The sequence below is a fragment of the Aeromonas sp. S2(2024) genome (genome assembly GCF_041402505.1).
In the GTDB taxonomy this organism is placed as follows: Bacteria; Pseudomonadota; Gammaproteobacteria; order Enterobacterales; family Aeromonadaceae; genus Aeromonas; species Aeromonas media.
The window spans coordinates 57,672-114,539 of sequence record NZ_JBGLRL010000004.1; the positions used below are offsets into that span (position 1 = coordinate 57,672).

Annotated in this window: 51 protein-coding genes, 2 tRNA genes and 1 pseudogene (2 of these 54 running past the window's edge); 24 read left to right on the top strand and 30 right to left on the bottom strand. The window is 61.0% G+C overall.

Annotated features, from left to right (window positions below; translation table 11 throughout):
- Together ACB039_RS05930 and yhbY are read right to left on the bottom strand one after the other, a co-directional pair.
- Nucleotides 1-317, bottom strand: the 5' portion of a protein-coding gene (locus ACB039_RS05930; protein ID WP_226171789.1) for a PilZ domain-containing protein. The gene continues 277 nt to the left of window position 1, outside the view; only the first 317 of its 594 coding nucleotides appear in the window; its start codon is at nt 315-317; its stop codon lies off the left edge, out of view.
- 105 nt (nt 318-422) lie between these two features.
- Nucleotides 423-719 (bottom strand): ribosome assembly RNA-binding protein YhbY, encoded by a 297-nt coding sequence (gene yhbY / locus ACB039_RS05935; RefSeq protein ID WP_005326620.1) that lies wholly within the window; start codon nt 717-719, stop codon nt 423-425.
- A 97-nt stretch (nt 720-816) separates the two neighbouring features.
- Here yhbY and rlmE point away from each other — a divergent pair, with 97 nt between their 5' ends.
- The 16 genes from rlmE to ACB039_RS06015 all read left to right on the top strand — a co-directional run bounded on the left by rlmE (nt 817) and on the right by ACB039_RS06015 (nt 17,642).
- Nucleotides 817-1,446: a 23S rRNA (uridine(2552)-2'-O)-methyltransferase RlmE gene (rlmE, locus tag ACB039_RS05940; RefSeq protein WP_005326622.1), complete on the top strand. Its 630-nt coding sequence runs from the start codon at nt 817-819 to the stop codon at nt 1,444-1,446.
- Nucleotides 1,447-1,491: 45 nt separating this feature from the next.
- Nucleotides 1,492-3,444, top strand: a complete 1,953-nt coding sequence (gene ftsH, locus ACB039_RS05945) for an ATP-dependent zinc metalloprotease FtsH (protein ID WP_041205193.1) — start codon at nt 1,492-1,494, stop codon at nt 3,442-3,444.
- An 84-nt stretch (nt 3,445-3,528) separates the two neighbouring features.
- Nucleotides 3,529-4,374 (top strand): dihydropteroate synthase, encoded by an 846-nt coding sequence (gene folP / locus ACB039_RS05950; RefSeq protein ID WP_042648791.1) that lies wholly within the window; start codon nt 3,529-3,531, stop codon nt 4,372-4,374.
- A gap of 17 nt (nt 4,375-4,391) precedes the next feature.
- Nucleotides 4,392-5,726 (top strand): phosphoglucosamine mutase, encoded by a 1,335-nt coding sequence (glmM, locus tag ACB039_RS05955; RefSeq protein ID WP_042648792.1) that lies wholly within the window; start codon nt 4,392-4,394, stop codon nt 5,724-5,726.
- Nucleotides 5,727-5,857: 131 nt separating this feature from the next.
- Nucleotides 5,858-6,622 (top strand): triose-phosphate isomerase, encoded by a 765-nt coding sequence (gene tpiA / locus ACB039_RS05960; protein WP_371165288.1) that lies wholly within the window; start codon nt 5,858-5,860, stop codon nt 6,620-6,622.
- On the top strand, nt 6,623-6,949 hold the full coding sequence (secG, locus tag ACB039_RS05965; protein ID WP_042648794.1) for a preprotein translocase subunit SecG: 327 nt from the start codon (nt 6,623-6,625) through the stop codon (nt 6,947-6,949). It abuts the gene before it with no gap.
- A gap of 9 nt (nt 6,950-6,958) precedes the next feature.
- Nucleotides 6,959-7,043 (top strand) — tRNA-Leu (locus ACB039_RS05970).
- A gap of 91 nt (nt 7,044-7,134) precedes the next feature.
- Nucleotides 7,135-7,211 (top strand) — tRNA-Met (locus ACB039_RS05975).
- 166 nt (nt 7,212-7,377) lie between these two features.
- Nucleotides 7,378-7,836: a ribosome maturation factor RimP gene (gene rimP, locus ACB039_RS05980; protein ID WP_025326064.1), complete on the top strand. Its 459-nt coding sequence runs from the start codon at nt 7,378-7,380 to the stop codon at nt 7,834-7,836.
- 14 nt (nt 7,837-7,850) lie between these two features.
- Entirely contained in the window at nt 7,851-9,353 is a 1,503-nt protein-coding gene (nusA, locus tag ACB039_RS05985; RefSeq protein WP_042648795.1) for a transcription termination factor NusA, read from the top strand.
- Nucleotides 9,354-9,373: 20 nt separating this feature from the next.
- Complete coding sequence (gene infB / locus ACB039_RS05990) at nt 9,374-12,070, top strand: translation initiation factor IF-2 (protein WP_005326640.1); 2,697 nt, start codon at nt 9,374-9,376, stop codon at nt 12,068-12,070.
- 55 nt (nt 12,071-12,125) lie between these two features.
- Nucleotides 12,126-12,560: a 30S ribosome-binding factor RbfA gene (gene rbfA, locus ACB039_RS05995; protein ID WP_005326642.1), complete on the top strand. Its 435-nt coding sequence runs from the start codon at nt 12,126-12,128 to the stop codon at nt 12,558-12,560.
- 1 nt (nt 12,561) lies between these two features.
- Nucleotides 12,562-13,521 carry a tRNA pseudouridine(55) synthase TruB gene (gene truB / locus ACB039_RS06000; protein ID WP_042648796.1) on the top strand — a complete coding sequence of 320 codons (960 nt, stop codon included), beginning with the start codon at nt 12,562-12,564 and terminating at the stop codon, nt 13,519-13,521.
- Nucleotides 13,522-13,681: 160 nt separating this feature from the next.
- Nucleotides 13,682-13,951, top strand: a complete 270-nt coding sequence (rpsO, locus tag ACB039_RS06005; protein WP_005326646.1) for a 30S ribosomal protein S15 — start codon at nt 13,682-13,684, stop codon at nt 13,949-13,951.
- A 180-nt stretch (nt 13,952-14,131) separates the two neighbouring features.
- Nucleotides 14,132-16,273, top strand: a complete 2,142-nt coding sequence (gene pnp, locus ACB039_RS06010; protein ID WP_338888080.1) for a polyribonucleotide nucleotidyltransferase — start codon at nt 14,132-14,134, stop codon at nt 16,271-16,273.
- Between the two features lie 151 nt (nt 16,274-16,424).
- A complete protein-coding gene (locus tag ACB039_RS06015) occupies nt 16,425-17,642 on the top strand; it encodes an MDR family MFS transporter (RefSeq protein WP_371165289.1) in 1,218 nt (405 codons plus the stop codon).
- A 3-nt stretch (nt 17,643-17,645) separates the two neighbouring features.
- On the opposite strand, the gene ACB039_RS06020 is transcribed toward ACB039_RS06015, so the two are convergent.
- Nucleotides 17,646-17,999 (bottom strand): DsrE/DsrF/TusD sulfur relay family protein, encoded by a 354-nt coding sequence (locus ACB039_RS06020; RefSeq protein ID WP_371165290.1) that lies wholly within the window; start codon nt 17,997-17,999, stop codon nt 17,646-17,648.
- Between the two features lie 159 nt (nt 18,000-18,158).
- On the opposite strand from ACB039_RS06020, the gene ACB039_RS06025 reads away from it, so the two are divergent.
- Nucleotides 18,159-18,551: a DUF1090 domain-containing protein gene (locus ACB039_RS06025; RefSeq protein WP_371165291.1), complete on the top strand. Its 393-nt coding sequence runs from the start codon at nt 18,159-18,161 to the stop codon at nt 18,549-18,551.
- A gap of 197 nt (nt 18,552-18,748) precedes the next feature.
- Here the strand turns inward: ACB039_RS06025 and ACB039_RS06030 are convergent, their stop codons facing one another.
- Nucleotides 18,749-18,997 (bottom strand): YfhL family 4Fe-4S dicluster ferredoxin, encoded by a 249-nt coding sequence (locus tag ACB039_RS06030; protein ID WP_371165292.1) that lies wholly within the window; start codon nt 18,995-18,997, stop codon nt 18,749-18,751.
- A 1-nt stretch (nt 18,998) separates the two neighbouring features.
- A complete protein-coding gene (gene yegQ, locus ACB039_RS06035) occupies nt 18,999-20,360 on the bottom strand; it encodes a tRNA 5-hydroxyuridine modification protein YegQ (protein WP_371165293.1) in 1,362 nt (453 codons plus the stop codon).
- A 455-nt stretch (nt 20,361-20,815) separates the two neighbouring features.
- On the opposite strand from yegQ, the gene ACB039_RS06040 reads away from it, so the two are divergent.
- Entirely contained in the window at nt 20,816-21,742 is a 927-nt protein-coding gene (locus ACB039_RS06040) for a L,D-transpeptidase family protein (protein WP_005326662.1), read from the top strand.
- A gap of 66 nt (nt 21,743-21,808) precedes the next feature.
- Here ACB039_RS06040 and ACB039_RS06045 read toward each other — a convergent pair whose 3' ends face one another.
- The 5 genes and pseudogenes from ACB039_RS06045 to fldB form a co-directional block, all read right to left on the bottom strand.
- A complete protein-coding gene (locus tag ACB039_RS06045) occupies nt 21,809-22,204 on the bottom strand; it encodes a VOC family protein (RefSeq protein ID WP_162519240.1) in 396 nt (131 codons plus the stop codon).
- Between the two features lie 131 nt (nt 22,205-22,335).
- Complete coding sequence (locus ACB039_RS06050) at nt 22,336-23,676, bottom strand: TldD/PmbA family protein (protein WP_371165294.1); 1,341 nt, start codon at nt 23,674-23,676, stop codon at nt 22,336-22,338.
- A complete protein-coding gene (locus tag ACB039_RS06055; RefSeq protein ID WP_371165295.1) occupies nt 23,676-25,076 on the bottom strand; it encodes a TldD/PmbA family protein in 1,401 nt (466 codons plus the stop codon). Before ACB039_RS06055 ends, ACB039_RS06050 begins: the two co-directional genes overlap by 1 nt.
- Before the next feature lie 306 nt (nt 25,077-25,382).
- A pseudogene (locus tag ACB039_RS06060) lies at nt 25,383-25,484 on the bottom strand (flavodoxin FldB); the annotation flags it as partial.
- A 63-nt stretch (nt 25,485-25,547) separates the two neighbouring features.
- A complete protein-coding gene (gene fldB / locus ACB039_RS06065) occupies nt 25,548-26,066 on the bottom strand; it encodes a flavodoxin FldB (RefSeq protein ID WP_371165296.1) in 519 nt (172 codons plus the stop codon).
- A 196-nt stretch (nt 26,067-26,262) separates the two neighbouring features.
- Between fldB and xerD the strand changes: the two genes are divergently transcribed.
- Nucleotides 26,263-27,174: a site-specific tyrosine recombinase XerD gene (gene xerD, locus ACB039_RS06070; protein WP_005326672.1), complete on the top strand. Its 912-nt coding sequence runs from the start codon at nt 26,263-26,265 to the stop codon at nt 27,172-27,174.
- Nucleotides 27,175-27,289: 115 nt separating this feature from the next.
- Here xerD and ACB039_RS06075 read toward each other — a convergent pair whose 3' ends face one another.
- The 3 genes from ACB039_RS06075 to ACB039_RS06085 form a co-directional block, all read right to left on the bottom strand.
- Nucleotides 27,290-29,641 carry a hypothetical protein gene (locus ACB039_RS06075; protein ID WP_371165297.1) on the bottom strand — a complete coding sequence of 784 codons (2,352 nt, stop codon included), beginning with the start codon at nt 29,639-29,641 and terminating at the stop codon, nt 27,290-27,292.
- Nucleotides 29,642-30,395: 754 nt separating this feature from the next.
- Nucleotides 30,396-30,803 (bottom strand): large-conductance mechanosensitive channel protein MscL, encoded by a 408-nt coding sequence (gene mscL / locus ACB039_RS06080; protein WP_005329794.1) that lies wholly within the window; start codon nt 30,801-30,803, stop codon nt 30,396-30,398.
- A gap of 343 nt (nt 30,804-31,146) precedes the next feature.
- Nucleotides 31,147-32,841: a hypothetical protein gene (locus ACB039_RS06085; RefSeq protein WP_371165298.1), complete on the bottom strand. Its 1,695-nt coding sequence runs from the start codon at nt 32,839-32,841 to the stop codon at nt 31,147-31,149.
- Nucleotides 32,842-33,283: 442 nt separating this feature from the next.
- Here ACB039_RS06085 and ACB039_RS06090 point away from each other — a divergent pair, with 442 nt between their 5' ends.
- The 4 genes from ACB039_RS06090 to nqrE all read left to right on the top strand — a co-directional run bounded on the left by ACB039_RS06090 (nt 33,284) and on the right by nqrE (nt 37,942).
- Nucleotides 33,284-34,633, top strand: a complete 1,350-nt coding sequence (locus ACB039_RS06090) for a sigma-54 dependent transcriptional regulator (protein WP_081805640.1) — start codon at nt 33,284-33,286, stop codon at nt 34,631-34,633.
- A gap of 101 nt (nt 34,634-34,734) precedes the next feature.
- The gene (recJ, locus tag ACB039_RS06095; RefSeq protein ID WP_371165299.1) at nt 34,735-36,465 is read left to right on the top strand and encodes a single-stranded-DNA-specific exonuclease RecJ; all 1,731 of its coding nucleotides are present in this window, start codon (nt 34,735-34,737) and stop codon (nt 36,463-36,465) included.
- 273 nt (nt 36,466-36,738) lie between these two features.
- Entirely contained in the window at nt 36,739-37,170 is a 432-nt protein-coding gene (locus ACB039_RS06100; protein ID WP_371165300.1) for a hypothetical protein, read from the top strand.
- A gap of 172 nt (nt 37,171-37,342) precedes the next feature.
- The gene (nqrE, locus tag ACB039_RS06105; RefSeq protein ID WP_371165301.1) at nt 37,343-37,942 is read left to right on the top strand and encodes an NADH:ubiquinone reductase (Na(+)-transporting) subunit E; all 600 of its coding nucleotides are present in this window, start codon (nt 37,343-37,345) and stop codon (nt 37,940-37,942) included.
- A 48-nt stretch (nt 37,943-37,990) separates the two neighbouring features.
- On the opposite strand, the gene ACB039_RS06110 is transcribed toward nqrE, so the two are convergent.
- From ACB039_RS06110 to leuS, 15 genes are all read right to left on the bottom strand, one after another.
- Nucleotides 37,991-38,497 (bottom strand): GNAT family N-acetyltransferase, encoded by a 507-nt coding sequence (locus ACB039_RS06110; protein WP_371165302.1) that lies wholly within the window; start codon nt 38,495-38,497, stop codon nt 37,991-37,993.
- 164 nt (nt 38,498-38,661) lie between these two features.
- On the bottom strand, nt 38,662-39,627 hold the full coding sequence (gene lipA, locus ACB039_RS06115) for a lipoyl synthase (protein WP_371165303.1): 966 nt from the start codon (nt 39,625-39,627) through the stop codon (nt 38,662-38,664).
- Between the two features lie 85 nt (nt 39,628-39,712).
- Nucleotides 39,713-40,390 carry a lipoyl(octanoyl) transferase LipB gene (gene lipB / locus ACB039_RS06120; RefSeq protein WP_043129089.1) on the bottom strand — a complete coding sequence of 226 codons (678 nt, stop codon included), beginning with the start codon at nt 40,388-40,390 and terminating at the stop codon, nt 39,713-39,715.
- An 82-nt stretch (nt 40,391-40,472) separates the two neighbouring features.
- Nucleotides 40,473-40,736, bottom strand: a complete 264-nt coding sequence (ybeD, locus tag ACB039_RS06125; protein WP_005329804.1) for a DUF493 family protein YbeD — start codon at nt 40,734-40,736, stop codon at nt 40,473-40,475.
- 288 nt (nt 40,737-41,024) lie between these two features.
- Entirely contained in the window at nt 41,025-42,254 is a 1,230-nt protein-coding gene (locus ACB039_RS06130; RefSeq protein WP_042649625.1) for a D-alanyl-D-alanine carboxypeptidase family protein, read from the bottom strand.
- Nucleotides 42,255-42,446: 192 nt separating this feature from the next.
- Nucleotides 42,447-43,385, bottom strand: coding sequence for a septal ring lytic transglycosylase RlpA family protein (locus ACB039_RS06135; protein WP_041205228.1), 939 nt, complete (start codon nt 43,383-43,385; stop codon nt 42,447-42,449).
- A complete protein-coding gene (gene mltB / locus ACB039_RS06140; RefSeq protein WP_005329810.1) occupies nt 43,321-44,340 on the bottom strand; it encodes a lytic murein transglycosylase B in 1,020 nt (339 codons plus the stop codon). Before mltB ends, ACB039_RS06135 begins: the two co-directional genes overlap by 65 nt.
- Nucleotides 44,340-45,443, bottom strand: coding sequence for a rod shape-determining protein RodA (rodA, locus tag ACB039_RS06145; protein WP_005329812.1), 1,104 nt, complete (start codon nt 45,441-45,443; stop codon nt 44,340-44,342). The genes mltB and rodA overlap by 1 nt, the downstream gene beginning before the upstream one ends.
- A gap of 66 nt (nt 45,444-45,509) precedes the next feature.
- A complete protein-coding gene (gene mrdA, locus ACB039_RS06150; protein WP_005329814.1) occupies nt 45,510-47,438 on the bottom strand; it encodes a penicillin-binding protein 2 in 1,929 nt (642 codons plus the stop codon).
- A 101-nt stretch (nt 47,439-47,539) separates the two neighbouring features.
- Nucleotides 47,540-48,007 (bottom strand): 23S rRNA (pseudouridine(1915)-N(3))-methyltransferase RlmH, encoded by a 468-nt coding sequence (gene rlmH / locus ACB039_RS06155; protein ID WP_005329815.1) that lies wholly within the window; start codon nt 48,005-48,007, stop codon nt 47,540-47,542.
- Nucleotides 48,008-48,027: 20 nt separating this feature from the next.
- Nucleotides 48,028-48,366, bottom strand: a complete 339-nt coding sequence (gene rsfS, locus ACB039_RS06160; protein ID WP_005329818.1) for a ribosome silencing factor — start codon at nt 48,364-48,366, stop codon at nt 48,028-48,030.
- Between the two features lie 211 nt (nt 48,367-48,577).
- On the bottom strand, nt 48,578-49,231 hold the full coding sequence (gene nadD, locus ACB039_RS06165) for a nicotinate-nucleotide adenylyltransferase (RefSeq protein ID WP_005329819.1): 654 nt from the start codon (nt 49,229-49,231) through the stop codon (nt 48,578-48,580).
- A gap of 64 nt (nt 49,232-49,295) precedes the next feature.
- On the bottom strand, nt 49,296-50,330 hold the full coding sequence (holA, locus tag ACB039_RS06170; protein ID WP_041205226.1) for a DNA polymerase III subunit delta: 1,035 nt from the start codon (nt 50,328-50,330) through the stop codon (nt 49,296-49,298).
- Nucleotides 50,331-50,357: 27 nt separating this feature from the next.
- Entirely contained in the window at nt 50,358-50,840 is a 483-nt protein-coding gene (gene lptE, locus ACB039_RS06175) for an LPS assembly lipoprotein LptE (RefSeq protein ID WP_041205225.1), read from the bottom strand.
- A gap of 109 nt (nt 50,841-50,949) precedes the next feature.
- Nucleotides 50,950-53,526 (bottom strand): leucine--tRNA ligase, encoded by a 2,577-nt coding sequence (gene leuS, locus ACB039_RS06180; protein ID WP_371165304.1) that lies wholly within the window; start codon nt 53,524-53,526, stop codon nt 50,950-50,952.
- A gap of 235 nt (nt 53,527-53,761) precedes the next feature.
- Here leuS and ACB039_RS06185 point away from each other — a divergent pair, with 235 nt between their 5' ends.
- Nucleotides 53,762-54,244: a hypothetical protein gene (locus ACB039_RS06185; protein ID WP_042649638.1), complete on the top strand. Its 483-nt coding sequence runs from the start codon at nt 53,762-53,764 to the stop codon at nt 54,242-54,244.
- Between the two features lie 228 nt (nt 54,245-54,472).
- Here ACB039_RS06185 and lnt read toward each other — a convergent pair whose 3' ends face one another.
- Together lnt and corC are read right to left on the bottom strand one after the other, a co-directional pair.
- A complete protein-coding gene (gene lnt, locus ACB039_RS06190; RefSeq protein WP_371165305.1) occupies nt 54,473-56,002 on the bottom strand; it encodes an apolipoprotein N-acyltransferase in 1,530 nt (509 codons plus the stop codon).
- A gap of 198 nt (nt 56,003-56,200) precedes the next feature.
- A protein-coding gene (gene corC / locus ACB039_RS06195) for a CNNM family magnesium/cobalt transport protein CorC (RefSeq protein WP_005329827.1) crosses the window boundary here: on the bottom strand, nt 56,201-56,868 show its 3' portion. The gene runs 214 nt beyond the window's last position; the window shows 668 of its 882 coding nt (coding positions 215-882); its start codon lies off the right edge, out of view; it ends in the stop codon at nt 56,201-56,203.

Genomic DNA, 56,868 nt, shown 5'->3' on the forward strand with positions numbered 1-56,868 from the left:
GCATCGCTGGTGTGCAGGACGGCTTTCTCATCGAGTCGCCAGGCGCGCAGGTGAGGGGAGCCCAGCTCCGTGATGGTAGGGGCGGCGATGCGCAGCTCGGTGTGGCCTTCCGCCGCCAGGGTACAATGCAGCGGAAAACGCAGTTGATGGCCGGCGATGCGGGCCTCGATCGTCAGGGGGCTTGCCCGTTGCAACAGGCTCTGTAGGGGAAGGCTCAGGTTGCCTCGCAGGAACTGGCCGGCGGCCATGTCCTCGGCGTCTCCCAAGTCCTGCAGCATGGCCAGCTCCTCGTCGGTGAGAATCTGATGCTTGTCCATAGTGGATGTCCGCAAGTATTCATCGCAGGTTAAGGGCCTGACGACTATTTTGGCAAGCGACTTGGGAAGAAGAGAAATGAAGGAAAGAGCGAACGCTCTTTCCTGTTACTTGCGGGGCAACTGGATCTTGGGTTCTGTGGCCTGACGATAGATGGTCAGTACATGGCCCATGCTCTGTACCTTGATGGCGCCGGTTTCACGAACGATGGCATCCATTACCAGCTGTTTCATCTCACGATCTTCAGACGACACCTTAACCTTGATCAGCTCGTGGTGGTTCAGCGCCAGATCGATCTCGGCCAGCACCCCTTCGGTCAGGCCGTGTTGTCCCAGCAGGACGACCGGCTTCAGGCTGTGAGCGAGGCCCTTGAGGTATTGTTTCTGTTTATTGTTGAGAATCATGGCAATTTCTTCATAAGTCAGGGTTGAAAGGGGCGTATTCTACCCCCACTTAGCCCTTAATACTAATAACCCTTGTGGTTTTTTAAAGTCGACAATCATGACCCAGAAAAAACATTCCCCCAGTTCAACCCGCTGGTTAAAAGAACATTTTGACGATCATTACGTCAAAAAAGCCCAGAAGTTGGGACTGCGTTCCCGCGCCGTGTTCAAGATCGACGAGATCCAGGGCAAGGACAAACTGCTCAAGCCGGGCATGACGGTGGTGGATCTGGGAGCCGCCCCTGGTGGCTGGTCCCAGTTCGCTATCGATCAGGTGGGTGACAAGGGACGGGTGATTGCTTGCGATATTCTGCCGATGGATTCCATTGCCGGTGTCGATTTCCTGCAAGGGGACTTTCGGGAGGAAACTGTTCTTGCCGCCTTGTTGGCCCGGGTTGGCCCGGACAAGGTTGATGTGGTCATGTCTGACATGGCGCCCAACATGAGCGGGACCCAGCAGGTGGATCAGGCTCGCTCCATGTATCTGATCGAGCTGGCGCTGGACATGTGCAATCAGGTCCTACGCAGTAATGGCAGTTTCGTGGTCAAGGTATTTCAGGGGGAGGGCTTCGACGCCTATCTTAATGAAATTCGTAGACTTTTCTCTGTCGTCAAGATTCGTAAACCAGACTCCTCCCGTGCCCGTTCACGAGAAGTCTACATTGTGGCTACCGGTTTTAAACTGTAGTACCCTAACCCTCATCGTTAACTGTCAGTCTGCGAGGTCATTGATTTGAGTGACATGGCGAAAAACCTAATCCTGTGGCTGGTCATCGCCGTCGTGCTGATGTCGGTGTTCAATAGCTTCAGCCCCAGCGATACCACCAGTCGCCAGCTGGACTATTCCAGCTTCGTGAAAGAAGTGACCCAAGAGCAGATCCGTGAAGTGCGGATGGATGGCAAGGTCATTAATGGCGTCAAGCGCACCGGTGAACGTTTCACCACCATCATCCCTGCGCCGGATCCCCAACTGCTTAATGACATGCTCAACCATAACGTGAAGGTGATGGGTGAGAAGCCGGAAGAGCCGTCTCTGATCACGTCCATCTTCATCTCCTGGTTCCCGATGCTGTTGCTGATCGGTGTCTGGGTCTTCTTCATGCGTCAGATGCAGGGCGGCGGTGGCAAGGGTGCCATGTCGTTCGGCAAGAGCAAGGCTCGCCTGATGAGTGAAGATCAGATCAAGACCACCTTCGTCGACGTGGCGGGTTGTGACGAGGCGAAGGAAGAGGTCAAAGAGCTGGTCGACTATCTGCGCGATCCGACCAAGTTCCAGAAACTGGGCGGCAAGATCCCGACCGGCGTGCTGCTGGTAGGCCCGCCCGGTACCGGTAAGACCCTGCTGGCCAAGGCCATCGCGGGTGAGGCCAAGGTGCCCTTCTTCACCATTTCCGGTTCCGATTTCGTCGAGATGTTCGTGGGTGTCGGTGCCTCCCGGGTGCGCGACATGTTCGAGCAGGCCAAGAAGTCCTCCCCCTGCATCATCTTCATCGATGAAATCGATGCGGTCGGTCGCCAGCGTGGCGCCGGTCTGGGTGGTGGCCACGATGAGCGTGAGCAGACCCTGAACCAGATGCTGGTCGAGATGGATGGTTTCGAAGGCAATGAAGGCGTCATCGTCATCGCCGCGACCAACCGTCCAGACGTGCTGGATCCCGCTCTGCTGCGCCCGGGTCGTTTCGACCGTCAGGTCGTGGTCGGCCTGCCGGATGTCCGCGGCCGTGAGCAGATCCTGAAGGTGCACATGCGCAAGGTGCCGTTGGCGGATGACGTCAATCCGGCGCTGATTGCCCGCGGTACACCCGGCTTCTCTGGTGCCGATCTCGCGAACCTGGTCAACGAGGCTGCCCTGTTCTCCGCCCGTGAGAGCCGCCGCGTGGTCTCCATGCTGGAATTCGAGAAGGCCAAGGACAAGATCATGATGGGGGCGGAACGCCGCTCCATGGTGATGAAAGAGTCCGAGAAGGAGATGACGGCTTATCATGAAGCCGGTCACGCCATCATTGGTCGTGTCGTGCCGGATCATGATCCCGTCTACAAGGTCTCCATTATCCCGCGCGGTCGTGCGCTGGGTGTGACCATGTATCTGCCGGAGCAGGATCGCTGGAGCCACTCCAAGCAGCATCTGGAGTCGATGATCTCCAGCCTGTACGGCGGTCGTCTGGCGGAAGAGCTGATCTACGGTACCGAGAAGGTATCGACCGGTGCCTCCAATGACATCGAGCGTGCTACCGACATCGCGCGCAAGATGGTCACTCAGTGGGGGATGTCCGAGCGCCTCGGCCCCATGCTCTATGCAGAAGAAGATGGTGAAGTGTTCCTCGGTCGCAGCATGGCCAAGGCCAAGCACATGTCCGACGACACCGCGCGTGTCATCGATGCCGAGGTCAAGCAGGTCATCGATCGCAACTATGCTCGTGCCAAGCAGATCCTGCAGGACAACATGGATGTACTGCACACCATGAAGGATGCCTTGATGAAGTACGAGACCATAGATGCCAAGCAGATCGACGATCTGATGGCCCGTCGTGAGGTTCGTGCTCCCAGCAACTGGCATGATGAGCACGGTGATACCCCGCAAGGTGGCGCCAGTGTGAGCCGCGAGCCCGAGGTCAAGGCGCCGTCCGATGACAGCAGTGCACCGCTGAATGACATCGACAAGGCGAACGATGTCCCGGCCAAATAAGCTTTCATGATCCAAACCCCGGGCTTGCCCGGGGTTTTTCTTTATGCGGATACCCAGATTTTCTTGTAACAGGTAGATGTAAAGATGCAACTAATCAGCAAGGGGCGCAGCCTCTCCCTGGAGCGTCCCCACGTCATGGGGATCCTCAACGTGACTCCGGACTCCTTCTCCGATGGCGGCCGCTTCAAACCACTTGAACTGGCGCTGGCCCATGCTCGTCAGATGGTGGAGGAGGGAGCCACCCTCATCGACATCGGTGGCGAGTCGACCCGCCCGGGCGCCCCCGACGTGAGCGAGCAGGAGGAGCTGGACAGGGTTATCCCTGTGGTCGAGCGGATGGTGCAGGAACTCGATGTGATGATCTCCCTCGATACCTCCAAGGCTGCCGTGATGAGGGCGGGCTGCTCGGCAGGCGCTCACCTCATCAATGACGTGCGGTCCCTGCTCGAGCCCGGTGCCCTGGCTGCAGCGGCAGGGGCTGACGTGCCCGTGTGTCTGATGCACATGCAAGGCCAGCCGAGAACCATGCAGGCCGAGCCTCATTACGACGACTTGCTGGGGGAAGTGAGGGCCTTCTTCGACGAACGGATAGTCGCTTGCCTGGATGCAGGGATCCCGCGTCGGCACCTGCTGCTGGATCCGGGTTATGGTTTTGGCAAGACGGTGGCACACAACTATCAGTTGCTGGCCGAACAGCAGAAGTTGTTGGATTACGGTCTGCCGCTCTTGGTGGGGATGTCGCGAAAGTCTATGATAGGCAATCTGCTTGGCCGCCCCGTTGATGAGCGGCTGGCCGGCAGCCTGGCCTGCGCTCTGATCGGGTTGCAACATGGCGCCAGGATCATCCGGGTGCACGACGTGCGAGCCACCATGGATGCGCTGCGCGTTGGCTGGATGGTAATGACGGGACAAGATTTCATATCCAAATAAAAAAACGAGAACAGACAATGACCAGAAAGTATTTTGGCACCGATGGTGTCCGCGGCAAGGTTGGCGAATTTCCGATCACCCCGGATTTCGTGATGAAGCTGGGTTGGGCCGCCGGCAAGGTGCTCTCCAAGAAGGGCACCAAGAAGGTGCTGATCGGCAAAGATACTCGCATCTCTGGCTATATGCTTGAATCCGCCCTAGAAGCGGGCCTCTCCGCAGCGGGCCTCAAGGCCATACTGATGGGTCCCATGCCGACGCCGGCGGTGGCCTACCTGACTCGCACCTTCCGTGCCGAGGCTGGCATCGTCATCAGCGCCTCCCACAACCCTTATTACGACAACGGCATCAAGTTCTTCTCCGCCGATGGCACCAAGCTGCCCGATGAAGTGGAGCTGGCCATCGAGGCCGAGCTGGATAACGAGCTCAAGTGCGTGGAGTCCGCCGAACTTGGCAAAGCGCAGCGTATCGACGATGCCGCCGGCCGTTACATCGAGTTCTGCAAGAGCACCTTCCCCACCCATCTGAGCCTGGAAGGAGTGAAGATGGTGGTGGATTGCGGCCATGGTGCCACCTATCACATCGCCCCTTCCGTGTTCCGCGAGCTGGGCGCCGAGGTGATTGCCATCGGTTGCAGCCCGGATGGCCTCAACATCAACGATGGGGTGGGCTCCACCGCACCGGAGGCGCTGGCCGCTAAGGTGCTGGAGTGCAAGGCCGATCTCGGTGTTGCCTTCGACGGTGACGGCGATCGCCTGGTGATGGTAGACAGCACCGGCTACATCATCGACGGTGACGAGATCCTCTACATCATCGCCCGCGATGCCCTGCGCAACGGCCGCCTCAAGGGCGGTGTGGTAGGTACCCTAATGGCCAACATGGGCCTGGAGCTGGCGTTGCAGACGCTCGGTATTCCGTTTGCCCGTGCCAAGGTGGGTGACCGCTACGTGCTCGAGATGATGAACGAGAAGGGCTGGCGCATCGGTGGCGAGAACTCCGGTCACATCATCTGCCTGGATCAGACCACCACAGGGGATGGCATAGTCGCCGCCCTGCAGGTGCTGACGGCGGTGTGCTCTGCGGAGATGCCGCTGGCCAAGCTGCGCTCCGGCATGAGCAAGTTCCCCCAGGTTCTGGTGAACGTGCGTTTTGCCGAGGGCAAGGATCCGCTGGCGGCCGAAGCCGTGCAGCAGGAAGTGGCCAAGGTGGAACAGGAACTGGGCGGCCGTGGCCGTGTCCTGCTGCGCAAATCCGGCACCGAGCCCTTGATCCGGGTCATGGTGGAAGGGGAGCATGAGCAACAGGTGCGTGACATGGCACAACGCATCGCCCAACAGGTCGAATCGGCGTTTTAATGAGCAGCTATGGCGATTTTTTAATCGCCCTGGTTGTATCTTGTTCAAACGATTCGAAAATTTGAAAATAGCACTTGTCAGCTGATCATCCTCTGGATATTATCAGCCCCGCTTTCGCAAGGGAGTTGCCGATGGGACATCGCAAGCCGTTTGTAGCCGCCAACTGGAAGTTACACGGTAGTAAGTCGCAGTTAGAGCAGTTTACGAGTCAATGCCTGAAGGGTGTTGGTGATGATGTAGATGTTGTTCTCTGTCCTTCCCATGTGCATCTCGACTTTACCGCACGACTGCTCGATGAGCAGAAGGTGATAAGGTTGGGGGCTCAGAATGTGAGTCAGCACAGACAGGGCGCTTATACGGGTGAAGTCTCGTGTGAGATGCTGGTCGAGGCAGGGTGCCGATACGTACTGGTCGGTCACTCCGAGCGCAGGCGTATCTTTGGTGAGACCAGCTTTATCGTCGCAGAGAAGTTTGCGGCAGTCAGAGCGGCAGGTTTGATTCCCATCCTTTGTCTGGGGGAGTCAGGTGCGGCGAGGCAGGCGAGAAGAACCTTTGAGGTGATCGCCGAAGAGCTGGACATCGTCATAGAGAAAAATGGCGCGATGGCTTTCGATAATGCTATCATCGCCTACGAGCCGATTTGGGCTGTAGGTACAGGTAAATGCGCCACACCCGAGCAGGCACAAGAGGTTCATTCCTTTATACGTGGTCGCTTGGCGGAGGATACTCCGGTAATAGGTGAGAAAGTAAGAATCATCTATGGTGGGAGCGTAACGCCGACCAACGCGAGAGATTTGTTTGCCCAGCCCGACATTGATGGCGGACTGATAGGTGGAGCAAGCCTCGACAGCGATGCGTTTTTAGGAATTGTTGAAGCGGCAAAGGGTGCAAGTTAAATGTACGAGATTCTTTTAGTCGTTTATCTGCTGGTGTCACTGGCTCTGATCGGTCTGGTGATGATTCAGCAAGGTAAAGGGGCTGATATGGGCGCCTCCTTCGGCGCAGGGGCATCGAATACCGTATTCGGCTCCGGTGGTTCAGGCAGTTTCCTGACCCGCACAACTGCAATTTTGGCCACTCTGTTCTTCTTGATCAGCCTGGTGCTCGGCTCCATGTCAAGCAACAAGGTAAAACAGGGTAGCGAATGGGAAAATCTGCAACAGACTCAGCAAGTTGAGCAGACCAAAGCGCCAGTGAAGAAAGACGCTGACGTTCCCGAGTAAAGAGTTTTTGCCGTGGTGGTGGAATTGGTAGACACGCTATCTTGAGGGGGTAGTGCTCTAGGGTGTGCGGGTTCGAGTCCCGCCCACGGCACCAATTAAGCAGTGAACCCGGGTAACTGGGTAGTTATAGCCAGTCAGTCTTGTGTGATGAGAATGAAGTGGCTATAATCTCGCACGATTTCGGACGCGGGGTGGAGCAGCATGGTAGCTCGTCGGGCTCATAACCCGAAGGTCGTCGGTTCAAATCCGGCCCCCGCAACCAAATTTCACGCATTTCCTACGCTCAGGAAGGCGGTCGCTGCGAGGCGACAATCAGGGTAAAGCGCCAAGCCCCGATTTGACATCGGGGCTTTTTGTTATGTGCGATTTACTCTGAATCGATCTCTATCTGGGCTATATGCCCTTTTTTTGTTTTTCGGAGGGTGACTTTGGCTACGTTGGAACAACGTTTGACCGATCTGCTCGAGGCTCCGGTCGTTGCCTTGGGTTTTGAACTTTGGGGTGTCGAGTTTATCCGTGCGGGTAAGCACTCGACCTTGCGCGTCTTCATCGACTCAGAGCAAGGCGTGACGGTGGAAGACTGTGCCGAGGTGAGCCGCCAGGTTGGCGCCATCATGGACGTTGAAGATCCCATCACCGAGGAGTATTACCTCGAGGTTTCCTCCCCGGGCCTGGATCGTCCGCTGTTCAAGGTTGCCCAGTTCGAAAAATACGTTGGCCAAGAGGCGGCGGTTTCGCTTCGGATGGCAACAAACAACCGCCGCAAGTTCAAAGGCGTAATCAAAGCTGTGCAGGGGGACATGATCACCCTGACAGTAGATGGTAAGGACGAGGTGTTGGCTTTCACCAATATCCAAAAAGCGAACATAGTGCCGAACTTTGGTTAACGAGGCTATCGGATATGAATAAAGAGATTTTGCTGGTCGTTGACGCTGTGTCCAACGAGAAGGCTGTCCCCCGCGAGAAGATTTTCCAGGCTCTGGAGACTGCGCTGGCGACTGCGACCAAGAAAAAATACGAAGGCGAGATTGAAGTTCGGGTCGAGATCGATCGCAAGACCGGTGACTACGACACCTATCGCCGTTGGGTCGTGGTGGCCGATCAGGCTTCCATGGAGAACCCGTATGGGGAAATCACTCTCGAAGCCGCTCAGATCGAGCAGCCGGATATCCAGATCGGCGACTATGTTGAAGACCAGATTGACTCTGTCACCTTCGACCGCATCACCACTCAGACCGCCAAGCAGGTTATCGTGCAGAAAGTGCGCGAGGCCGAGCGTTCCCAAGTCGTTGACCAGTTCAAGGACAAGGAAGGCACCATCATCAGCGGCGTGGTCAAGAAGAGCAACCGCGACAACGTCATCCTGGATCTGGGCAGCAATGCCGAGGCCGTGATCTTCCGTGACGACATGCTGCCCCGTGAGACCTTCCGTCCCGGTGACCGCATCCGTGGCCTGCTCTATGCAGTCCGCCCGGAAGCCCGTGGTTCCCAGCTGTTCGTCAGCCGCTCCAGCCCAGACTTCCTGAAAGAGCTGTTCCGCATCGAAGTGCCGGAAATCGGCGAAGAGATGATCGAAATCATGGGCGCTGCCCGTGATCCGGGTTCCCGCGCCAAGATTGCGGTCAAGACCAACGATCGTCGTATCGACCCGATCGGTGCCTGTATCGGCATGCGCGGTGCTCGCGTTCAGGCGGTATCCGCCGAGCTGAGCGGTGAGCGTGCCGACATCGTGCTGTACGATGACAACCCGGCCCAATACGTGATCAATGCCATGGCGCCTGCCGATGTGGCCTCCATCATCGTTGATGAAGACAACCACACCATGGACATCGCCGTGGAAGCTGCCAACCTGGCCCAGGCCATTGGTCGCAACGGTCAGAACGTGCGTCTGGCCTCCCAGCTGACCGGTTGGGAGCTGAACGTCATGACCGTCGAGGACATGCGTGCCAAGCACCAGGCCGAGAACGATCGCATCCTGACTCTGTTCACCACAGCGCTGGACATCGACGACGATTTCGCCGGTCTGCTGATGGAAGAAGGTTTCTCCACCCTGGAAGAGATCGCCTTCGTACCCGTCAATGAGCTGCTGGCCATCGACGGTCTGGACGAAGACATGGTGGAAGAGCTGCGCAAGCGTGCCAAGGATGTTCTGACCACCAAGGCCCTGGCCAAAGAAGAATCCTTCGACGGCGTAGAGCCTTCCGAAGAACTGCTCAATCTCAACGGCCTTGGCCGTGACATGGCGTATGCCCTGGCCGCTCGCGGCGTCGGCACCCTGGAAGATTTGGCAGAGCAAGGTATCGACGACCTTGCCGACATTGAAGAGCTGACCGCTGAGAAAGCCGGTGAGCTGATTATGGCTGCTCGCAATATCTGTTGGTTCGGAGAAGAGCAGTCTGAATAAGATCAAACGGAGGAAAATGAATGGCAGAAGTATCAGTCAAACAACTTGCCACTGACATCGACACGCCGGTTGATCGTCTTCTCCAGCAGTTTGTCGATGCCGGTATCAGCAAGAGCAAGGCCGACGACCTCGTCAGCGAGTCTGAGAAACAGACTCTGCTGGCTCACTTGAAAAAACAGCATGGAGGTGACGAGATCACCGCACCAGCCCGCATGACATTGCAGCGCAAGACCAAGAGCACCATCAGTGTTCAAGGAACTGGCGGCAAGAACAAGGAAGTGCAGGTTGAAGTGCGCAAGACTCGCACCTATGTAAAACGCTCGGCGCTGGAAGATGAACAGCGTCAGGCGGAAGCCGAGGAAAAAGCGCGTTTGGAAGCAGAAGAAAAAGCTCGTCACGAGGCCGAGAACAAGGCTCGTCTCGATGCTGAAGAGAAGGCTCGCCGTGAGGCTGAGCAGGCTCGTCGTGAAGCTGAGGAAAAGGCGCGGATCGAGGCACAATCAAAGGCTCGACAGGCTCCACAGCCCGCCAAAGTAGCCGCTAGCACAGCTCAGCAAGAGGCAGAAAAGATGGCCAAGCGCGAAGCAGAAGAACTGAAGCGCCAACAGGAACAAACCGCTTTGCAAAAAGCAGAAGAACTCGCCGCCAAGAAAGCCGAAGAGGCTCGTCTGATGGCGGAACAGAACGGCCCTCGCTGGGCTGAAGAAGAAGCTGCTCGCGCCAAAGAGAGCAGTGATTACCATCTGACCACCAACAAGCATGCGCAAGCCGCAGAAGACGAGTTGGACCGGAAGGAAGAGACCAGTCGTCGCACTGCGGCTGCTGCGGTCAAGGCCCCGAAAAAGGCTACTCGCCGCGAAGACGACCGTGACTCCCGCAACCCCCGTGCTCGCAAAGGCAAGCGCGGCAAGGTCGCCATGCCCAACGCCATGAAGCACGGCTTCAACAAGCCGGCTGCCGTGGTGAACCGCGATGTCGTCATCGGCGAGACCATCACTGTGGCCGAGCTGGCCAACAAGATGGCCGTCAAGGGTGTCGAAGTCATCAAGGCGATGATGAAGATGGGCGCCATGGCCACCATCAACCAGGTGATCGATCAGGAGACCGCTCAGCTGGTCGCCGAGGAGATGGGTCACAAGGTATTGCTGCGTCGTGAGAACGAACTGGAAGAGGCGGTACTGTCCGATCGTGACGAGACCTCCGAAGCCAAGCCGCGCGCACCTGTCGTGACCATCATGGGTCACGTCGACCACGGCAAGACCTCGCTGCTTGACTACATCCGCAAGGCCAAGGTTGCCGCTGGCGAAGCCGGTGGCATCACTCAGCACATCGGTGCTTACCACGTCGAAACCGACAGTGGCATGATCACCTTCTTGGATACTCCGGGTCACGCTGCGTTTACCTCCATGCGTGCTCGTGGTGCCAAGTCGACCGATATCGTGGTACTGGTCGTCGCTGCCGATGACGGCGTCATGCCGCAAACCATCGAAGCCATCCAGCACGCCAAGGCGGCAGAAGTGCCCATCGTGGTTGCGGTCAACAAGATCGACAAGCCTGAAGCGGATCCGGATCGCGTCAAGACCGAGCTGGCCCGTTACAACGTCATGTCCGAAGACTGGGGTGGTGACAGCCAGTTCGTGCATGTCTCCGCCAAATCCGGCGAAGGCATCGACGATCTGCTGGAAGCCATCCTGATCCAGTCCGAAGTGCTGGAACTGAAAGCGGTCGTCGATGGCATGGCCAGCGGCGTCGTGATCGAGTCCTTCCTGGACAAGGGCCGTGGGCCGGTTGCTACCGTACTGGTACAAGAAGGTACTCTGCGCCAGGGCGACATCGTACTGTGTGGTCTGGAATACGGTCGTATTCGTGCCATGCGTGACGAACTGGGTCGCGAGATCAAGGAAGCGGGTCCGTCCCTGCCGGTGGAAATCCTGGGTCTGTCCGGTGTGCCGTCTGCCGGTGACGAAGCCACCGTTGTACGTGACGAGAAGAAAGCCCGTGAAGTGGCACTCTATCGTCAGGGCAAGTTCCGCGACGTCAAGCTGGCTCGCCAGCAGAAGGCCAAGCTGGAAAACATGTTCGCCAACATGACCGAGGGCGAAGTGTCCGAAGTGAACGTGGTGATCAAGGCCGACGTACAGGGTTCCGTGCAAGCTATCTGCGATGCACTGGTGCAGCTCTCTACCGACGAAGTCAAGGTCAAGATCGTGGGTTCCGGGGTCGGTGGCATCACCGAAACCGACGCTACCCTGGCAGCTGCTTCCAGCGCCATCCTGGTGGGCTTCAACGTCCGTGCCGACGCTTCTGCGCGCAAGGTCATCGAATCCGAGAGCCTGGATCTGCGTTACTACTCCGTCATCTATGACCTGATCGACGAAGTGAAGCAGGCCATGAGCGGCAAGCTGGCCCCTGAGTATCGTCAGGAGATCATCGGTCTGGCTGAAGTCCGTAGCGTCTTCAAGTCACCGAAGTTCGGCGCCGTTGCCGGCTGTATGGTCACCGAAGGTGTGGTCAAGCGTTCCAACCGTATTCGCGTTCTGCGTGACAACGTGGTTATCTATGAAGGCGAGCTGGAATCCCTGCGTCGCTTCAAGGATGACGTCAACGAAGTCCGCAACGGTTACGAGTGTGGTATCGCGGTCAAGAACTACAACGACGTGCGTGAAGGCGACCAGATCGAAGTTTACGAGACCATTGAAATTCAGCGGACTCTGTAAGCCGAGCGTTAGAACAAATAGGGGGCTGCGGCCCCCTTTTATCGCAGGATAGAATATGGCCAGAGAATTTAGCCGGACCCGTCGGGTCGGGCAGCAGATCCAGCGTGAAATCGCGCTGATCTTGCAGCGCGAGGTGAAAGACCCGCGCATCGGTATGGTGACCGTCTCCGACGTGGAAGTGTCCAAGGACCTCAACTATGCCAAGATTTACGTCACCTTCTTGCAGCTGGAGAATGACGCCGAGCGCATCGCGGAAGGGCTCAAGGGCCTGACCGAGGCGGCCGGTTACATTCGCAGCCTGCTCGGCAGCGCCATGCGTCTGCGGGTGGTGCCGGAGCTGCGTTTCTACTACGACCAGACCCTGGTCGAGGGGATGCGCCTCTCCAACCTGGTGACCAACACTGTGCGTGAAGACAAGCGTCGCATGACCGAAGCCGGTCGTGAAGAAGACGAAGCCGCACCGGATGATACAACTGAGGATAAAGCCTGAGATGTCTCGAAGACGTCGTTTCAAGGGCCGTGACGTACACGGTATCCTGCTGCTGGACAAGCCGACCGGTCTGACCTCCAACGATGTGTTGCAGAAGGTCAAGCGGATCTACAACGCGGCCAAGGCCGGCCACACCGGCGCCCTGGATCCCTTGGCAACCGGCATGTTGCCGATCTGCCTGGGCGAAGCCACCAAGTTCTCCCAGTATCTGCTGGAGGCGGACAAGCGCTATGAGGTGACCGCCAAGCTGGGCGAGCGCACCAACACCAGCGACTCCGACGGCGAGGTGGTCTCCACCCGTCCGGTGAACGTGGCCGTGGGTACCCTGATCGAGGCGCTGGACCAGTTCCGCGGTCCCATCATGCAGGTGCCGTCCATGTACTCCGCTCTCAAGCACAACGGTCGTCCGCTCTACGAGTACGCCCGTGAAGGCATCGAGATCGAGCGGGAAGCCCGTCCCATCACGGTATTCGAGCTCAAACTGCTGAGTTTTGAAGGTGATGAAGTGCGCCTCGAAGTGCACTGCAGCAAAGGCACCTACATTCGCTCCCTGGTGGACGATCTCGGCGAAGTGCTGGGCTGTGGTGCTCACGTCACCCAGCTGCGTCGTACCCAGGTGGCCAGCTATCCCTACGACAGGATGCTGACCCTGGAGCAGCTCGAATGTATCTTCGAGCAGGCCAAGGCCGAGAGCATTCCGCCGCGGGAGCAGCTGGATCCGCTGCTGCTGCCGATGGATACCGCAGTGGCGTCCCTGCCCGAGGTGAACATGTTGACGGCCGTGGCCGCCTATGTGAACCAGGGCCAGGCCGTGCAGGTGGCGGGTGCGCCGCAAAGCGGCCAGGTACGCATGACGGTGGGCCCTGAGCGCGAGTTCATCGGCGTCGGCGAGATCGACGACGAAGGGCGAGTCGCCCCCAAGCGGCTGGTGCGTTATCACGACGATCGCGACGAGGAGTGATCCTCTGGCGGTCTCGCCCTGGCTCACCGGCCAGGGCGCGTGCAGCTCGTTCCTCTTTGTCGTTGCGAAAAGGGGCGGCTGCGATTATGATACCGCCCTCATTTCACGGCTGAATTAGAGATTGGCTGTGAACCTTTAAACACTCTACTGGAGTAATACCATGTCTCTAAATGCTGAGATCAAAGCTTCCATCGTTGCTGACAACGCTCGTTGCGCCAACGACACCGGTTCCCCCGAAGTGCAGGTTGCCCTGCTGACTGCCCAGATCAACCATCTGCAAGGTCACTTCAAGGAGCACTCCAAGGATCACCACGGTCGTCGCGGTCTGCTGCGCATGGTTTCCCAGCGTCGCAAGCTGCTGGACTACCTGAAGCGTAAAGACGTTCAGCGTTACGCTGCTCTGATCGCCAAGCTGGGTCTGCGTCGTTAATCGACCATCAGATTTCGCGAAAAAGGGGAACCGTGAGGTTCCCCTTTTTTATGGATCATTTTTATCGCGCGGCAAACCGTTGCCTGCCTCACAGAATGCGTGCCACCGCTTACCTTTTGATGCGAATCAAGTATACTTGCACGCGAATTTAAAGCGCCAAATTGTAAAAAGGAAATTCACGTGAATCCTATTGTAAAGTCATTCCAGTACGGTCAACACACCGTCACCCTGGAAACCGGTGTGATGGCCCGTCAAGCCACTGCGGCCGTCATGGTCAGCATGGACGATACCTGCGTATTTGTGACCGTCGTCGGCAAGAAAGAGGCCGATCACGGCCGTGATTTCTTCCCGCTGACCGTCAACTACCAGGAGCGTACCTATGCTGCTGGTCGTATCCCGGGTGGTTTCTTCCGTCGTGAAGGCCGTCCGAGCGAAGGTGAGACCCTCATCTCCCGCCTGATCGACCGTCCTATTCGTCCGCTGTTCCCGGAAGGCTTCCTCAATGAGGTTCAGGTGGTTGCCACCGTCATGTCCGTGAACCCGGCCGTGTCCCCCGACATCGTTGCCATGATCGGTGCCTCTGCTGCCCTGGCCATCTCCGGCATCCCGTTCGGCGGCCCGATTGCTGCTGCCCGCGTGGGTTACATGAACGGTCAGTACGTGCTGAACCCGACCACCACCGAACTGCCCCAGAGCGATCTGGATCTGGTGGTTGCCGGTACTGCCAACGCGGTGCTGATGGTGGAATCCGAAGCGGCCATCCTGTCCGAAGAGGTGATGCTGGGCGCCGTGGTCTATGGCCACGAGCAGATGCAAGTGGTGATCAACGCCATCAACGAATTCGCCGCCGACGTGGGTACCCAGCCGTGGGACTGGACCCCGCCTGCCGTCAATGAAGCGCTGAAAGCCAAGGTTGCCGAGCTGGCCACCGCCGAGCTGGGTGAAGCCTACCGCATCACCGAGAAGGCCGTGCGTTACGCCGCCATCGGCGCCATCAAGGCTCGCGTGGTCGAGCAGGTCATCGCCTCCGGCGTGGAAGAAGATGCCAAGAAGATCGGCGAAGAGTTCCACAGCCTGGAAAGCCGCATCGTCCGTGGCCGTGTGGTCCGTGGCGAGCCGCGCATCGATGGTCGCGATCCGGAAATGATCCGCGCCCTGTCCGTCGGCACCGGCATCCTGCCCCGCGCTCACGGCTCCGCCCTGTTCACCCGTGGTGAGACTCAGGCCATCGTGGTTGCGACCCTGGGTACCGAGCGTGACGCCCAGAACATCGACGAGCTGTCTGGTCACCGTGCCGACCGCTTCATGCTGCACTACAACTTCCCGCCGTACTGCGTCGGCGAGACCGGCATGATGGGCAGCCCCAAGCGTCGTGAGATCGGTCATGGTCGTTTGGCCAAGCGCGGCGTTGCTGCCGTGATGCCGAGCGCCGCCGAGTTCCCGTACGTGGTGCGCGTGGTGTCCGAGATCACCGAATCCAACGGTTCCTCCTCCATGGCCTCCGTCTGTGGTTCCTCCCTGGCGCTGATGGACGCGGGTGTGCCGATCAAGGCCTCCGTTGCCGGTATCGCCATGGGTCTGGTGAAGGAAGAAGAAGGTTTCGTCGTGCTGTCCGACATCCTGGGTGACGAAGATCACCTGGGCGACATGGACTTCAAGGTGGCCGGTACTACCGAAGGTATCACCGCGCTGCAGATGGACATCAAGATCGAAGGCATCACCAAAGAGATCATGGAGATTGCCCTGAAGCAAGCTCGTGGCGCTCGCCTGCACATCCTGAAGGTCATGGACGAAGCCATCCAGGCGCCGCGCGCCGAGATCTCCGATTTCGCACCGCGCATCCACACCATCAAGATCAATCCCGAGAAGATCAAGGACGTGATCGGCAAGGGTGGTTCCGTGATCCGTGCCCTGACCGAAGAGACCGGCACCAACATCGAGCTGGATGATGACGGTACCGTCCGCATCTCCGCCGTTGCCAACGAAGCCGCCATGGAAGCCATCCGTCGCATCGAGGCCATCACCGCCGAGATCGAAGTGAACCGCATCTATGAAGGCAAGGTTGTGCGTCTGGCCGATTTCGGCGCCTTCGTCAATATCCTGCCGGGTAAAGACGGTCTGGTACACATCTCCCAGATCACCGATGCCCGCGTGCAGAACGTGGCCGACTTCCTGAAGATCGGTGACGTTGTGAAGGTGAAGGTACTGGAAGTGGACCGTCAGGGCCGCGTGCGTCTCTCCATCAAGGAAGCGAATGCACCGACCGAAGCCGCCGCCCCGGTTGCCGACGTGGCCGTTGCCGAAGAGCCGGCCGCCGAATAAGGCATCCGCTCTGCGAAAAGCCGACCTCAGGGTCGGCTTTTTTGTGCCTGTCTGTCTGCCTGAGGGGACCAGGGAGAAGAGGCCTTGTTCCTTTTGGCGCCAGTTGCTATAAGGGACGACTCGCCGTCACGTTGTCAAAAGGAAGTGCAGCATGTCATGGGCCTATCTCAGGCAGTTTCCCCCCCTGGTCTGGATCGTGATCCTGGGTACCTTCATGGTGCGCACCACCTTCTTCATGGTCTGGCCCTTTCTCTCCATCCTGCTCTACCGCGACTATGGCCTCTCGGCGACCCTGATCGGCCTCATCCTGGGGGCCACTGCGGCCCTCTCCACCCTGGTCAGCTTCTATGGCGGCTGGCTGTCGGACAAGTGGGGGAGGCGCAACATACTGCTGTTTGGCTGCCTGGTGTCGGCCCTGAGCGTCGCCCTGCTCGGCCTCTCTCATCAGGTGATCTGGCTGGCGATGGGGGTGATCGGCAGCGGGCTCTCCTACGGGCTCATCGACTCACCGGGCAAGGCGCTGATGGCCGATAGCCTGGCCGAGCCCAAAGCCCGCGAGCTGGCGCTGCACCTGCGCTATTTTCTGCTCAACCTGGGGGCGGCCATAGGCCCCCTGCTCGGGGTCAGTTACGGCCTGAGCGCACGGCAGGAGACCTTCCTGCTGCTCAGTGTCAGCTATCTGCTGCTCGGCTTCATCTTCTTCGTCGGCTTTCGGCTGGCCGCCTGTCAGGCAAGCCATGCCGCCGGCCCCGGCATGCGCGCCGTGTTGCGGGTGCTCTGGCAGGACAGGGGCTTCTTGCTGCTGACCCTGGCGAACGTGCTGCTGATGCTGGTCTATGTCCAGTTCGAGTCACCCCTGATCCAGTACCTGACCCGAGCCGGCACCCCTGAGGTGGAGCGGCTCATCGGCTGGCTGGTGAGCACCAATGCGCTGACCATAGTGATACTGCAGTTCCCCTTGTTGCACCTGACTGCCCGCTGGTCCACCAAGCGCCGGCTGCAACTCGGGGTGGCGCTCTTTCTCGGCGCCCAGCTGCTGTTTGCCCTCGGAAACACCGCCATCTGGTGGCACTGGATAGTGGCGGTGATCCTGCTGAGCGTCGGCGAGTGCATCCTGTTCCCCTTGCTCAACGTGCTGATCGATCAGATGGCACCGAGTCATCTGAAGGGGAGCTATTTCGGGGCGGCCTCCATGTCCGGGCTCGGGGTCGCCATCGGCGCCCTGCTGGGGGGCTGGATCCTGGCCAACTGGGGAGGTAGCTGGCTCTATGCCCTGATGGCACTGCTCTGCCTGGTGATCCTGATGCTCTATGGCTTGAGCACCCGGATCCCGCGCCCGGCGCTGGCCCGGGTCAGTGCCGGATCCTGATGATCAGAAGGTCAGCACCTTGTCGGCCGCCAGGGTCCACTGGGCCAGCAGGGGCAGGGTGCCTATCTCTATGCCCTCGATAAGTGGCAGGGAGCTGATGCCCCGTGCGTCGGTGCAGCTCTTGCAAAGCCGGATGACGGTGCCCTGTGCCAGCAGGATCTCCAGCATCTGGCGCAGGTTGTAACCCTCGGCAGGGGATTGGCCCGCCAGGGCGGCGCCGACGGCATCGGACATCAGGAAGAGTTTCAGGTCGATGCCTTCCTGCTCGTTGAGGGCTATCCCCAGACGCAGGGCATTGAACAGGGACTCGCTGCCATAGGGGGCGCCGTTGGCGATGATGAGGATCTGTTGCTTCATGGGACTCTCCGGGTTGAAAGGGGCATTGTAGCGTCGCCAGCTTGGCGGCGGCATGACCCAGTGCAAACTCTGTCGTAGCCCTTTCCCTGTGCCTTGACCTCGGGAGATGAGTCAGGTTTCATAGGCGGCCATCCAGTATGACAGAGCAAAGAGGTCGTTATGTGGAAGATTGCCGGAATAGGATTATTGCTGTTGGCCGGACAGGCTTATGGCAGTGAAAACGTCGGCTGCAAGGCCAGGCATCAGGCAGTGATCGAGCAGCTGAGCTTCGCCCGGGCGCACGATAACGCGCAGCAGGTGGCGGGCCTGGAGCAGGCCTTGCGCAACATCGAGGCCCATTGCACCGATGCCGGGCTCCTCGAGGAGCAGCAAGAGAAGGTCGCCAAGCAGAAGCAAGAGGTGGAGGAGCGCCTGGCGGATCTGCAGAGCGCCCGGGTCTCTGGCAAGCCGGACAAGATCGCCAAGAAGCAGGCCAAGCTGGAGGAGTCCCAGGCCGAGCTGCTGGAGGCCCAGCGCGAGCTTGAGGCGCTGCAAAAACTGGTCAAACCCTGAGGGAAGGGCAGCGCAATAGAAAAAGCCGGGCATGCCCGGCTTTTTCTATTTCTGGATGATGCAGTCCGTAACCCGCAGGTCCGGCATTACTGCCTGTGCATCAGCACAAACTTGTCCATCAGCTGCTCTTCGGTCTCCACCATATGGACAGGATCCCGGAGGATACAGTCAGTGAGTCGAAGACGCTGATGCCGGTTTTATTGCCTGTGCATCAGCACAAACTTGTCCATCAGCTGCTCTTCGGTCTCCACGTGGGCGGGATCCCAGATGATGCAATCGATAGGGCAGACGCTGATGCAGGTGGGCTTCTCATAGTGGCCGACGCACTCGGTGCAGCGATCCGGATCTATCTCGTAGATCTTGTCCCCCAGGCTGATGGCCTGGTTCGGACACTCGGGATCGCACATGTCACAGTTGATGCACTTGTCGGTGATGAGCAGGGACATATCAGGCCGCCGAGTGCGGCTGGCGGGTGTCCTGACGATCGCCCAGATTGCGCAGCAGTATGCCGTAGTTGATGTCGATCTCTTTCGGGACCGGCACATAGACCACGTGACCGTTGCCCGGCGCGGTATCGATGAGCTCGCCCTTGCGGTTCTGCATCTGCTCCAGATTGAAGCTGATGTTGCCCTGCGGCGTCATCAACTCCAGGCTGTTGCCCACCAGGAATTTGTTCTTCACTTCCACTTCCACCATATCGCCCTGGCGACCGGTGATCTCGCCGACGAACTGCTGGGTGTCGGAGACGGAGTAGCCGTAGTCGTAGTTCTGGTACTCGCTGTGGTTGTGACGACGCAGGAAGCCCTCGGTGTAGCCACGGTGAGCCAGGTTCTCGAGGGTGCCCATCAGGGTCGGATCGAACGGGCGACCGGCGACCGCATCGTCGATGGCTTTGCGATAGACCTGGGCGGTGCGGGCGCAGTAGTAGAAGGACTTGGTGCGGCCTTCTATTTTCAGCGAATGCACGCCCATCTTGGTCAGGCGCTCCACGTGCTCGACGGCGCGAAGATCCTTGGAGTTCATGATGTAGGTGCCGTGCTCGTCCTCGAACGCCGTCATGTACTCGCCGGGGCGGTTGGACTCTTCCAGCAGCACCAGGGCATCGCTCGGCTTGCCAAGCCCCAGGGTGTTGTCCGGGCGCACTTTGATGGGCTCCTGACGGTGGACAATCTGGCCCACGTCATCTTCCTTGCCCTCGTGCACCTTGTACTCCCAACGGCAGGAGTTGGTGCAGGTGCCCTGGTTGGGGTCGCGCTTGTTGATGTAACCGGACAGCAGGCAGCGGCCTGAGTAGGCCATGCACAGCGCCCCGTGGACGAAGACTTCCAGCTCCATCTCCGGCACCTGCATGCGGATCTCTTCGATCTCGTCGAGGGACAACTCGCGGGAGAGGATAGCGCGGGTCAGGCCCATCTGATGCCAGAACTTCACCGTGGCCCAGTTGACCGCGTTGGCCTGCACCGAGAGGTGAATGGGCATCTCCGGGAAGGCTTCACGCATCATCATGATGAGACCGGGGTCTGACATGATGAGCGCATCCGGCTTCATGTCCACCACGGGGCGCATGTCGCGGATGAAGGTCTTGAGCTTGGAGTTGTGGGGCTGGATGTTGGCCACCACATAGAACTGCTTGCCCAGCGCGTGGGCCTCGTTGATACCGAGCTGCAGATTCTCGTGATCGAATTCGTTGTTGCGCACCCGCAGGCTGTAACGCGGCTGGCCCGCATAGACGGCGTCGGCGCCATAGGCATAGGCGTAACGCATATTCTTGAGGGTCCCGGCGGGGGAGAGCAATTCTGGTCTGAACATGTTGGACTCTTTCTGTCTGATTGCAAATCAGGACGGCGCCACCTGATGGCGCCGTATAGGGTCATCGGCATGGTGCGACCGTACTCGACGCACGGCCATCCGATGAGGTACACCCAGAGCACGAGATGACTCGATACTCCTGATAAAAGGGGTGCGAGATTGTACTCGTGACGGCGCCATCATGCAATTTGGCGCTAGGGTGGCGGGCCGGATGCATGTTCATTTTGCGCTCAGATTGGCGATGTTAGGCTGACAGGCACCCGATACGGTCGATTGTTGGGGGGAGAATGGATCTTTTCCGCGAAAAAGCCCCCTCTTCAAGTTGAAATTTTGTCCGACTCGGGAAAGAATGCGCGCTCGGTATTGGCCTCGGGCGAGCGCTACTCGTGACAAGGGACAGACCGAGGATGAACCGGCTTCAGGCCAACAGGTACAGGAAACCATACAGGAATTTTATGAATCCCCTTCGCATTGCCGCTTCGGCCCTTTTTTGCACTCTGACCCTGGTCAGCCAGCAGGCCGCCGCCGTTGAATACGCGCTGCCAGCCGCCAACAGCCGTCTGATCGGTGAGAACCAGGAATACGTGGTGCCCGCAGACAACCGTCCGCTGGAGCAGATCGCCGCCGACTTCCAGCTGGGCCTGACCAACATCATGGAAGCGAACCCGGGCGTCGACCCCTATCTGCCGACGCCGGGCAGCAAGCTGACCATTCCGCATCAGCTGATCCTGCCGAATGCACCGCGCGAGGGGATCGTCATCAACGTGGCCGAGATGCGTCTCTACTACTACCCGAAAGGCAAGAACGTGGTGCAGGTGCTGCCCATCGGCATCGGCCAGCTGGGGGTCAACACCCCGGAGAACTGGATCACCAAGGTGGAGCGCAAGCGCGCCAACCCGACCTGGACCCCGACCGAGAACATCCGTCGCCGCTACGCCGCCCAGGGCAAGACACTGCCTGCGGTCTGGCCGGCCGGTCCGGACAACCCCATGGGCCTGCACGCCCTCTATATCGGCAACCTCTATGCCATCCACGGTACCAACGCCACCTTCGGTATAGGTCTGCGGGTGAGCAGCGGTTGCGTGCGTCTGCGCGCCGATGACATCAAGTACCTGTTCGACAACGTGCCGGTCGGTACCCGCGTCCAGTTCGTCAACCAGCCGGTCAAGACCACGGTCGAGCCGGATGGCGGTCGTTACATGGAAGTGCACGAGCCGCTGTCGCGCACCGAGGAGGAGTTCAACTCCACCGCCTCTGTGCCGCTCCCGATGACCCCGGCCACCACCCGCTTCATCGCCCACATGGACAGCGACTCCAACGTGGTCAAGCAGGTGCTGGAACAGCGTACCGGCATGCCGACTCGCCTCAATCCTGAAGCCTGATCGCCTCTGCGAGGTGTCAGGTAACAATAACGGCGACCCCAGGGTCGCCGTTATTGTTTATGCGGCTCAAGGGGCGGGCGGGGCATAGAGGGCCAGCCAGTTGCCTTCGGTATCCTCTATGATGACCCGGGAGCCGTGACCGCTGCCGATGGAATGCAGGGGTTCGAGCACCCGCCCGCCGAGCCGGGGAACCAGCTGCTCAGCCTCCTGCAACCTGTCACCCAGGGAGAGATAGATGAGGGGACCGGCGCCACCGGGCTGGTGGTATTTGTCCATGGGGCCGAGACAGGCGGCCGCGTTGCTGCCATCGTAGCGCAGCATGGCAAAACGCATCTCCTCCTCCTGTATGGGGGTGACCTGCACATCGAGCAGGGCCGAGTAGAAGTCCATGGCGCGATCCAGATCCCGTGTCGGAATGTCGGCCCAGACCAGGGTGTTGTCCATCTTCGTATTCTCCAGCATGTTCCGGCCGATGCGGTCGGTGGCTCTTTGAGGGTAGGAGTGGGCGATGAGGGGCGCCAGAGGTAAAAAAGCGGCGCCTGATGGCGCCGCTTCTGGATGGGGAAGGGAAGTGCTTTTCCCACTTGATACAGTCACTTGCCTGCGATGTTCAGCCCGCCAAAGCGGATCAGCGGCGCGTAGAAGCCCTTGCCATCGTTGTGATGCAGGGTGTCACCGACCGCTTCCAGCTCCCCGAGCAGGTGGTAGAAGTTGCCCGCGACCGTGATGCCGCGCACCGGCTGGACGCGTACACCGTCCCGGCACAGGAATCCTGACGCGCCGAAGGAGAAGTCGCCGCTCACCGCATCGGCACCCGAATGAAGGCCGTCGAGCTTGACCAGCTCCAGATAGTCGCCGCTCTGCACCTCGCCCTCGCTGTGAGGACCTGTGCCAAACACCAGGTGGCGGGCGGTTACATCCAGCGCGCTGCGGGCACTGCGGGCCGCCGAGCCATTGCTCGCCACCCCGAAGTGGCGGGCGGTGGCGCTATTGTGGAGCAGGGTTTTCAGCTCCCCCTCGCCAATCAGCAGCAGATCCGAAGTGGCTGCCCCCTCGCCATCGAACGCCTTGATGTTCATGCCGCCGGGCATATAGGCCCGGCTCTCCAGAGTGAGCCAGCGTGACGCCACGCTTTGCCCCACCTTGCTGCGCCAGGGGTTGATCCCCTGCTGGGCCCACTTGCCCGACAGCGCCCCCTGGAAGCAGCCAAACAGGCTGGCAAAGCAGTTGGTGCTGAAGAGAACGCTGTAGCGACCGCTCGGTACCGCTTCACCGGGCAGCAGGCCATCGGCCACGGCGTAGATCTGCTCGATAAGGGTCTGGCTATCCAGCTCGTCGAAACGGCGGCCATACTGCCCTTGCGAGTGCATCGACTGGCGGCCATCCCGCTCCACCAGCGCCGAGGTATAGCAGCCGACGCTGAATTCACTGTGCTGGCAAAGACTGCCCAGGCTGTTGGCGAGCCAGAGGCGGTTCTCCCCCTCGAAGAAGCTGTTGTAGGGGGCACCGGTCACATCGGGTTGTGCCAGCATGTCTGCCTCGAGGCGCAGGGCCAGGGCTATCTTCTCCTCCACCGCCGTGGTGTCGGGCTGGTGGATCTCGGCGCAGTCGGTGGTGATCCGGCTGCCCGCCACCGAGATGCGCTGATCAGCGTCCACCTTGGCGAAGCGGCTGGCATCGAGCGCATCCTGCAGCATGGCATCCAGCGCCAGCTCATCGAGGGATTCCGAGTAGGCGATGCCGACCCGGCCCTCCTTGATCAGGCGAATACCGAGCTGCTGGCTGCTGGTGACCTTGTATTCACCAAGCTCCCCCTTGTCGGCCTTGAGGGAGAAGGCTTTCTCCTGATTGGCGATGACGTCCGCCTCGGCGCCCAGATCGGCGACCTTGTCCAGCAGGCGGGTGAGCAGGTTGTTCATATCGAGTGTGCTCATCAGGCGTTCCCTCCCACCAGGATATTGTCAACTTTCAAGGCGGGTTGGCCGACAGACGTGGGCACAGAGCCTGAGACGGAGCCGCACATGCCGGCGGCCAGCGCCAGATTGCGCCCCACCATGGAGATCTCCTTGAGCACCTGGGGGCCAGTGCCAATCAGGGTCGCCGATTTGAGGGGCCGAGTTATCTTGCCGTGCTCGATGAGATAGGCCTCCTGCACGTTGAAGTTGAACTCGCCTGTGCCCGGCTGCACCGAGCCGCCTCCCATCTTCTTGGCGTAGATGCCATGCTCGACGGTGGCCAGCATCTCCTCCAGGCTGTGGTTGCCCGGCTCTATGAAGGTGTTGCGCATGCGCGAGGTGGGGGCGAACTTGTAGGACTCGCGCCTTCCCGAGCCGGTGCGGGCATGGCCTGTCTTGATGGCGCCCATTCTGTCCACCAGGAAGCCGGTGAGCACGCCATCCTTGATGAGCTGGGTGTGCTGGGTTGCCATCCCTTCGTCATCGACGTTGATGGAGCCCCAGGCGTTGCTCTGCAAGCCCTCGTCCACGGCGCTGACAGCTGGATTGGCGATGAGCTGGCCCATCTTGTCGTGGAATACCGAGGCCTTCTTGGCTACCGAGGTGGTCTCCAGCAGGTGGCCGCAGGCCTCGTGGAAGATGACGCCGCCAAAGCCGCTCTCCATGATGACCGGCAAGGTGCCACTCGGGCAGGGGGCTGCCCCCAGCTTCACCAGCGCCTGCCGAGTGGCTGTGAGAGCCAACTCCCGCGGATCTATGCGATCAGCATGCTCCCAGCCCATCAGGGCACCGGGGGCCTCGTAGCCCACGCTCTGCTCGCCGCCTTCCACCGCTATGGTCTGGGCCATGATGCGGTTGTAGTGGCGGCGATCTGCCACCTGGAGCCCTTCGCTGTTGAAGATCTCCACCTCCTGCTCCCAGCCCAGCACATTGCCGGAGAACTGGCTCACCTTGCTGCTCTCGGCGCGGGCCACGGCATCCATGGCGTGCAGGTAGGCGATCTTCTGCTCCAGCTGCTTGTCGGCCGAGAGCGGCAGGGCCACCGGATTGCGGTCTGTGATGGGGGTGAAATCGAAGGCGGTGGCGGTGACCATGGGGTCGCGCCTGTCCTTGGCCGCCAAGAGGCTGACAATGCGCAGCAGCTCCTCGCGGCTGGCCAGATTGGTGTAGCCGTAGAGCACCTTGTGGCCGTAGCACAGGCGCACGCCTATGCCGAAATCGAGGCCACCGCTGATGTTCTCTATCTGGCTGGAGAGCAGGCTGAGCTGGCTGCGGCGCTTGCGCTCCACAAACAGTTCGGCGAAGTCGGCACCCAGCGCCAGGGCGTGATCGAGCACGTCGCGGGCGATGGCGGGGGCCAACAGAGAGAATGAGGTCATAGAATATCCTTTTCTGGTCTGTTTCCTGTTTGCTTCCGACACCCGTTCTGATTGTGTTATGGGGTGTCGATTGCATTGTTGCAGACCAGCACAAAAAAGTCGCTATAGCGTCATGCGATGATACCGATTGAGAAAATCGGTGCGATTTATGCGCCCGGCAGCCAGTGTGGCTGGCTGCCGGCAGGGGAAATCAACGCCGTCTGTTGAGCTCCATCAAGGGTCTCTCAACTCACTGTTCGATGGGGGACCTGGTCTGGTCGTTGATGCTGACTGGCGCCGCCAAGCGGGCAACCCCCACCGCCGGGCTCACAACAGCTCGTGGATCTCGCTGAGGATCTGATCGACCCACTGCTCGATGCGGGATTCGGTCTGGTCGTACTGGTTGGCGTCGTCGAGAGCCAGGCCGACGACAAGATGATGGCCATCGTCGTTCCGTATCCAAGAGATCATCGAACATGCAAGCTACCTGGATCAGAGCAGCTCGTTGATCTCGCTGAGGATTTGATCGACCCACTGCTCGATGCGGGATTCGGTCTGATCGTACTGGTTGGCGTCATCGAGGGCCAGACCGACGAAGTGACGGCCATCGTCGATCAGCGCCTTGGAGGCATCGAACTCGTACCCCTCGTTGGGCCAGTAGCCCACCAGCCTGACCCCCTTGGGCACCAGCTGATCGTGCAACAGGCCGAGGGCATCCTGATACCACTCGCCATACCCCAGCTGATCGCCCATGCCGAACAGGGCGATGATGCGCCCTTCCAGAGGCACATCCTTGATGTCCTCCCAGCGGGATTCCCAGTCCTCCTGCAGCTCGCCGAAGTCCCAGGTGGAGATGCCGAGGATCAGGATGTCGTACTCCTGCATGCGGGCCAGGGGCACGTCCTTGATGTTGTGGAGATCAACCAGCTCGGGGCCAATGAGGGCGCGGATCTTCTCGGCGGCCATCTCGGTGTAGCAGGTGGTGGAGCCGTAAAACAAACCTATCTTCATCGCTCTTCTCTTGATCGCAGTAGGCAAGGGGGGTCGGGCAACCATGGGGTCGGACCGCCCGAGTGAGGGCGCCAGTTTAGCAGATTGCCCCTCGCGCTTCACCGCCTGGTACGCCCGGAGGGGAGCGCAAGCCCCTGATGTGCGCGCCGGCCGGGCAGGCTACAATGGGCCACCGTTTACCCAAGACCAAGACCCCATGACCAAGCCTGCCCCTGCCGTGCACAACCATCCCCTGATCGAGCCCTTCCTCGATGCCCTCTGGCTGGAGCGGGGGCTGTCCGACAATACGGTCAGCTCCTATCGCACGGATCTGGAAAAGTTTGCCCTCTGGCTCGATGGGCAGGGCGGCTCCCTGCTGCTGGCGGGAATGGACGACATCCAGCACTATCTCGCCTGGCGGGTGGACAACCAGTTCGCGGCGAGCAGCACGGCCCGCTTTCTGTCGGCTCTGCGCCGCTTCTATCAGTATCTCAATCGGGAAAAATTGCGCAGCGACGACCCGACCGTGCTGCTGGAGGGGCCCAAGCTGCCCAAGAAGCTACCCTCGGATCTCAGCGAGGCCGAGGTGGATGCGTTGCTCACGGCGCCGCTGGTGGACGATCCGCTGGAGCTGCGGGACAAGGCGATGCTCGAGCTGCTCTATGCCACCGGACTGCGGGTCTCCGAACTGGTGGGGCTCACCGCCGAGCATGTCAGCCTGCGCCAGGGGTTGGTGCGGGTGGTGGGCAAGGGCAACAAGGAGCGGCTGGTGCCGATGGGGGAGGAGGCGGTCCACTGGCTGGAGCGCTACTACCGGGAGGCGCGCACCCTGCTGCTGGGGGGCACCAGCTCGGACGTGGTCTTCCCCTCCAAGCAGGCCAGGATGATGACCCGCCAGACCTTCTGGCATCGCATCAAGCTCTATGCCCAGCGGGCGGGGATCAGGGGGGAGCTCTCTCCCCACACCCTGCGCCATGCCTTTGCCACCCATCTGCTCAACCACGGCGCCGATCTGCGGGTGGTGCAGATGCTGCTGGGGCATGCGGATCTCTCCACCACCCAGATCTACACCCACGTGGCCAACGAGCGGCTCAAGGCGTTGCACGGCGAGCACCATCCCCGGGCCTGAGTCCGTGAGGCGGTCTCTTTGACCCAGTATCCCCGCGCCCGGGCAAAGAAAGGGGGCGATGGTTCAACCGTCGCCCCCTGAATAGCCCAGTTTCCTGGCCTGTTTCACAACATCATCATTCCAGCGTTTGGATGGTGACCTCCACTTCTGCCTTGACCTCGTTGAGCTCGTCGTCCTTCAGGGTAACCACCAGAGGCTCAGGGTTGATCGCCTGCAGGTCGATGTTGCCAAGATCGGCGAGGCCGGGTTCGAGCTCCAGCACGAAGGCGCAATCATAGTGGCCGTCTGGCAGTATGGTCCCGCCCGTGGTGCAGAAGGCGAAGGGCCCGAAGCCGCCCTCATGGGTACTCACCCCGGGCTCATCGTAGAGGGTAAAGCTGCCCGGGATTCCGTTCCCATCCGCCACATCGATCCCCTTGAAGGTCAGGGCGGTGACGGTCAGGGTGTCTACTCCGTTGTTGCTGATGCGGACAAAGCCGGCGGCCTTGAGGGCAAAGAGCTTGCTGATGTCAGGTTTCTCATCGGTGAACATCACGGTGGCGTCATCGCTGTCGGTCACGGTCTGATTGTCCTCATCCTTGCCACTGATGGTCGCCGTGTTGGTGTGACTCTCACCAGCATTGCCCTGCAGATCCTTGGAGAGGGTGCAACTGGCCGACTCACCCGGGTTCAGCATGAAGCCGGACAGTGCCACGGCGGGCACGAGCGTGACGCCGTTCTTCTTGCTTACCTGGCACAGGCTGGTCAGATTGCCGAACACGTCATCATCCAGGTCATTGAAGGTGACCTTGTCCACGCCGCCGGCATCGACGGAGAAGGTGAAGGTATAGGCCACCGAGCGTTTCTCGTCGGAGTCACCCGTTTCGAGCACACTGATGGGCACGGCATCCTTTTGCAGCGTGATGGTCGATGCCACGTCATTGATGTTGACGGTGGCGCTGTCATCTCCCGTTGCCTCATCCCCCTCGTTGTCCAGGGCCTTGGCGGTCACCTTGTTGGTGTGTACATCGCCAGCGTTGCCACCGACAAACTCGGTGAAGCTGCATTCGAAAGGTGAGCCCTTGAACAGGGCCACGCCGCTGCCCAGATCGCAGGTGCCCTGCCCGTCCAGATCGCCGAACTTGTCGTCCACCAGGCTGGTCAGGGTGAGCGGGTCGTCGTGATCGCCCGCGGTATTGGTGACCCTGACGGTGTAGGTCACATTGGCCCCCGGCTCCAGCACCTCGTCAACGGAGGGGGTCTTCTCAACCGCGATGGCCGGCGGGAGATTGGTGATCTCGACCATCTTGGCCGCGCTGCAGTTGTTGCCTGCAGACTGGAAGCCGGTCGGGCAGGTGCTGCCGTCGCCGACCGTGCCGCCGTTCTTGTCCTTGAACAGGGCCACTATGTTGTCGACGTACTTCTCGGGACTCTGATCGTTGGGCAGATCGCGATCCTTGATATGCAAGGTGAATTCGCAGCTGTAGGTGGCGCTGGGCAATACCTCCTTCGTTGTCGAGCCTGCAGCGGGTTTCGCACAGGTGCTGCTGAGCAGATAGATGCCGTCCGCCGTTCCGACGCTTTCGGTGGCGCCCCAGAGATCCACGCTCTTGTCGTAGGAGCCATCTCCGCCCACGTCGATCTCATCCTTCAGGCTGGCGATATACAGAGAGGCGGCACTCGAGTTGGTAAAGCTCAGGTTGTAGGTGAACACGCCACCCGGCTCGGGCAGGTTGGTCGGCTCGACCGTCTTGGTGATGGTGGGTGGCTCAGGTCTGATGAACACGTTGATGGCGAAGCTGTCACAGTTGCACTTGGACTTGGTGGCGGGCACGGCGCCGGGAGGCACTGTGCTCTCGCTGCAACTCAGGCTCTTCTGGATGTCCCAGGCCGCGCAATAGGTGAACAGGGCCTTGTTGGGATCCGTGGGGCTGGGCTGACAGAGCATGGTGATGGGCTGGTTGAGGAGCGTGTACTGGTCGGTACCGTTGGCCTTGGTGATGTCGCCGCAAGTATCCAGGAAGTCCGTGGCTTTCAGTTTCGGCTCCAGATTCACATAGGCAACCTGGCCATTCTCCCCGGCGTCGCTCGCCTTGGGCAGTACCAGGCTGCAGTTTCTTGCCCCTCCTTGTACCACCTGCGGGCTCTGGGACGTTCTCGGCAGGTAGAAGGTGGTGTCATAACGCTCGCTGGCGTTGGTCTTGATGGTCACGTCTGCATTGAAGGTGAACACCTGGCCGTTGGTGCACTCCTGGTTCGGATTAACCGGCACTACTTTGGAGACCTCGATGTCCTTGGCCGTGCAGTTGAGGCTGCCGCCCGCGAGTGAGCCACCCTTGGCAATATAGGCGTCTGCCATACAGGCCTCTTGTTGCAGGCCCGGAAAGATGCCGGCCCAGGCCGGGGTGAGGCTGAGCCCCCCCAGCATGACGATCCCGAAAGGGACCGTCAGGGATTTGAGCAGGCGATTGCGCTGACTTGGTTTCATAGCATTTCCCTCTTCCTGTCTTGTGGTTCTTGGTTCCATGTCACTCGGCTGCGACTGCCTGAACCGAGTGATGTCCCAGGCCCGGACGTGACCACGCAGAGGGCCGATCTCCTGCAAACGAGACTGGGGATCGGGCACAGCTCTGTGGGGTGGGCATCGATAGACAGCACCCCTGCAGCAAGGAACGCACCAAATAGATAAGTGTTTGAATAGAAAGAGATTAATGAGTTTTTTCAGCATTGTTTACGAGCGTATGTCCATCAAGTTGTAACGATGACATGGGGTCGTCAGCGGGGGTGAGATGATAGATGTATGATAAATAAAGATTTTTTAATTATTCCCTCTGTTACAGCGATGGAACAGAGGTGTACCGAATGCGGTTCCGTCAGCCGTTGCGATTGCGGGATGTCATGAGGAGCGTGGGCGAGTCGCCAAGGCGGCTCGGGTGACTGCAAGCAGGATGGCGCCCTTTGGACATGGCAGCCGGGAGCCCGAGTGTCGGGTTCCCGGCCTCTGTATCAAGGCTGAGACAACCCCATCCCCTTGACTGCCCTGCATCGGCTCCTGTCGAGGGGGCTGGCGTGTTGCATGTGTGGTGCCGAGGTGGGAGGAGAGCGGTACAAAGTCAGGATGAATGTGGAGGGGAAGCCAGGGGAGTGCTTTCTGGCTAAAAAGCGAGGGAGGCACAGGCCTCCCTCTTGCTACTGGTTTCTTGCTGGCATGCGCGCTGGCGACGTCCAGGGGATCCGTGCGCTTATTTGCCCTGCTGGGACTTGAGCAGGTCGCGGATCTCGGTCAACAGCTCCTGATCCTTGGTGGGGCCGGCCGGGGTGGCGGCCTCTTCCTGCTTCTTCTTGAGGGTGTTGATGGCTTTTAGCCCCATGAAGATGGCGAAGGAGATGATCAGGAAGTCGATGATGGTCTGGATGAACTTGCCGTAGGCGATGACCACGGCCGGGATGTCGCCTTCGGCAGCCTTCAGGGTGACGGCGAGATCGCTGAAATCCACCCCCCCCAGGATCAGGCCGATGGGCGGCATGATGACGTCGCCCACGAAGGAGGAGACTATCTTGCCGAAGGCGGCACCTATGATGATACCGACCGCCATGTCGATGACATTGCCGCGGGCGGCAAAGGCCTTGAACTCTTGAATCAGACTCATTTTTCCCCCTAAAAATGGACGGCGTGAGGTCGGGCCCCACGTCGAATCTGGATAATAAAACATCAGTAAAACAGAGGGATGACCATGATCTATCCCGTCGTCCTGATTAGCTTGCGGGGCTCAAGCCCGATTGGCAACCTGTATGAATGAGAAATTTTTACATTCGGTGTTATTAACTCATCGATAACTAAGCAGCGTAATGCGATCAGAGAGCAGCTGTGCATGCTGTGGATAGATGGTGGGGTTATCCTGGGCTCAGGATGCTTGTGATGCTTGGTCGGCGCCATGAAAAGGGCCATGGTCTGCACCATGGCCCTTGTGGTTTAACCCTGATCAAACCCTGTTACTGCCCTGGAGTGGGGCAATCTGGGCAAGTCGGACAGAGCGGGCAGGTAGCCGTTGCCATGTCTGTCGCGGTGCCAAAGCCCAGGGGCGCAGTCCCTGTGGCCGTGACCGTGTCGCTGAAGGAGATGGAGCCCGGGTTTTCCGACCCTGCACTACTTGGCGTGTAGGAGCCAGAATAGTCCTTGCAGTCCGCCGCGTTAAGCGTGCCGATGTTGTGCACATTGCCGCTGGGGTCGTCGGTGACGGTCACGCCGCTCAGGTTCAGCGGCGGTATGAGGCCCACCCCTGTGGTGTTGCAGACCTGGCCGCTGTAGTCGACCCTGATCACCAGCTGGCTACCCTCATCGATGACCTTGGTGCTACAGGTCTTGGTGACGCTGATCCCGGGTTCTCGTTGGACCGTGGGGCAGGCTGCCGTGGCGGATGCGGTGATCGTCTGCAGCCCGCCATCGCTGGAGGCGGCCTTGACACTGACACCGTTGGTCGGCCCGTTACCGGCGGCGCCAAAGCTGCCGTTGTAATCTTCCATTCCCCCTTTGGGTATGGAATCGAAGCTCGCGACGATGAAGTCATCGCTGGTGTCTGCCGGGGTGCCGTTATCGTCGGTGACGACGACGTCATAGATGGTGCCAAAGCCTCCGTTGGTGACGACGCCCTCGAAGCTGAAGGTGAAGCCGGTCTCGGTCTCGTTGAGGTCACCGCCGGTACAGACCTTGGTGATCTCGACCTTGCACAGTTCGAAGTTGTCCAGCACGAAGTCCTTCAATGCGGCCGTGAAGGAGCTGGAGGAGCGGGTCTCGGCCATGAAGCTGCTGAAGCAGCCGTCACTGCCGCCGACGATCTGGCTAAGGTTGATCCCACCCTCGAAGAAGCTCTCGAAGGGGAAGGTACCCTGAGTACCGCTCTTGGGGGTGTAATCGCTCCACAGGCCGCCGACACCGTTCGCGAGGGTGCTGGCGGGCACGGGGACGTTACCCGTGTTGGTCAGGGCACAGGCGAGGTTGGCACCGCCCTGGCTGGCACAGACGACGTCGTTGGCACCCGAACCTTGCAGCTTGAGTCGCAGATTGGAGGCGGCACATTGTCCCGGCTGCGGGTTGTTGTTGGCCGCCTTGCTGCAGGTCGGATCCCAGGTCACCACGGCCAGGTAGGGAACCGCGTTGTTTGCCTGCGGGAAGTTCATGAGCACCAGGGTATCCCCCGCGGTGTGCTTGCCGCTGAACTTGCCGTTGGGCAGGGCGGTGACCTTCTGTTTGAAGAACCAGAACCCCATGAAGGCGTCGCCTACATTGGAGATCCTGTCGGCGCCGAAGTAGAGCAACAGGTCGTTATTTTCGTTGTATGCGGCGGCATAGGCGTGGGTCAGGTCATCCTTGTCGGGCACCGAACCATCGCTCCAGCTCCATTTATCGATATCCAGTATGTCTTTATCCCCCCCGCCAAAGATGCTCCTTGGGGCGGTGTCCTGGATGATGCCGGTGAACTTGGTGGCCCCTCCGGTGTCGGGTGGGGTATCCCAGTCATCACTCATGACTGCACCTGTGTCGATGTTGTCCTGCGGGTTGGCATCCAGCTCGAACGGTGACTCCGCCGTGGCGGCCAGTACCGGCGCACAGAGCGCCAGCAGCAAGGTCAGGGCCGTGAGACCGTGCTGCCAACAGCGTGGCCAGAGAGGTATTGCTCGGGTATCCATGTTGCATTCCTTCTGCTTGTTGTTGTCCATGTCGTCCGGTTCTACTTGCACAGCCGGAGGCGCTGCATGAATGCAGACTTCGTTCCATATGGATAAAGCATTGAAAATGAATGAAAAAATATTTTTGTCGATGAGATGGGATGACGGCGTTGTTAACCGAAGGAGACAGAGATTGATGAATTATCGGTGTCTGAGCAGGCTTCCCATTGAAGGGGGGCTTTTTGGCACTGTTCCCGAGGCGAAACAAAGGGGGTATACCAGTTGCCTTGCTGGACTGGCAAAGCAACGCCATTATGTTGTTAAGATATTGTTTTAATTTATTTTGTTGTCTTTTTGGGGCCTGTTCGAGTTCGTTTTTATCCTTGTTTCAGAAGTGGCACATGTAGGCCATCTATCCAATACTTTGCACATTGTTTGGCCGCAGAGCTGTGGAGTGTTGTTGATGGAGATTCGTACACTACTGTGTGTCAACACGAGCGAGGTGTGGCGCCCTCCGTCACATGCATCTTCACTGGGGTGGCGTTTTTGTTCGGCCTCATCGCCTCAGGAAGCTTTCAGCTACTACGCACAACAGGCGCCCAGAGTCGGTCTGGTGCTGTTGAGCGAAGATGCCGCCGAGGCGGTGGAGATCCTGTTTCGTCAGACATGCAGCACCATGATCTGGGTCGCCCTCGCTCCCCCTCATCTGCTGGCCCTGCCCAGGGTGCAAGAGCTGCTCCTGAACTACTGTTTCGACTATCACAGCCTGCCGGTAGAGGATGATCGTCTGCTCGCCGTGCTGGGGCATGCGTTTGGCATCGCCTGCTTGAGGAGGGGGGCTCATCGCCCCTGCGATCGTGGCAAGGAGGAGGGGGGAATTATCGGTACCAGCCCCGTCATGCGGCAGATGATGAATCGGGTCGAGCGACTGGCGAAGGCTGATTCGTCGGTGATATTGCAAGGGGAGAGCGGCACGGGCAAAGAGCTGGTTGCCCGGCTGATCCATCGGCACTCCCAGCGGGCGGATGGCCCCTTCGTTGCCGTCAACTGCGGCGCCATTCCACCCACCTTGATCCAGTCAGAACTGTTTGGCCATGAAAAGGGCGCTTTCACCGATGCCTGGCGCCGTCACATTGGCTGTGTGGAGCGGGCCCATCACGGTGTCCTGTTTCTCGATGAGATAGGGGATCTCCCGTTGCCGATGCAGGTCAATCTGCTGAGATTCTTGCAGGAACGCACCATAGTGAGAGTCGGTGGCGTTGAGCCTATCGAGGTGGATATCCGGGTGATAGCCGCGACAAACAGGGTGCTGGATCAGGAGATGGCGCAGGGCAATTTTCGTTCCGATCTCTTCTACCGTCTCTGTGTGCTGGACTTGGCACTGCCTCCCCTGCGTGAACGGGGGGAGGATATCATCTTGCTTGCCCAGTATTTCCTGAACAAGCTGGGTAATACCTTGAATCCCAAGGTGAATGGTTTCACTGCCAGCGCCATGCACCAGATGATGAAGTATCACTGGCCTGGCAATGTGCGGGAGCTCAAGAACCGGTTGGAGCGAGCGCTGGTCCTGTGTGAAGGGTGCCGCATCGATCACCAGGATCTGGGGCTGGCGTTGCCGCTGGTAGAGGGTGCCATTCGACCTCTAAATCTGGTCAGGGCCGAGGCGGAATGCGAGGCCGTGCGCCGGGCTTTGGTGCTCTGTGGCAACAATGTGACCGAGGCCGCCCGGCATCTCGGGATCTCCAGGCTCACCCTCTACCGGGTGCTGGAGCGTTCTGCACCTCCTCCTCCTCCCGAGGCCCTGATTTCCTAGCGTCTCTCCCAAGCTGACCTGCCGCTGTTCTCTGCTCGCCTGAGGCGTGTATCATACCGCCTTGCCATCGGCTCACCGTATTAGAAGACAGGATTGACACCATGCCCCTGCAAATCCGTCGTCGTCCCCGAGTGGATGACGCTCACCTGCCAGATACCCTGCACCCCCTGCTTCGCCAAATCTTCGCCAGCCGTGGGGTGGAGGATCCCGCCCTGCTCGAGCGCAGCGCCAGTCAGCTGCTGCCGCCCCAGCGCCTGTTCGGCATGGAGCAGGCGGTGCCCCTGCTGGCGGATGCCCTGACGGCGCAGCAGCGCATCCTCATCGTCGGCGACTTCGACTGCGACGGCGCCACCAGCTCGGCCCTGTGCGTGTTGGCCCTGCGGGCCATGGGGGGTCATCACATCGATTTTCTGGTGCCCAACCGCTTCGAGTTCGGCTATGGCCTCACCCCGGAGATCGTCGAGTTGGCGGTGGCCCGCGGCGCCGAGTTCCTCATCACGGTGGACAACGGCATCTCCAGCATTGCCGGGGTGGCGGCGGCCAAGGCGGCCGGGATGCGGGTACTGGTTACCGATCACCACTTGCCAGGCCAGGAGCTGCCTGATGCCGATGCGATAGTGAACCCCAACCAGCATGGTTGCGACTTCCCCTCCAAGTCCCTGGCCGGGGTGGGGGTGGCCTTCTATCTGATGGCGGCCCTCAACACTCACCTGCGCCAGAGCGGCTGGTACGAGCGCCAGGGCATTCGCGCCCCCAATGTGGCGGATTATCTGGATCTGGTGGCCCTCGGCACCGTGGCCGACGTGGTGGCGCTGGATGGCAACAACCGCATCCTGGTGCATCAGGGGCTGCAGCGGATCCGGGCCGGTCGCTGCCGTCCCGGCATCCAGGCGCTGGTGGACGTATCGGGCCGCGACGGTCGCCGGCTGTGTGCCGCCGATCTCGGCTTTGCACTGGGGCCGCGCCTCAACGCGGTGGGCCGGCTCGATGACATGTCCCTCGGGGTCGCCTGTCTGCTGAGCGATGATCTCAATCTGGCGCGCCAGCTCGCTTCCGAAATGGACAGCCTCAATCAGGAGCGCAAGGAGATCGAACAGGGGATGCAGCAGGAGGCCCTCGCCACCCTGGAACAGATCCGTTTTCGCGATGGTGAAGTCCCCTCCGGCATCGTGCTGCACAAAGACGAGTGGCATCAGGGGGTAGTGGGGCTGGTGGCCTCCAAGGTGAAGGAGAAGTACTACAGACCCGTGATTGCCTTTGCCGAGAGCAGCGACACCGAGCTCAAGGGCTCGGGTCGCTCCATTCCCGGGGTACACCTGCGCGATGCCCTCGAGTTGCTCGACACCCGCCATCCGGGCCTGATGGGCAAGTTTGGTGGCCACGCCATGGCGGCGGGGTTGACCCTGCCCAAGGCCAATATCGAGGCCTTCGGTCGGGCCTTCGAGACGGTCATCAGCGAGCTGGTGACGCCTGAGCTGCTTACCGGGGTGCTGCTCACCGATGGCGAGCTGCTGCCCGATGAACTGACTCTGGAGTTGGCGGAGCTTATTCGCGCCTCCGGCCCCTGGGGTCAGGCCTTCCCCGAGCCGCTGTTCGACGGCGAGTTTGTGCTGGTGCAGCAGCGGCTGGTGGGGGAGAAACACCTCAAGATGATGCTGACCACTGATTCGGGCCATGCGGTGGATGCCATCGCCTTCGGGGTGGATCTCAAGCGCTGGCCGGACGCCTCGGTGAAGCGGGTGCGGCTGGTCTACCGGCTCGACGTCAACGAGTGGCGCGGCAACCGCAGCGTCCAACTGCTGGTGGAGCATCTGGAAGCCGCTGGTCTCTGAGCCGGCGGCGACTCCGCCCTGTCGATGACAACGGCCACCCTGGGGTGGCCGTTTTTGTTGCAAGAGCGGCTATGCCCTAACTGAATGGGGCTCAGGGGGCGAGGAAGGGAGTCAGTTCCTAGCTGTTTTCATTGAGGTGTAAAATGCTTATTTTGTGGATAAAACAGGTCTATTTGTATTGAATTTAGCTAGCTAACGGATGCCAAAATTCAATAAAAAGAGCAATCGTGATATATTAACCCTCGCCTAGCCCCTGGCTTTTTCAAGGAGTCTGTGCCCTTGCCACCCCCTGGCCGACAATTGCGCTGGCCGATGGCGTTCGCCGTCGCCTGCCTGCTGTGGCTTGCCGCTTCTGTCGCGGCAGGGCTCGGTGCGCCCGTGCTGTCGCCCCAGGGGACATCGACATCCTCGATGCAACTGCACGAGCCCCCTGCGCCGGGGTTGGCCGACAGCGTCAGTCTGCCGCCCGCCACCCAGTGGCGGCTCAGCTTCGAGCAGGGGCGACGGCTGGAAGGGGCCAGGGGCCCGGATCTCTACCAGATGCTGCTGGCCTGGTTCCAGCACGAGATCCTCGGTCTGCTCTGCGGCCTGCTGTTCTTCCTGCCCCTCATCTATCTCAGACAGTGGCCGGGTTGCTTGGGTCATCTGCACCAGCGGCAACTGCTCTGCCATCACCTGCAATTTCGCTTCTGCCACGGCGACTAGTGTCTTTCCCCTCGCCGGGCGCACGCCTTCTCTGTCACTGATCCCTTTTTGTTGATCCACCGATCCCAGTCGTCTGCGATCGCGCCCGTGCTGACTGTCATCCCGTTCCTGCCGCTGGCCCCTGGTCAGAGGCGAACATTCTCTTTGCACAATCAAGTGGTGAGCCGGATTCATGGACTATTACGTCAATTTGTTTATTCAGTCGATCTTTGTGGAAAACCTGGCCCTGGCCTTCTTTCTCGGCATGTGTACCTTCCTCGCGGTGTCGAAGAACATCAACACCGCCTTCGGTCTTGGCATGACGGTGCTGGTGGTCATGGTGATCGCCATTCCCCTCAACAACCTGATCTACCGCCATATCCTGCGCCCTGACAGCACCTTCCTCGGGGAGTTTGACCTGAGCTTTCTCGATTTCATCATCTACATAGGCGTACTGGCGGCCCTGGTGCAGGTGATGGAGATGGTGCTGGACAAGCATTTCCCGGCGCTCCATCAGGCCCTGGGGATCTACCTGCCGCTGCTGACGGTGCACTGCGCCATCTTCGGCGGCGTGATGTTCATGGCCCAGCGGGACTACGACTTCATCGAATCCCTGGTCTATGGGGCGGGGTCGGGGCTCGGCTGGCTGCTGGCCATCGTCGCCATCGCCGGCCTGCGCCAGAAGATGAAATACTCGGATGTGCCGGAGGGGCTGCGCGGCATCGGTATCACCTTTATAGTGGCGGGGCTGATGTCGCTGGGCTTCATGTCGTTTTCCGGGATCTCGCTGTGAGCGCCGGTTCACCATAGCATGAGGAAAGAGGGTTGATGACGAGGGCCATCAACCCAGCGTCTTGGCCATGTTGTAGCCCGTGATGTGAAAACCGATCTCTTCGTAGAGTGCCCTGGCTCTGGGGTTGTCATGGGCGACCCTCAGCTTGATCTGACTGACGCCGAGGCACTTCAACTCGGCCTCCAGCACCGCCATGGCGGCCTTGCCATATCCCAGGCCACGATGGGCCGGGAGTGTGTAGAAGTCATAGATGAAGGTGGTGTGGGCGGCGCTGTCGACACAGTGCCAGAGATAGCCGGCGATGGTTGTCGTCGGTGTGACTGCGCGCCCGACCTTGTCACTCACAGGAGTGATGCAGAGCAGGCTCTGGCCAGGCGTGGCGGCCCCTTGGGGCAGGTGTTGCAGCAAGGAAGCCTCGGCTTGATGGCGGGCATCGGCCAGGGTCAGCCCGTGATTGCTGGCGAGATCTTGGGCGTAGTCGTCGATGAAGTAGTCGCGATAGGCGGGGAAAGCCGCCTCATCCATGGGGATCAGACGAACGATAGGGGTTGGCATCGGAGCCTCGCTCAAGGGAAGGGAGTCGCCACCTTAACCCCGGCGCCGGGAATTAGCCATGGGGTTGGCCGGGCGTGTCGAGTCCGACATGTTCAACAAGAAGAGCGCCCTTGGGCGCTCTTCTTTTAGCAGGAGAGGTTATTTGCCCCCTCTTTCGGGCGAGATCATTTGACCTCTTCACCCTTGGCTTGCAGATCCGCGTGGTAGGAGGAACGCACGAAGGGGCCGCAGGCGGCGTGGCTGAAGCCGAGATCCATGGCGACGTCCTTCAGCTCGTCGAACTCTGCGGGCGGCACGTAGCGCTTCACCGGCAGGTGGTGACGGCTCGGCTGCAGATACTGGCCCAGGGTCAGCATGTTGACGCCGTGCTCACGCAGGTCCTTGAGCACCTGGACTATCTCTTCGTTGGTCTCGCCAAGGCCCATCATGACACCGGACTTGGTCGGCACATGGGGGTGCATCTCCTTGATGCGGCGCAGCAGCTCCAGCGACCACTTGTAGTCGGCACCCGGGCGGGCGACCCGGTACATGCGCGGGGCGGTTTCCAGGTTGTGGTTGAACACGTCCGGCGGGGTCTCGCGGAACACTTCCAGCGCCTGCTCCATCCGGCCGCGGAAGTCCGGGGTCAGGATCTCGATGCGGGTCTGCGGGCTGTGCTCGCGGATCTGCTTGATGCAGTCGGCGAAGTGCTGGGCACCGCCGTCGCGCAGATCGTCGCGGTCTACCGAGGTGATCACCACGTATTTCAGCCCCATCTCCTTGATGGTCAGCGCCAGCTTCTTCGGCTCGTCCGGATCGAGCGCCAGCGGGCGGCCGTGGGCCACGTCGCAGAAGGGGCAGCGACGGGTGCAGATGGCGCCCATGATCATGAAGGTGGCGGTGCCGTGGTTGAAGCACTCCGCCAGGTTGGGGCAGGAGGCCTCCTCACACACCGAGTGCAGCTTGTTCTTGCGCAGGGTGCTCTTGATGTGCTCGATCTTCTGGCTCGACGGCGGCAGCTTGATCCGCATCCAGTCCGGCTTGCGCAGCACTTCCTCGTTGGGATCCGGCATGAATTTCACCGGGATCAGGGCCATCTTGTCGCCATCGCGCAGCTTGACGCCCGGCTCCATACGAACGGGTTTGCTCATGATTCACTCTCGGTGTTTGTTATTGTCTGATTGATAGCCACCAGGGTCCTGTCGGGGCCCTCATGACCACGCAGCATGGGCTTGTTCATGCTGCCTCTTCGGTATTCGTGATGGTCTCATAGCCAATCAGGCTGGCCAGCTCCATCACCAGGATGGATTGTGCCTCTGCCACGCTCTGCGGGCCGCCCAGGGCGCTGGTCTGGGTCATGGCCATGCCCGCATAGCCACACGGATTGATACGCAGGAAGGGGGTCATGTCCATGTTGACGTTCAGCGCCAGCCCGTGGAAGGAGCAGCCCTTGCGGATTCGCAGGCCCAGGGAGGCGAGTTTGGCCTCCATGCCCAGATCGTTCTTCACGTAGACGCCGGGGGCATCGGCCTTGGCATAGGCCTCAATACCGCTCTTCGCCAGGGTATTGATGATGGCGGTTTCCAGGCAGGTCACCAGTTCGCGCACAGAGAGCTTGCTGCGGCGCACGTCCACCAGCACGTAGAGCACCAGCTGGCCGGGACCGTGATAGGTCACCTGGCCGCCGCGATCGCTCTGCACCACCGGAATGTCACCGGGGGCGAGCAGATGCTCGGCCTTGCCGGCCTGGCCCTGGGTGTAGACGGGGTCGTGCTCCACCACCCAGAATTCGTCCGGGGTGTCGCTGGTGCGGTTGTCGGTGAAGGCCTTCATGGCGTCCCACACCGGCTGGTAGGGGCGACGGCCCAACTGTCTGACTAACAGCCGTGGCTGGGCGGGGATCTGTGATGACATCTTTCCTCACTGACGGCGCTTGCGTCGGCAAAACAGAATGGCAAATAATCGCTCGCCCCGATGGCGGGGCGAGAGAGGCGACTCACAGGACGTAGCGAACCAGCTCGATCTTGCCGAGTGCGGTGTACATGGCTTCGATGTGCTCCTTGCTCTGGGCGGTGACCGTCACTCGTACCGAGTGATAGTTGCCCTTGGTGCTGGGCTGAACGGTCGGGCTATAAGTGCCTGGGGCGTGTTGCTGCAACACTTCAACCACTTGATCCGGCAGGGCGGGATCGGCCACGCCAAGCACCTTGAACGGGAACTTGCAGGGGAACTCCAGCAGCTCATCAAACTTGGTATTCATCTCACTCACCTTTAGTGTCGTCATCAAACGACGTCATCTTGCATCTTGTTTGGCCGAGGGGCTCTGGCCGCCAGTCGCGTCAACCATGGGCACGGTTCCACGTTATATGGGCATTGCCCGGCACGGGATCAAGCCCGCCAGGTCGACAAGACGTGGGAATGCTGCTTTTTACCACAAATGGAGCGTCGGCGGAACCTGCAGATTGCAGGGTTATTCACTGCAATTGCACGGTAAAGACAGCAGCGGCGCCTGTTGGCGCCGCTGTTTGGTGATGATAATAGGCCTTGCTTATTTGAACCAGCTGGATACCAGCATCACCAAGTAATCCCACAGACGGCTCATCAGGCCACCTTCCTGCACCTCTTCCAGGGCGACCAGCGGAACCTGCTTGATCTCCTTGTCACCCTGCTTGAGGAACACGGTACCGACACGTTGACCCTTGGCCAGCGGTGCCTTCAGTTCGCTCTCGAGCTGGAAGTCCGCCTTCAGGTTGTTGCCCTGACCACGGGTGACCAGCACGGAGACATCCTGATCGACGCCCAGTTTCACTTCGGACTTGTCGCCCATCCAGATCTTCTGGGTGACCAGCTCGGTACCCGCCTTGTAGGGGGTCAGGCTCTGGAAGAAGCGGAAGCCGTAGGTGAGCAGCTTCTTGCTCTCGGCGGCGCGGGAACCTTCGCTGCTGGCGCCCAGCACCACGGCGATCAGGCGCATGCCCTCGTTGTTGGTGGCGGAGGAGACCAGGTTGTAGCCGACCTGGCTGACGTGGCCGGTCTTGATGCCATCCACTTGCAGGGACTGATCCCACAGCAGGCGGTTGCGGTTGTGCTGGGTGATGCCGTTGAACACGAACGACTTCTGGGAGTAGATCTTGTACTCCTCCGGCAGGTCGCGGATCAGGGCCTGACCCAGACGGGCCATGTCATGGGCAGTACTGTAGTGACCCTCCGCATCCAGACCGTGGGGGTTCATGAAGTGACTGTCGTTCATGCCGAGCTTGGCGGCCCAGGAGTTCATCAGGCTGGCGAAGGAGTCGGTGCTGCCCGCCAGGTGTTCGGCCATGGCGACGCAGGCGTCGTTGCCGGACTGGATGATGATGCCCTTGTTGAGATCATCGACCGAGACCTGCTTGCCCACCTCGATGAACATCTTGGAGGAGTCGGAGTAGTTCTTGGACCAGGCGTTCTGGCTGATGGTCACCATGTCGGTGCGCTTGATGTTCCCCTTCAGCAGCTCCTGGCCGATGATGTAGGAGGTCATCATCTTGGTCAGGCTGGCGGGGGGCAGACGCTCTTCGGCGTTCTGCTCGGCCAGCACCTGACCGGAGTAGTAGTCGATCAGAATATGGGCCTTGGCGGAGATCTCCGGCGCGGCAGGCACCACCATGGGGGCGCTGTTCAGGGTGGGGACCGGCTGGGCAGTCGGCAGAGCCGAATCCGGCGTCGGTACCGGCTGGTTGGCCTGGGCGGTCGCGCTTAGCAGGGAGGCCAGAATAACGGAACGGGCAAATTTGGACATCTTGAAATTCCTGGTGCCTGGATGGGGAGTACCCAAGTTGAAAAAAAGCGGGCTCCACTATACCAGATGTGCCGGTCGGTCATAGTCCGGCGTGCCATCTGGTCTGGTTTTTTATCCATCGATTGTCGACGTCACGCCGGGAAACGACGTGACGCCGAGGGAAAGTGACGGTTCACTCTGTCGACCCTGTCATCAGGGAACGATGAAAGCCTGTTCCAGCCCCCCCTGCCGGATCTGCTCCAGCAGACTGGCCTGTTGATCGGCGGCGACCGGCCCCAGCAAGACCCGGAAAATGGCGTCGTGGGCCACCACCTGGTAGGGCACGCCATAGCGCTGGGTCATCACCTTGCCCATGGCCTCGGCTCTGGGCTGGGAGCCGCTGGCCAGCACCTGGATCATCTTGCCCTGGTCGGTTGCGGCCTTGGGTGTGGAGAGGGTGGTGGTCGCCGTGGTGGCCGCAGCGGGAGCAGCCTTGGCCGGGGCGACTGTGGTCGCAGCTGCTGGCTGGGCTTCACCCAGGAAGGCGGCCTCCTGGGCTACCGGTTGCATGGGCGCCATCGGCGTCATGGGCACCATCTCGACCATCTGATCCGGTTGGTCAGTGATGAGTTCCAGCCGCACCCGGGCCTCGCCGCCATCGACCATCTCCAGCTGTGTGGCTGCAGCCTGGGAGAGATCGATCAGGCGTTCGCTGCCAAAGGGACCGCGATCGTTGACTCGCACTATGGTCTCCAGCCCGTTGTCCAGGTTGGTGACCCGCACATAGCTCGGCAGTGGCAGATTGCGGTGGGCGGCGCTGAACAGGGTGCTGTCCTGCACGTCGCCGTTGGCGGTCTTGTTGCCATCGAGATCCTGAGACAGCCAGCTGGCGGTGCCCTCCTCGCTGTAGTGCTTGATGTCGCGCCACACCTCGAATTTCTGCTTGCCGATCCAGTAGTCACGGTTGCCGCTCTCGCTCAGGGGCTCTGGGCGCGGGATGGCGCCGGTGGCCTGCGGGATCTCGATCACCTGAGGTTTTTCCTGCGGGACGGGTTCGGGCGGCAGCGGCTGTGGCTCCGGCTGGCTGCTACAGGCGGCCAGCAACAAGGTCAGGCTGAGGGTGAGGGGGAGAAGTCTGTGGCTGTAATGCATAAGCGTCCTGGATGGCTTGACTGAGTTGATGCACCGCCATCGCATAGAGGGGGCTGCGGTTATAGCGGGTGATCACATAAAAATTGTGGCGCGCGACCCAGTATTCGGGCCCGTCTGCCTGTTCCAATGCCAGCAGTTTGACCGGCGTGTCCGGTGCCAGCGGGGTGGCGAGCTCGATCCCGGCGGCGGCCAGCTCGGCCCACTGCTGCTTGAGCTCGGGCTCTGGCCTCAGCAGGGTACCCACAGGCGCCAATCCAATCAAGGCGGGCTCCACGACGGATTCCCCCCAGCGCCAGCGGTGCTCGGCGAAGTAGTTGGCCACGCTGCCGATGGCATCTGCCGGGTTGGCAAACAGATCCCGCTTGCCATCCCCGTCAAAATCGACGGCGTAGTGACGGTAACTGGAGGGCATGAACTGCCCCATGCCCATGGCACCGGCATAGGAGCCCTTGAGAGCGGTGAGCGGCCACTTCTCTTCCCGGGCAAGCAGCACCAGCTGGGCGAACTCCTTGGCGAAGAACTCCTCGCGCGCGGGGTAGTGGAACCCCAGGGTGTAGAGGCTGTCGAGCACGGAATGGCGACCCATCTGGCGACCGTAGAAGGTCTCGATGCCGATGATGGCGACGATGAGGGAAGCGGGCACCCGGTAGTGCTGCTCGGCCCTGGTCAGGGTGGCGGCGTGGCGTTGCCAGAAGCCGACCCCGTCCCTGATCCGCTCCGGGGTGACGAATAGCTGCCGGTAGCGATGCCAGGGCTTGGCCTCCCAGGGGCGGGTTATGGTGTCGAGCACCTCCTGGCGCAGTTGGGCCTTTGCGGTGGCTGCCTGCAACTCGGCCAGCGGCACCGAGTGCTGCAGGGCGAGCCGCTCCAGCTGCGGTGGCTCGGGGGCCGCACCGGCCGTCAGTGACACGACCGTCAGCAACCAGCAGGCCAGCCCCCGCCACCCCAGACTCATCAGGCAAGCAGCCTTCTGTGGGTCTGGATGGACATCAGGATGCCGAAGCCCGCCATCAGGGTCACCATTGAGGTGCCGCCATAGCTCACCAGCGGCAGAGGGACCCCCACCACAGGAAGGATGCCGCTCACCATGCCCATGTTGACGAATACATAGACGAAGAAGGTGAGGGTCAGGGCGCCGCCGAGCAGGCGCTCGAAGCTGTTCTGGGCCTGCATGGAGATGAAGAGGCAGCGGCTGATGATGTAGAGGTAGATCACCAGCAGCAGGGCCACGCCCACCAGGCCGAACTCCTCGCTGAACACCGCGAAGATGAAGTCGGTGTGGCGCTCCGGCAAAAATTCCAGCTGGGATTGGGTGCCCTGCAGCCAGCCCTTGCCGAACACGCCGCCTGAGCCGATGGCTATCTTGGACTGGATGATGTGGTAGCCGCGCCCGAGGGGATCTTTCTCCGGGTCCAGCAGCATCAGTACCCGCTGGCGCTGGTAGTCGTGCATCAGGAAGAACCAGAGCACCGGCATAAAGGCGGCGATGAGCAGCACAGCCAGACCAATGAGCCACCAGCTGATCCCCGCCAGGAAGATGACGAAGAAGCCGGAGGCCGCCACCAGGATGGAGGTGCCGAGGTCGGGCTGGGCCGCGATCAGCAGGGTGGGCAGCAGCACCATCACCAGCGCGATCAGCACATGGCTGAACTTGGGGGGCAGGGAGTGCCGGCTGAGCCAGGCGGCCACCATGATGGGCATGGAGAGCTTCATCACCTCGGAGGGTTGGAACTTCATGAAACCGAGGTCCAGCCAGCGTTGTGCCCCCTTGCCGATGTGACCGAACACGTCCACCGCGATGAGCAGCAGCACCACCAGGGTGAACAGGGGCACGGACCAGCGCGCATAGAGGGAGGGGGGCAGCTGGGCCAGGCCGATCATCAGGCCGAAGGCGAGGCCGCCGCGCACCAGTTGGCGCACGATGGAGTCCATATCCTGACCGGAGGCGGAGTAGAGCACCACCATGGAGAGGGTCATCAGCGCCAGCAGGCCGAGCAGTAACGGCAGGTCGATGTGCAGTCGGTACCAGAGGCTCTGTTGGCGGGCGGAGTTACTCATGATGGGAGAAGCCCTCGTGCTGCATGGATGGCCTGGGGAGGCAAGATGCCTTGCAGGCGTGCGGAGTTACTCATTGGGAACGGCCTCGCTCTGATCCGGGCTTTGGGTGGACGGCTTGTCGGGCGCCGGCGGCAGCTGGGGCTCCGGCGGCAGCAGGTAGGCGTCCAGCATGTGGCGGGCGACCGGCGCCCCCATGGCACTGCCGCCACCGGCGTTTTCCAGCACCAGGGCGACCACGGCCTTGGGGGCCTCGAACGGCGCGAAGGCGACGAACAGGGCGTTGTCGCGGTGCTCCACCTTGGTGGTGGCCGCGTTGTAGACCTGGTTCTCTTTCAGGCCCACCACCTGGGCGGTACCGGATTTGCCCGCCGCCTTGTAGGGGGTATTGGCAAAGGCGCGGCGGCCGGTGCCCTCGTGACCGTTGATGACGCGCCACATGCCGTCCTTGGCCACCTGCCAGTAGGTGTCGCTCTTGGCGGCGATGGCCACGTTCGGGTTGATGGGGGCATTGACCACGCCATCCGCCGAGGCAGTGCTCTTGAGCAGGTGTGGCGTCACGTCGTGACCGTTCTGGGTCAGGATGCTGATCGCCTTGGCGAGCTGGATGGGGGTGGAGCTCCAGTAGCCCTGGCCGATACCGATGGAGATGGTGTCCCCCTGATACCAGGGCTGGCGCCAGCGTGCCATCTTCCAGTCGCGGGACGGCATGACCCCCTTGGTCTCTTCATAGAGGTCGACGCCACTGTACTGACCGAAACCGAACTTGGTCATGTAGCTGTGGATCTTGTCGATGCCGACCCGGTAGGCGAGATCGTAGAAGTAGGTGTCCGCCGACACCTCGATGGCGCGATAGACGTCGAGCCAGCCATGACCCCAGCGGCGCCAGTCACGAAACTTCTTGGTGGTGCCCGGGATGGAGAAGCTGGGGCCACCGAAGTAGCGATAGTTGGGGGTGATGGCCCCCTCGTTCAGCCCCATCACCGCCATCATGGGCTTGACGGTGGAGGCGGGGGCGTAGATGCCCTGGGTGGTGCGGTTCACCAGCGGGCGCGCCGGATCATTGAGCAGCGCCGAGTAGTTGGTGTTGGAGATGCCGGTCACGAACAGGTTGGGGTCGTAGCTCGGGCTCGACTCCATGGCCAGGATGGCGCCGGTATTGGGATCCATCATGACGATGGCGCCCCGACGGCCGGCCAGCAGCTCCTGTGCTTTAAGCTGCAGGCGGATGTCGATGTTGAGGTAGATGTCCTTGCCGGGCTCAGGCGGCTGGAACTTGAGGGTGCGCACCACCCGGCCGCGGTTGTTGACCTCGACCTCCTGGTAGCCCGCCACGCCGTGCAGCTGATCCTCGTAGAACTTCTCCACCCCCTGCTTGCCGATGTCCTTGGTGGCGGCATAGTTGGCGAGCTTGTCCTCCTTGTCGAGGCGCTCCACGTCACGGGTGTTGATCTTGGCCACATAGCCCAGCGCATGGGTCAGGGTATCGCCAAACGGGTAGTAGCGCTTGAGATAGGCCTCTATGCTGGCACCCGGGTAGTTGTGCTGGTTGACCGAGAAGAGCGCGACCTGGTACTCGGTCAGCTTCTCGAACAGGGGCACCGGCTTGAAGCGGCGCTGGCGCTTCACCTCGGCCAGGAATCGCTCCTTGGTCCCCTCCGGCAGGGCCAGCAGGGTGATCAGCTCGTCGGCCGTCTTCTCCAGATCCTCGGTCTCTTCCGGCACTATCTCCAGGCTGTAGACGGGGCGGTTCTCCGCCAGCAGCACGCCGTTGGCGTCATAGATGAGGCCCCGTGGCGGTGCCACCGGCACGACCCGGATCCGGTTGTCGTTGGAGCGGGTCTGGTAGGTTTCGTAAGACTCTACCTGCAGGTAGTAGAGATTACCAAGCAGCACCAGCATGAGGACGACCATGCCGATGTAGGCTACCAAGGTGCGCCGGAAGAACAGACGTCCCTCGGCACTGTGATCGCGCATTTCGATGCGATTCTTCAGCATGCCGTTACCTTATGGCTGACGGGGAGCAAGGGCGGGTACCACATGGACTATTCCCTGTGGTACTGGGTGTATGAGGGAGTGATGTGCCAAGGAGTCATGGCTCATTCCCTGTGATACGGATGATTGGTGGTGATGCTCCAGGCGCGATAGAGGCTCTCGGCCACCAGCACCCGCACCAGCGGATGGGGTAGGGTCAGGGGCGACAGGGACCAGCTCTGCTCGGCGGCGGCCTTGCACTCGGGGGAGAGACCTTCCGGCCCGCCTACCAGCAGTGCCACATCCCGACCATCGAGCTTCCAGGCTTCCAGCGACACGGCGAGTTGCTCAGTGGTCCAGGGTTTGCCGGGAATGTCCAGGGTGACGATGCGCGAGCGGCCGGCGGCGGCCAGCATGGCTTCCCCCTCCTTTTGCAGGATGCGGGGAATGTCGGCATTCTTGCCCCGTTTGCCCGCGCCTATCTCGACGAGTTCGAACGGCATGTCTTTCGGGAAACGGCGACGGTACTCTTCGAAGCCATGCTCTACCCAGGCAGGCATCTTGGTGCCCACCGCAATCAACTGGATCTTCATCGTTCGTTACGCTTGCACCCTTATTGCACCTGTACTTGGGCGCCGCCCCAGAGCTTTTCCAGTTGGTAGAAGTCGCGGTACTCATCCTGCATCACATGGACGATGACGGAACCCATGTCCACCAGCACCCACTCACCGGTGAGCTCCCCTTCCACACTCAGCAGGTCGAGCCCGGCATGACGGGCCTCGCTGGCGAGATTGTGGGCGATGGCACTGACGTGGCGATTGGAGTTGCCGGAGCAGACGATCATGGTGTCCGTGATGCTGGATTTGCCGCGTACATCCAGGGTGATGATGTCGCGGCCTTTCATGTCATCGATCTTGTCGACGATAAAGGCGAGCAGTTCTTGGCCTTGCAATGTCTTCTCCTATCTTCCGGCGCCAGAGGGCGGCGGATTATATCATGGTCATTCCCGTTTCCCAGTCTGGCAAAGGGAATGGATCCGGGGCCGCCACTATGGGCAAGGCAGGCCCCTGTTGATCACTATAGTGCGCAACCGGGCGGGACAATAGTCAAGCCTGTACCGGCTGCGCCTCAGGGTGTCGGCTGACAAGCCCGCGTGGCGCCGCTCACCGGCTTGGTGATGGCTGATAGAGCCGGTGCCGCCGGATGTAGTCGGCGACCGGGGCCGGCAGCAGGTACCTGGGGTCCTGCCCCGCCGCCAGCAGAGCCCGCAGCCGGGTGGCCGACAGCTCGATGGGCAGGTTGTCCGCGATCCAGACATGGCCCTGGCGGTGTCGATGCAGATCCTGCACATCCCGGGTCTGGTGGCGGGCCAGCAGGCTGGCCACCTCGCCCGGGTAATCCGGTTGCCAGCCCGGGCGCTTGCTCACCACCAGGTGGGCATGATCGAGCAGCTCCTGCCAGCGATGCCAGCTCGGCAAGCCGAGCAGGGAGTCCATGCCCATCAGGAAACAGACCGGGGTATCCGGCAGCTCCTGCTTGAACTCGATGAGGGTGTCTATGGTCCAGGACGGCTTGTCCCGTTGCAGCTCCCGCTCATCCACCACGAAGCCCGGGTTCTCCGCCGCCGCCAGTGCGACCATGGCGAGCCGCTGCTCGCTGGAGCAGAAGGGGTTGGCGCGATGGGGCGGGATATGATTCGGGAGCAGGCGCACCTCGGCCAGGCCCAGGGCGTCGCGTGCCTCTATGGCGGGCCTCAGATGACCGATGTGGATGGGGTCGAAGGTGCCGCCCAGGATGCCGATGGGGGCCTTCAGCATGAGGCTCTCCCAGTCAGATCATGGAGGGGAGCCAAAGGGCCAGCCTTGCGTTCAACCGGGGCGCTCAGCATGGTTCCACCTCCAGCAGAGGCAGCGGCGCGCCATCGCGAAAACCCAGGGCTATGGTCTGCAACATCAGCCAGGCCTGCTCGGTGTCGAACCGGCGCTGGGCGTCATCGAGCCGGGCCATCAGCTGCCACAGCTGCTGTATCTTGCCAACGGGTAGCCGGGTCAGGGCCTGCTGAATGAGTTGCTGGCGGCTCTGCCAGATGCGCAACCGGCTGAAGTGTTCCACCAGCGGCTGACCGGCGCGGGCGGCCAGGGCCAGCTCGGTGAGCTGCTCCAGCTCCCGGCACAGGGTCCAGGCCAGCATGCCGGGCTCGGTGCCTTCGGCTCGCAGCGCCAGCAGGATACGCTGAGCCCGGTTCACCTTGCCCTCCAGCAGGGTATCGACCAGCTGGAACGGGGTGAAGTGGGCGTGGCGTATGATGGTCTCTTGCAGATAGGCGACGCTGATGGGCTGGGGCGGGCCGAGCAGGGTCAGCTTCTCTATCTCCTGGCTCGCGGCCAGCAGGTTGCCCTCAAAGGCGTGACACATGAAGTTGACTGCATCCGGCAACGCCTTGAGGCCGAAGCGTTGAAATCTCGCGCTCATCCAGCGCGGGAAGAAACGGGGCTCGGGGTGATTGACCGGCACATAGGTACCGCTCTGGCTCAGCTTGTCGAACCAGGCTGCCTTCATCTGGGTCTGGTTGAGACGCCCCCCCGAGAGCACCAGCAGCAGGTCGGGATGAAGCTGCTTGCCGATCTCTGTGATGCGGGCGGCCAGATCCTTGTCGACCTTGGCGGGCAGCTCCAGCTCGATGATCTGGCGGGCCGAGAAGAGACTCATGGCCTGGCAGGCGTCATAGACCTGGTTCCAGTCCAGCCCGGCTTCCACCACGAAGCTGTGGCGTTCATCGAAACCTTGCTTGCGGGCCACCTGACGCACGGCGTCGATGGCCTCGAGCTTGAGCAGCGGCTCGTCACCAAAAACGAGATAGCAGGGCTTGAGCCCTGCCTTGAGATGATCTGCGAACTGCTCGGGATAGACTCTCATCAACACACTCTCATCAAGATACGCGCATCAGAACTTGACCTGGCTCAGCTGGCGGATCACCAGGTTCGCGGCCTGCTCCTGCATCTCCTTGCCAAGCTGCTCCTGCTCGCGGGAGGAGGCCAGCGCCGCATCCGGCTTGTTCAGGAAGCTGCGGTTGAAGGTGATGGGGAAGACCTGGGTCGGCTTGCCCGGCATGGAGACGGTGAACTGGGTGCTGTAACCCAGCAGGTACTCGCGGTCCTGGCCGATGGAGTCAACGGAGGCGACCTGGCTGCTGCTGCGTACCCCGGACAGGGTCAGTACCGGAATGCCCTCCTTGTCTGCCAGGGTCACCCCGGAGGCCTTGAGGCGGGTGGTCACCAGCCGATAAAAGTCGCTCTTGTTGTCACCGACCACCTTCATGGTCATCAGCTCGGGGGGGATGGCGGTTCCCCGCATCTGAAAACCGCAGGCCTGCAGCAGCAGGCCCGTCAGCATGATGGCAATCCAGCGAGTGAGGGACATGCCCATGTGAATTCCTCTTTGCATCAAGTGAAGAACGGCGGGCGCTTGCCCGCCGTCATACGTCCGTTCAGACCCCCCGCTCCTTCCCATGGGGAGGGAACGGGGGCGGTCATCCTCAGTTTGCGACTATGTTGAGCAGCTTGCCCGGTACATAGACGACCTTGCGCACTGTCAGGCCTTCGGTGAACTTCTGCACCGAGGCATCGGCCATGGCCAGCTTCTCGACGTCGGCCTGGCTTATCTCGGCCGGGACGGTCAGCTTGCCGCGCATCTTGCCGTTGATCTGCACCACCACCAGCTTCTCGGTCTCGACCATGGCGGCTTCATCGGCCACCGGCCAGCCGGTCACGTCTATGTCCCCTTCCTTGCCCAGCATCTTCCACAGCTCGAAACCGATGTGCGGGGTGATGGGGTAGAGCATGACGACGACGGCTTCCAGCGCTTCCTGCATCAGGGCGCGGTCCTGCTCGTCAGAGCCCAGCTTGGCCAGGTTGTTCATCAGCTCCATGATGGCGGCGATGGCGGTGTTGAAGGTCTGACGGCGACCCACGTCATCGCTCACCTTGGCGATGGTTTTGTGCAGTTCACGGCGTACCGCTTTCTGCTCGTTGGTGAGGGCAGCCAGATCCAGCGCGGCAACGGCGCCGCCGGAGACATGCTCGAAGGTGGTGCGCCACAGGCGACGCAGGAAGCGCTGGGCGCCCTCTACGCCGGAGTCGGACCACTCCAGGGTCATGTCGGCCGGGGAGGCGAACATCATGAACAGGCGGACGGTATCGGCGCCGTAACGCTCTACCATCAGCTGCGGATCGATGCCGTTGTTCTTGGACTTGGACATCTTGGTCATGCCGGAGTGGATCACCTCGCGGCCCTCAAGATCGACGGCCTTGGTGATGCGGCCCTTGTCGTCGCGCTCTACCTTGACCTCGGTCGGGCTGACCCAGACGTTGCCGCCTTTCTCGTCCTTGTAGTAGAAGGCGTCTGCCAGCACCATGCCCTGGCAGAGCAGGCGCTTGAACGGCTCGTCGCTGTTGACCAGGCCAGCGTCACGCAGCAGCTTGTGGAAGAAGCGGGCGTAGAGCAGGTGCATACAGGCGTGCTCGATACCGCCGATGTACTGATCCACCGGCAGCCAGTGGTTGGCAGCAGCCGGGTCCAGCATGCCCTTGTCGTAGTCCGGGGAGCAGTAGCGGGCGTAGTACCAGGATGACTCCATAAAGGTGTCGAAGGTATCGGTCTCGCGGAACGCTTCCTGACCGTTGTAGGTGGTCTTGGCCCACTCGGCGTCGGCCTTGATCGGGCTCTGGATGCCATCCATCACCACATCTTCCGGCAACAGCACCGGCAGTTGATCTTCCGGCGTCGGCACCACAGTGCCATCAGCCAGGGTCAGCATCGGGATGGGAGCACCCCAGTAACGTTGACGGGAAACGCCCCAGTCACGCAGACGGAAATTGACGGTGCGCTTGCCGTGGCCGAGGGCTTCCAGCTTGCTGGCGATGGCATCAAACGCGCCCTGGAAGTCGAGACCGTCGAACTCGCCGGAGTTGAACAGTACGCCCTTCTCGGTGTAGGCGGCCGTGCTCACGTCCACCTCGCCATCGGCCGGCTTGATCACCGCCTTGATGTCGAGGCCATATTTGGTGGCGAATTCGAAGTCGCGCTGGTCGTGGCCCGGTACCGCCATCACGGCGCCGGTACCGTAGTTCATCAGCACGAAGTTGGCGACCCAGACCGGCACCTTGCGGCCATCCAGCGGGTGAATGGCATAGAGGCCGGTGGCCATGCCCTTCTTCTCCATGGTCGCCATGTCAGCCTCGGCGACCTTGGTGTGCTTGCACTCCTCGATGAAGGCGGCCAGCTCGGGATTAGTCGCGGCAGCCTGGGCGGCCAGCGGGTGACCGGCGGCTATGCCCACATAGGTCACGCCCATGAAGGTGTCCGGGCGGGTGGTGTAGACCTCCAGCTGCTCGTCCTGACCCTCGATAGCGAAGCTGATGTTGACCCCTTCGGAGCGACCAATCCAGTTGCGCTGCATGGTCTTGACCATCTCCGGCCAGCCTTCGAGGTTGTCGATGTCGTTCAGCAGCTCTTCGGCGTAGTCGGTGATCTTGATGAACCACTGGGGGATCTCTTTCTGCTCCACCGGGGTGTCGCAGCGCCAGCAGCAGTTGTCGATCACCTGCTCGTTGGCCAGCACCGTCATGTCGTTCGGACACCAGTTGACGGAGGAGGTCTTCTTGTAGACCAGACCCTTCTCGTAGAGCTTGGTGAAGAACCACTGCTCCCAGCGATAGTAGTCCGGCTTGCAGGTGGCAAGCTCTCTGTCCCAGTCATAGCCCAGACCCAGCATCTTCAGCTGGTTCTTCATGTATTCGATGTTTTCGTAGGTCCAGGGTGCCGGCGCAGTGGCGTTCTTGATGGCGGCGTTTTCCGCCGGCAGACCGAAGGCGTCCCAGCCGATCGGTTGCAGCACATTCTTGCCGTTGAGCCGTTGATAACGGGAGATCACATCACCTATGGTGTAGTTACGCACGTGCCCCATGTGTAGACGACCAGACGGATAAGGGAACATGGAGAGGCAGTAGAACTTTTCCTTGTCTACTTTCTCCACGGCCTTGAAGGTTTTCTTGGCATCCCAGTGCTTTTGCACTGCTGGTTCTATGGATTGGGGAACGTATTGCTCTTGCATTGGTGACATCCGGATCTGTGAAATGAATAGATAAAACGGCTGGGAAATCCCGATAGAATACCCATATCCTGCGGCGGCAACAACCGCCAGCATCCGCCCAGTCTCTGGCCCGACCCGGGCAGCATCGAGGTTTCGCGGAGCAGCAAGGGTGACAGAGGGCGGCAACCACCGCCAGCACGGCTCAGTCTCTGGCTCAGGCCGGGCACGATCAGGGTTCAGCAGAGGAGTAATGGCCATGGACAAACGTCGACAAGGGTATGAAGCCTTCATCGCCCAGCTCAAGAAGCAGTGGGAGGAGACCGAGGAGTTTCAGGGAGAACGCCTCAACCGGATGATCGCCAAGGTACAGGCCTATCTGGAGGCGGCCGGCGATCTGACCCAGGACGAGCTGGCGCTGATCGCAGAATATGTGAAGCGGGATCTCGGCAACTATGACGAGAGCCGCGCCGAGGTGCCCGAGTCCGCCTTCATGCTGGCGTTAAAGGACACCGTCTGGTCCTGGCTGGCGGACGTGACCGACCGTGCCCAGGTGGAGTGGAGTGAGCTGGCGGACGAGCTGGAACACAAGGGGGTCTATCGGGCGGGCGACTGGGTGGGGCTGGGGGTGCTGGTGTGCGATCACTGCGAGTGGCGCCAGACTGTGCTGCACCCGCAGCAGCTCGGTACCTGTCCGGAGTGCGGGGCCGATGAGTATCACCGTGAGCCGCTCTCGCCCTGAGAATCTGCCCACGCTCTTGCTGCGAGGCCGTGATCAAGGCTCATGTGCTGCTCGCTTATGTGAAACCGAGGGCTCACGTATGTTTATACGCTCCGGTTCCTGCGCTGCTCTTTACCTTGCTGACGACCTCTCGTGACAGAGCGTGAACAGGTTCTGAGCGGGTATCAGACTGAACAGAAGAGAGGCGCCCTTGGGCGCCTCTCTGATTTATCGGGTTGTACGACTGGGTCAGCCCTTGCGCGCCCAGGGGTGGGCGCGGGGGCGCAGCACCAGCGCCAGGCCGAGCAGCAGGGCGGCCAGCGCATACATGGGCCAGCTACCAAAGCGCAGGTAGGGGGTCTGGCCGTGGGCGGGACGCACTTCTGCGCGCAGCACTCCTGCCTCGAACTGCGGGATCTGGGCGATGATGCTGCCGTCTATCTCGGTGACTATGGTGATGCCGGTGTTGGTGTCGCGCAGCAGCGGGCGAGCCAGCTCGAGGGCGCGCATCCGGGCGATCTCCATGTGCTGCCAGGGGCCGATGCTGGTGCCGAACCAGGCGTCGTTGGAGACGGTCAGCAGGAAGTCGGTGTCCGGCTGCACGTTGCGGCGCACCTCGTCCGGGAAGATGATCTCGTAGCAGATGGCGGCGGCGAACTTGAGCCCCTTGGCGATCAGGTTCGGCTGCACTTCGTTACCCCGACTGAAGGAGGACATGGGCAGGTTGAAGAAGGGGGCGATGGGACGCAGCAGATCTTCAAAGGGCACGAACTCGCCGATGGGCAGCAGGTGGTACTTGTAGTAACGGTTCTTGTGCTCATAGTGATAGGACTCCTTGCCGTCCAAATCCTGCACCCCCATGCCGAGCACTGTATTGAAGAAGCGCTGCTGCTTCAGATCGTAATGAATGATCCCCGCCAGCAGGCCGGTGTCATTCACCTTCATCGCCTTGTCCAGGCTCTCCAGATAGGTGCCCATCTCCTTCTCGATGGCCGGGATCGCCGATTCCGGCCAGATGATGATGTCGGCGTCCTGATTCTCGCGGCTGAGATCCTGATAGGTGCGTACCGTGGGGATCAGGGCCTCCGGATCCCATTTGAGGGACTGGGCGATATTGCCCTGCACCAGGGCCACCTTGACCGGTTCGCCCCGGGTCACCCAGTTGAGCTGCATCAGCCCCTGGGCGGCGCCGACCAGCACGACCGGCAGCAGCAGCCAGGCCGGTTTGCGGCTTTGCCAGGTGAGCCAGAGGGCGGAGGTGGTGAGCAGCAGGGCGAGCGTGATGCCCTGTACCCCGAGGATGGGGGCGAAGCCCTTGAGGGGGCCGTCAATCTGGGTGTAGCCAAACCAGAGCCAGGGATAGCCGGTCATGACGGCACCCCGCAGCCAATCGGCCATCAGCCAGAGCGCCGGGAAGGCGAGCAGCCAGCGGCTCCAGTGGCGACCGCCAAAGAAGCGGGCGAAGACCCAGCAGGCCAGGGTCGGATAGAGCGACAGATAGGCGCAGAGGCCGGCCAGCAGCACGAAGGCAGCGGGCAGCGGGATGCCGCCAAACTCCGTCATGCTGACATGGATCCACCATTGTCCCGGCAAGAACAGTCCCATGGCATAGCCGAAGCCGCGCCATGCCGCCTGCCTGGGGTTGGCCTTGTCCAGCAGGGCATAGAGGCCGAGCAGGGAGAGGATCACCAGAGGCCAGTAGCCGAAAGGGGAGAAGGCCAGCACGGCGATGGCGCCAGAGGCCAGGGCGAACAGGCTTGTCAGAAGTTTCGATTTCACGGGGGATCGGGGCTCGAATTGGGCTGAATGAATGTGGAATGGCCGACATCTTAACCGCAAACCGCGCCAACGGCGAGCCTCCCGGCCAGCCGGATGTCGAAGGGGGGCGCAGCAGGGGAATGGGAAGGCGCAGGGGCGGCAGAATGACAAACGCCCCTGAAAGCAGGGGCGTTGATTGACTGTGCGGGGAGGGCGGGATCAGGACTCCGGCTGGGCCGCCGCGTGATTCTCCGGGATCTTCACCTGCAGCTGCTGCAGGCGACGACGGTCCGCATGCATCACCTTGAACAGGTAGCCGTCCAGCTCTATCTCCTCGCCCTTCTTGGGCAGGTGGCTGAAGGCGTGCATCACCAGGCCGCCTACCGTATCCACCTCTTCATCGCTGAACTGGGTGCCGAAGAAGTCGTTGAAATCCTCGATCTCGGTGAGTGCGCTGACGGAGAAGACCCGCTTGCTGATGCGGCGGATCTCTTCCGGCTCATCCTCGATGTCGTCAAACTCGTCGTCAATCTCGCCAACGATCAGTTCCAGTATGTCTTCTATGGTCACCAGACCCGAGACGCCGCCGAACTCGTCTACCACGATGGCCATGTGGTAGCGCTCTTCGCGGAACTCCTTGAGCAGGCGATCGACCCGCTTGCTCTCCGGCACGATCACAGTGGGGCGCAGGATCTTCTCGAGCTGCAGCGGCTCGCTGGCGTGATGGCCGCCAAAGCCGAATGGCAGCAGATCCTTGGCGAGCAAGATGCCCTCCACATGATCCTTGTCTTCGTTGATCACCGGGAAGCGGGAGTGGCCGGATTCGATGATGACGGGCAGGAAGTCGTCCACAGGCTGGGACTTCTCGATGGTCACCATCTGGGAGC

Coding starts and splice junctions, on each gene's coding strand:
- yhbY (WP_005326620.1), bottom strand. CDS start 719: ATGATTCTCAACAATAAACAGAAACAATACCTCAAGGGCCTCGCTCAC.
- rlmE (WP_005326622.1), top strand. CDS start 817: ATGACCCAGAAAAAACATTCCCCCAGTTCAACCCGCTGGTTAAAAGAA.
- folP (WP_042648791.1), top strand. CDS start 3,529: ATGCAACTAATCAGCAAGGGGCGCAGCCTCTCCCTGGAGCGTCCCCAC.
- glmM (WP_042648792.1), top strand. CDS start 4,392: ATGACCAGAAAGTATTTTGGCACCGATGGTGTCCGCGGCAAGGTTGGC.
- tpiA (WP_371165288.1), top strand. CDS start 5,858: ATGGGACATCGCAAGCCGTTTGTAGCCGCCAACTGGAAGTTACACGGT.
- secG (WP_042648794.1), top strand. CDS start 6,623: ATGTACGAGATTCTTTTAGTCGTTTATCTGCTGGTGTCACTGGCTCTG.
- nusA (WP_042648795.1), top strand. CDS start 7,851: ATGAATAAAGAGATTTTGCTGGTCGTTGACGCTGTGTCCAACGAGAAG.
- infB (WP_005326640.1), top strand. CDS start 9,374: ATGGCAGAAGTATCAGTCAAACAACTTGCCACTGACATCGACACGCCG.
- rbfA (WP_005326642.1), top strand. CDS start 12,126: ATGGCCAGAGAATTTAGCCGGACCCGTCGGGTCGGGCAGCAGATCCAG.
- truB (WP_042648796.1), top strand. CDS start 12,562: ATGTCTCGAAGACGTCGTTTCAAGGGCCGTGACGTACACGGTATCCTG.
- rpsO (WP_005326646.1), top strand. CDS start 13,682: ATGTCTCTAAATGCTGAGATCAAAGCTTCCATCGTTGCTGACAACGCT.
- ACB039_RS06015 (WP_371165289.1), top strand. CDS start 16,425: ATGTCATGGGCCTATCTCAGGCAGTTTCCCCCCCTGGTCTGGATCGTG.
- ACB039_RS06020 (WP_371165290.1), bottom strand. CDS start 17,999: ATGAAGCAACAGATCCTCATCATCGCCAACGGCGCCCCCTATGGCAGC.
- ACB039_RS06025 (WP_371165291.1), top strand. CDS start 18,159: ATGTGGAAGATTGCCGGAATAGGATTATTGCTGTTGGCCGGACAGGCT.
- ACB039_RS06030 (WP_371165292.1), bottom strand. CDS start 18,997: ATGTCCCTGCTCATCACCGACAAGTGCATCAACTGTGACATGTGCGAT.
- yegQ (WP_371165293.1), bottom strand. CDS start 20,360: ATGTTCAGACCAGAATTGCTCTCCCCCGCCGGGACCCTCAAGAATATG.
- ACB039_RS06040 (WP_005326662.1), top strand. CDS start 20,816: ATGAATCCCCTTCGCATTGCCGCTTCGGCCCTTTTTTGCACTCTGACC.
- ACB039_RS06045 (WP_162519240.1), bottom strand. CDS start 22,204: ATGCTGGAGAATACGAAGATGGACAACACCCTGGTCTGGGCCGACATT.
- ACB039_RS06050 (WP_371165294.1), bottom strand. CDS start 23,676: ATGAGCACACTCGATATGAACAACCTGCTCACCCGCCTGCTGGACAAG.
- ACB039_RS06055 (WP_371165295.1), bottom strand. CDS start 25,076: ATGACCTCATTCTCTCTGTTGGCCCCCGCCATCGCCCGCGACGTGCTC.
- fldB (WP_371165296.1), bottom strand. CDS start 26,066: ATGAAGATAGGTTTGTTTTACGGCTCCACCACCTGCTACACCGAGATG.
- xerD (WP_005326672.1), top strand. CDS start 26,263: ATGACCAAGCCTGCCCCTGCCGTGCACAACCATCCCCTGATCGAGCCC.
- ACB039_RS06075 (WP_371165297.1), bottom strand. CDS start 29,641: ATGAAACCAAGTCAGCGCAATCGCCTGCTCAAATCCCTGACGGTCCCT.
- mscL (WP_005329794.1), bottom strand. CDS start 30,803: ATGAGTCTGATTCAAGAGTTCAAGGCCTTTGCCGCCCGCGGCAATGTC.
- ACB039_RS06085 (WP_371165298.1), bottom strand. CDS start 32,841: ATGGATACCCGAGCAATACCTCTCTGGCCACGCTGTTGGCAGCACGGT.
- ACB039_RS06090 (WP_081805640.1), top strand. CDS start 33,284: ATGGAGATTCGTACACTACTGTGTGTCAACACGAGCGAGGTGTGGCGC.
- recJ (WP_371165299.1), top strand. CDS start 34,735: ATGCCCCTGCAAATCCGTCGTCGTCCCCGAGTGGATGACGCTCACCTG.
- nqrE (WP_371165301.1), top strand. CDS start 37,343: ATGGACTATTACGTCAATTTGTTTATTCAGTCGATCTTTGTGGAAAAC.
- ACB039_RS06110 (WP_371165302.1), bottom strand. CDS start 38,497: ATGCCAACCCCTATCGTTCGTCTGATCCCCATGGATGAGGCGGCTTTC.
- lipA (WP_371165303.1), bottom strand. CDS start 39,627: ATGAGCAAACCCGTTCGTATGGAGCCGGGCGTCAAGCTGCGCGATGGC.
- lipB (WP_043129089.1), bottom strand. CDS start 40,390: ATGTCATCACAGATCCCCGCCCAGCCACGGCTGTTAGTCAGACAGTTG.
- ybeD (WP_005329804.1), bottom strand. CDS start 40,736: ATGAATACCAAGTTTGATGAGCTGCTGGAGTTCCCCTGCAAGTTCCCG.
- ACB039_RS06130 (WP_042649625.1), bottom strand. CDS start 42,254: ATGTCCAAATTTGCCCGTTCCGTTATTCTGGCCTCCCTGCTAAGCGCG.
- ACB039_RS06135 (WP_041205228.1), bottom strand. CDS start 43,385: ATGCATTACAGCCACAGACTTCTCCCCCTCACCCTCAGCCTGACCTTG.
- mltB (WP_005329810.1), bottom strand. CDS start 44,340: ATGAGTCTGGGGTGGCGGGGGCTGGCCTGCTGGTTGCTGACGGTCGTG.
- rodA (WP_005329812.1), bottom strand. CDS start 45,443: ATGAGTAACTCCGCCCGCCAACAGAGCCTCTGGTACCGACTGCACATC.
- mrdA (WP_005329814.1), bottom strand. CDS start 47,438: ATGCTGAAGAATCGCATCGAAATGCGCGATCACAGTGCCGAGGGACGT.
- rlmH (WP_005329815.1), bottom strand. CDS start 48,007: ATGAAGATCCAGTTGATTGCGGTGGGCACCAAGATGCCTGCCTGGGTA.
- nadD (WP_005329819.1), bottom strand. CDS start 49,231: ATGCTGAAGGCCCCCATCGGCATCCTGGGCGGCACCTTCGACCCCATC.
- holA (WP_041205226.1), bottom strand. CDS start 50,330: ATGAGAGTCTATCCCGAGCAGTTCGCAGATCATCTCAAGGCAGGGCTC.
- lptE (WP_041205225.1), bottom strand. CDS start 50,840: ATGGGCATGTCCCTCACTCGCTGGATTGCCATCATGCTGACGGGCCTG.
- leuS (WP_371165304.1), bottom strand. CDS start 53,526: ATGCAAGAGCAATACGTTCCCCAATCCATAGAACCAGCAGTGCAAAAG.
- ACB039_RS06185 (WP_042649638.1), top strand. CDS start 53,762: ATGGACAAACGTCGACAAGGGTATGAAGCCTTCATCGCCCAGCTCAAG.